This window comes from Pseudarthrobacter sp. NPDC092202, assembly GCF_044755505.1.
Lineage (GTDB): Bacteria > Actinomycetota > Actinomycetes > Actinomycetales > Micrococcaceae > Arthrobacter.
In genome coordinates this window covers 1-57405 of sequence record NZ_JBIVRG010000011.1, presented here as the reverse complement: position 1 = coordinate 57405, position 57405 = coordinate 1, and the positions used below count along the sequence as shown (strand labels likewise).

50 protein-coding genes, 1 tRNA gene and 1 rRNA gene (1 of these 52 only partly in view) are annotated in these 57405 nt (G+C 65.9%); 17 read left to right on the top strand and 35 right to left on the bottom strand.

What is annotated here, in order from left to right:
* The 3 genes from mraZ to dinB all read right to left on the bottom strand — a co-directional run.
* Nucleotides 1–140: the start of a division/cell wall cluster transcriptional repressor MraZ gene (gene mraZ, locus ACIQF4_RS15775; RefSeq protein ID WP_350002189.1), read on the bottom strand. 289 nt of this gene lie to the left of the window's left edge; the window shows 140 of its 429 coding nt (coding positions 1–140); its start codon is at nt 138–140; the stop codon falls past the left edge of the window.
* A gap of 391 nt (nt 141–531) precedes the next feature.
* Nucleotides 532–906 (bottom strand): DUF3040 domain-containing protein, encoded by a 375-nt coding sequence (locus ACIQF4_RS15770; RefSeq protein WP_350002188.1) that lies wholly within the window; start codon nt 904–906, stop codon nt 532–534.
* A gap of 274 nt (nt 907–1180) precedes the next feature.
* Nucleotides 1181–2407 (bottom strand): DNA polymerase IV, encoded by a 1227-nt coding sequence (gene dinB, locus ACIQF4_RS15765; protein ID WP_400516799.1) that lies wholly within the window; start codon nt 2405–2407, stop codon nt 1181–1183.
* 75 nt (nt 2408–2482) lie between these two features.
* On the opposite strand from dinB, the gene ACIQF4_RS15760 reads away from it, so the two are divergent.
* Nucleotides 2483–3010, top strand: a complete 528-nt coding sequence (locus ACIQF4_RS15760; RefSeq protein ID WP_350002186.1) for a hypothetical protein — start codon at nt 2483–2485, stop codon at nt 3008–3010.
* On the top strand, nt 3007–4101 hold the full coding sequence (locus tag ACIQF4_RS15755) for a polyprenyl synthetase family protein (protein ID WP_350002185.1): 1095 nt from the start codon (nt 3007–3009) through the stop codon (nt 4099–4101). The genes ACIQF4_RS15760 and ACIQF4_RS15755 overlap by 4 nt, the downstream gene beginning before the upstream one ends.
* 73 nt (nt 4102–4174) lie before the next feature.
* On the opposite strand, the gene ACIQF4_RS15750 is transcribed toward ACIQF4_RS15755, so the two are convergent.
* Nucleotides 4175–4528: an Rv2175c family DNA-binding protein gene (locus tag ACIQF4_RS15750; RefSeq protein ID WP_231456635.1), complete on the bottom strand. Its 354-nt coding sequence runs from the start codon at nt 4526–4528 to the stop codon at nt 4175–4177.
* A 240-nt stretch (nt 4529–4768) separates the two neighbouring features.
* On the opposite strand from ACIQF4_RS15750, the gene ACIQF4_RS15745 reads away from it, so the two are divergent.
* Together ACIQF4_RS15745 and ACIQF4_RS15740 are read left to right on the top strand one after the other, a co-directional pair.
* On the top strand, nt 4769–6154 hold the full coding sequence (locus ACIQF4_RS15745) for a LysM peptidoglycan-binding domain-containing protein (RefSeq protein ID WP_400517398.1): 1386 nt from the start codon (nt 4769–4771) through the stop codon (nt 6152–6154).
* Nucleotides 6155–6255: 101 nt separating this feature from the next.
* Nucleotides 6256–8466, top strand: coding sequence for a PASTA domain-containing protein (locus ACIQF4_RS15740; protein ID WP_400517397.1), 2211 nt, complete (start codon nt 6256–6258; stop codon nt 8464–8466).
* A 30-nt stretch (nt 8467–8496) separates the two neighbouring features.
* Here ACIQF4_RS15740 and ACIQF4_RS15735 read toward each other — a convergent pair whose 3' ends face one another.
* A complete protein-coding gene (locus ACIQF4_RS15735) occupies nt 8497–9891 on the bottom strand; it encodes a class II 3-deoxy-7-phosphoheptulonate synthase (protein ID WP_400517396.1) in 1395 nt (464 codons plus the stop codon).
* A 73-nt stretch (nt 9892–9964) separates the two neighbouring features.
* The gene (locus ACIQF4_RS15730) at nt 9965–10789 is read right to left on the bottom strand and encodes a lysophospholipid acyltransferase family protein (protein ID WP_400517395.1); all 825 of its coding nucleotides are present in this window, start codon (nt 10787–10789) and stop codon (nt 9965–9967) included.
* Nucleotides 10790–10900: 111 nt separating this feature from the next.
* Here ACIQF4_RS15730 and ACIQF4_RS15725 point away from each other — a divergent pair, with 111 nt between their 5' ends.
* The 3 genes from ACIQF4_RS15725 to ACIQF4_RS15715 are packed head-to-tail and all read left to right on the top strand — an operon-like array spanning nt 10901 to nt 13081.
* Complete coding sequence (locus ACIQF4_RS15725; RefSeq protein ID WP_400517394.1) at nt 10901–11689, top strand: alpha/beta hydrolase; 789 nt, start codon at nt 10901–10903, stop codon at nt 11687–11689.
* The gene (locus tag ACIQF4_RS15720; protein WP_400517393.1) at nt 11686–12507 is read left to right on the top strand and encodes an alpha/beta hydrolase; all 822 of its coding nucleotides are present in this window, start codon (nt 11686–11688) and stop codon (nt 12505–12507) included. The genes ACIQF4_RS15725 and ACIQF4_RS15720 overlap by 4 nt, the downstream gene beginning before the upstream one ends.
* On the top strand, nt 12494–13081 hold the full coding sequence (locus ACIQF4_RS15715; RefSeq protein WP_400517392.1) for a hypothetical protein: 588 nt from the start codon (nt 12494–12496) through the stop codon (nt 13079–13081). Before ACIQF4_RS15720 ends, ACIQF4_RS15715 begins: the two co-directional genes overlap by 14 nt.
* Before the next feature lie 79 nt (nt 13082–13160).
* Here the strand turns inward: ACIQF4_RS15715 and ACIQF4_RS15710 are convergent, their stop codons facing one another.
* The gene (locus tag ACIQF4_RS15710; protein ID WP_350002176.1) at nt 13161–14255 is read right to left on the bottom strand and encodes an ROK family glucokinase; all 1095 of its coding nucleotides are present in this window, start codon (nt 14253–14255) and stop codon (nt 13161–13163) included.
* Between the two features lie 189 nt (nt 14256–14444).
* On the opposite strand from ACIQF4_RS15710, the gene ACIQF4_RS15705 reads away from it, so the two are divergent.
* Complete coding sequence (locus tag ACIQF4_RS15705; RefSeq protein WP_350002175.1) at nt 14445–16253, top strand: AMP-dependent synthetase/ligase; 1809 nt, start codon at nt 14445–14447, stop codon at nt 16251–16253.
* Between the two features lie 219 nt (nt 16254–16472).
* Here ACIQF4_RS15705 and ACIQF4_RS15700 read toward each other — a convergent pair whose 3' ends face one another.
* Nucleotides 16473–19871, bottom strand: a complete 3399-nt coding sequence (locus ACIQF4_RS15700) for a pyruvate carboxylase (protein WP_400517391.1) — start codon at nt 19869–19871, stop codon at nt 16473–16475.
* 301 nt (nt 19872–20172) lie between these two features.
* On the opposite strand from ACIQF4_RS15700, the gene ACIQF4_RS15695 reads away from it, so the two are divergent.
* Nucleotides 20173–20991, top strand: a complete 819-nt coding sequence (locus ACIQF4_RS15695; protein ID WP_400517390.1) for a ParA family protein — start codon at nt 20173–20175, stop codon at nt 20989–20991.
* Nucleotides 20992–21066: 75 nt separating this feature from the next.
* Here the strand turns inward: ACIQF4_RS15695 and ACIQF4_RS15690 are convergent, their stop codons facing one another.
* The 5 genes from ACIQF4_RS15690 to gcvH all read right to left on the bottom strand — a co-directional run bounded on the left by ACIQF4_RS15690 (nt 21067) and on the right by gcvH (nt 24154).
* Entirely contained in the window at nt 21067–21660 is a 594-nt protein-coding gene (locus ACIQF4_RS15690) for a MerR family transcriptional regulator (protein WP_009358601.1), read from the bottom strand.
* 231 nt (nt 21661–21891) lie between these two features.
* Nucleotides 21892–22395, bottom strand: coding sequence for a bifunctional nuclease family protein (locus ACIQF4_RS15685; RefSeq protein ID WP_009358600.1), 504 nt, complete (start codon nt 22393–22395; stop codon nt 21892–21894).
* A complete protein-coding gene (locus ACIQF4_RS15680; protein ID WP_350002172.1) occupies nt 22395–23111 on the bottom strand; it encodes a MerR family transcriptional regulator in 717 nt (238 codons plus the stop codon). Before ACIQF4_RS15680 ends, ACIQF4_RS15685 begins: the two co-directional genes overlap by 1 nt.
* A gap of 23 nt (nt 23112–23134) precedes the next feature.
* Nucleotides 23135–23611 carry an FHA domain-containing protein gene (locus ACIQF4_RS15675; protein WP_188732263.1) on the bottom strand — a complete coding sequence of 159 codons (477 nt, stop codon included), beginning with the start codon at nt 23609–23611 and terminating at the stop codon, nt 23135–23137.
* A gap of 156 nt (nt 23612–23767) precedes the next feature.
* Nucleotides 23768–24154, bottom strand: a complete 387-nt coding sequence (gcvH, locus tag ACIQF4_RS15670; RefSeq protein WP_350002170.1) for a glycine cleavage system protein GcvH — start codon at nt 24152–24154, stop codon at nt 23768–23770.
* Nucleotides 24155–24319: 165 nt separating this feature from the next.
* Here gcvH and ACIQF4_RS15665 point away from each other — a divergent pair, with 165 nt between their 5' ends.
* Together ACIQF4_RS15665 and ACIQF4_RS15660 are read left to right on the top strand one after the other, a co-directional pair.
* Nucleotides 24320–25189, top strand: coding sequence for an Fpg/Nei family DNA glycosylase (locus ACIQF4_RS15665; RefSeq protein WP_400517388.1), 870 nt, complete (start codon nt 24320–24322; stop codon nt 25187–25189).
* Between the two features lie 223 nt (nt 25190–25412).
* Entirely contained in the window at nt 25413–27035 is a 1623-nt protein-coding gene (locus ACIQF4_RS15660) for a polysaccharide deacetylase family protein (protein ID WP_400580002.1), read from the top strand.
* Between the two features lie 428 nt (nt 27036–27463).
* Here the strand turns inward: ACIQF4_RS15660 and ACIQF4_RS15655 are convergent.
* The 10 genes from ACIQF4_RS15655 to ACIQF4_RS15610 form a co-directional block, all read right to left on the bottom strand.
* Nucleotides 27464–27540 (bottom strand) — tRNA-Pro (locus ACIQF4_RS15655).
* A gap of 138 nt (nt 27541–27678) precedes the next feature.
* Nucleotides 27679–29229 carry a ribosome biogenesis GTPase Der gene (gene der / locus ACIQF4_RS15650; protein WP_066275036.1) on the bottom strand — a complete coding sequence of 517 codons (1551 nt, stop codon included), beginning with the start codon at nt 29227–29229 and terminating at the stop codon, nt 27679–27681.
* Entirely contained in the window at nt 29226–29921 is a 696-nt protein-coding gene (locus tag ACIQF4_RS15645; RefSeq protein WP_400517400.1) for a lysophospholipid acyltransferase family protein, read from the bottom strand. Before ACIQF4_RS15645 ends, der begins: the two co-directional genes overlap by 4 nt.
* A 46-nt stretch (nt 29922–29967) precedes the next feature.
* Nucleotides 29968–30681 (bottom strand): (d)CMP kinase, encoded by a 714-nt coding sequence (gene cmk, locus ACIQF4_RS15640; RefSeq protein WP_350002167.1) that lies wholly within the window; start codon nt 30679–30681, stop codon nt 29968–29970.
* On the bottom strand, nt 30681–31790 hold the full coding sequence (locus ACIQF4_RS15635) for a prephenate dehydrogenase (RefSeq protein WP_400517386.1): 1110 nt from the start codon (nt 31788–31790) through the stop codon (nt 30681–30683). The genes cmk and ACIQF4_RS15635 overlap by 1 nt, the downstream gene beginning before the upstream one ends.
* Before the next feature lie 3 nt (nt 31791–31793).
* Nucleotides 31794–32996, bottom strand: coding sequence for a pseudouridine synthase (locus ACIQF4_RS15630; RefSeq protein WP_400517385.1), 1203 nt, complete (start codon nt 32994–32996; stop codon nt 31794–31796).
* A 110-nt stretch (nt 32997–33106) separates the two neighbouring features.
* A complete protein-coding gene (locus tag ACIQF4_RS15625; protein ID WP_350002164.1) occupies nt 33107–33769 on the bottom strand; it encodes an SMC-Scp complex subunit ScpB in 663 nt (220 codons plus the stop codon).
* On the bottom strand, nt 33766–34578 hold the full coding sequence (locus ACIQF4_RS15620) for a segregation and condensation protein A (protein WP_400517384.1): 813 nt from the start codon (nt 34576–34578) through the stop codon (nt 33766–33768). The genes ACIQF4_RS15625 and ACIQF4_RS15620 overlap by 4 nt, the downstream gene beginning before the upstream one ends.
* Before the next feature lie 7 nt (nt 34579–34585).
* Complete coding sequence (locus ACIQF4_RS15615) at nt 34586–35485, bottom strand: ParA family protein (protein WP_102977304.1); 900 nt, start codon at nt 35483–35485, stop codon at nt 34586–34588.
* A 244-nt stretch (nt 35486–35729) separates the two neighbouring features.
* On the bottom strand, nt 35730–37082 hold the full coding sequence (locus ACIQF4_RS15610) for a cation:dicarboxylate symporter family transporter (RefSeq protein ID WP_400517383.1): 1353 nt from the start codon (nt 37080–37082) through the stop codon (nt 35730–35732).
* Between the two features lie 202 nt (nt 37083–37284).
* Here ACIQF4_RS15610 and ACIQF4_RS15605 point away from each other — a divergent pair, with 202 nt between their 5' ends.
* The gene (locus tag ACIQF4_RS15605) at nt 37285–38919 is read left to right on the top strand and encodes an ATP-binding protein (RefSeq protein ID WP_400517382.1); all 1635 of its coding nucleotides are present in this window, start codon (nt 37285–37287) and stop codon (nt 38917–38919) included.
* A complete protein-coding gene (locus ACIQF4_RS15600) occupies nt 38916–39629 on the top strand; it encodes a response regulator (RefSeq protein WP_231456504.1) in 714 nt (237 codons plus the stop codon). Before ACIQF4_RS15605 ends, ACIQF4_RS15600 begins: the two co-directional genes overlap by 4 nt.
* Nucleotides 39630–39669: 40 nt before the next feature.
* Here the strand turns inward: ACIQF4_RS15600 and ACIQF4_RS15595 are convergent, their stop codons facing one another.
* Complete coding sequence (locus tag ACIQF4_RS15595) at nt 39670–41568, bottom strand: AMP-binding protein (RefSeq protein ID WP_400517381.1); 1899 nt, start codon at nt 41566–41568, stop codon at nt 39670–39672.
* Nucleotides 41569–41741: 173 nt separating this feature from the next.
* Here ACIQF4_RS15595 and ACIQF4_RS15590 point away from each other — a divergent pair, with 173 nt between their 5' ends.
* The 4 genes from ACIQF4_RS15590 to ACIQF4_RS15575 are packed head-to-tail and all read left to right on the top strand — an operon-like array spanning nt 41742 to nt 46018.
* Nucleotides 41742–42401: a GntR family transcriptional regulator gene (locus tag ACIQF4_RS15590; RefSeq protein ID WP_400517380.1), complete on the top strand. Its 660-nt coding sequence runs from the start codon at nt 41742–41744 to the stop codon at nt 42399–42401.
* Nucleotides 42394–43914 carry an MmgE/PrpD family protein gene (locus ACIQF4_RS15585; protein ID WP_350002158.1) on the top strand — a complete coding sequence of 507 codons (1521 nt, stop codon included), beginning with the start codon at nt 42394–42396 and terminating at the stop codon, nt 43912–43914. The genes ACIQF4_RS15590 and ACIQF4_RS15585 overlap by 8 nt, the downstream gene beginning before the upstream one ends.
* Nucleotides 43914–44819, top strand: a complete 906-nt coding sequence (gene prpB / locus ACIQF4_RS15580; protein WP_400517379.1) for a methylisocitrate lyase — start codon at nt 43914–43916, stop codon at nt 44817–44819. Before ACIQF4_RS15585 ends, prpB begins: the two co-directional genes overlap by 1 nt.
* 59 nt (nt 44820–44878) lie before the next feature.
* Complete coding sequence (locus ACIQF4_RS15575) at nt 44879–46018, top strand: bifunctional 2-methylcitrate synthase/citrate synthase (RefSeq protein ID WP_400517378.1); 1140 nt, start codon at nt 44879–44881, stop codon at nt 46016–46018.
* Between the two features lie 115 nt (nt 46019–46133).
* Here the strand turns inward: ACIQF4_RS15575 and ACIQF4_RS15570 are convergent, their stop codons facing one another.
* From ACIQF4_RS15570 to rrf, 11 genes are all read right to left on the bottom strand, one after another.
* On the bottom strand, nt 46134–46613 hold the full coding sequence (locus tag ACIQF4_RS15570) for an 8-oxo-dGTP diphosphatase (protein WP_400517377.1): 480 nt from the start codon (nt 46611–46613) through the stop codon (nt 46134–46136).
* 2 nt (nt 46614–46615) lie between these two features.
* On the bottom strand, nt 46616–47653 hold the full coding sequence (gene xerD / locus ACIQF4_RS15565; RefSeq protein WP_350002154.1) for a site-specific tyrosine recombinase XerD: 1038 nt from the start codon (nt 47651–47653) through the stop codon (nt 46616–46618).
* Complete coding sequence (locus ACIQF4_RS15560) at nt 47653–48315, bottom strand: NUDIX domain-containing protein (protein ID WP_400517376.1); 663 nt, start codon at nt 48313–48315, stop codon at nt 47653–47655. The genes xerD and ACIQF4_RS15560 overlap by 1 nt, the downstream gene beginning before the upstream one ends.
* Nucleotides 48316–48339: 24 nt before the next feature.
* The gene (locus ACIQF4_RS15555; RefSeq protein WP_400517399.1) at nt 48340–50109 is read right to left on the bottom strand and encodes a CTP synthase; all 1770 of its coding nucleotides are present in this window, start codon (nt 50107–50109) and stop codon (nt 48340–48342) included.
* Nucleotides 50110–50222: 113 nt separating this feature from the next.
* Complete coding sequence (gene recN, locus ACIQF4_RS15550; RefSeq protein WP_400517375.1) at nt 50223–51962, bottom strand: DNA repair protein RecN; 1740 nt, start codon at nt 51960–51962, stop codon at nt 50223–50225.
* Nucleotides 51963–51966: 4 nt separating this feature from the next.
* Complete coding sequence (locus ACIQF4_RS15545; RefSeq protein ID WP_400517374.1) at nt 51967–52992, bottom strand: NAD kinase; 1026 nt, start codon at nt 52990–52992, stop codon at nt 51967–51969.
* A 13-nt stretch (nt 52993–53005) separates the two neighbouring features.
* Nucleotides 53006–53821: a TlyA family RNA methyltransferase gene (locus tag ACIQF4_RS15540; protein WP_350002150.1), complete on the bottom strand. Its 816-nt coding sequence runs from the start codon at nt 53819–53821 to the stop codon at nt 53006–53008.
* Complete coding sequence (locus tag ACIQF4_RS15535) at nt 53821–54072, bottom strand: hypothetical protein (protein WP_350002149.1); 252 nt, start codon at nt 54070–54072, stop codon at nt 53821–53823. The genes ACIQF4_RS15540 and ACIQF4_RS15535 overlap by 1 nt, the downstream gene beginning before the upstream one ends.
* A gap of 9 nt (nt 54073–54081) precedes the next feature.
* Nucleotides 54082–55071, bottom strand: a complete 990-nt coding sequence (locus ACIQF4_RS15530; RefSeq protein WP_400517373.1) for an HAD-IIA family hydrolase — start codon at nt 55069–55071, stop codon at nt 54082–54084.
* A gap of 3 nt (nt 55072–55074) precedes the next feature.
* Nucleotides 55075–56835 carry a hypothetical protein gene (locus ACIQF4_RS15525; protein WP_400517372.1) on the bottom strand — a complete coding sequence of 587 codons (1761 nt, stop codon included), beginning with the start codon at nt 56833–56835 and terminating at the stop codon, nt 55075–55077.
* Nucleotides 56836–57317: 482 nt separating this feature from the next.
* Nucleotides 57318–57405: ribosomal RNA gene (gene rrf, locus ACIQF4_RS15520) — 5S ribosomal RNA — on the bottom strand; the annotation flags it as partial.

The following is a 57405-nucleotide window of genomic DNA, read 5'->3' as shown; positions in this document are numbered from 1 at the left end:
TCCTTCTCGCTGAAGACGTAGATGCAACGTTCCTGGCCCCTTGTGAGCACCAGCCCGCTGGCGAGTTCCTCACGGAACTTGGCGGGGAGGATAATCCGTCCCTTTTCATCCAGACGCGGCGAGTGAGTGCCAAGAAACACTGGCCCACCGCCTGTCCATGTCAGGAACTGCACATCCCCTATGTTGCAACTACCCTCTTATGTCCTCCACATTACTCCACTTTCCCCCACAGTCAACGCAAACAGGGCTGCCGGACCTCCACTTCATGGGAAAAGAACGGTGAACTGGCGCGGATTTAGGCGCGGTGGTGGAAAGTGGAGGAATTCTGCTGCCTGGCGATTCCCCTGGTGCGGAAAGCGGGCGCCGGCTGGGCAGCTGACGCGGGGACTTTCCCGCCTGATCGCCAGCACATCAGGGGTGTTTCGACGAAGGCCGCGTTAAACGCGAAACGACCCGCCATTGGCGGGTCGTTTCACAATGACTCCCTAAGGGAGGGAAGTGGGGATGCCGTCACGGCAGCGCCCGATGGGTTCAGGGTTCGCCCCTGCGCCTTTCATCCCAGCGCTCCTCGAGGCTGCTCATGAAGGAGTTCTTCTGCTTACCGGGCTTTCGGTTGCCTGCCTTGGATCCCGGCTTCGCGGCCGCGCTGCTGCGCATGGTGGCGAAATAGACGCCGCCCCCCATCACTATGAAGCCCAACACTCCAACGAAGATATTTTGGAGAGTGACACCCACGAGCAACAGGAAGACGCCAGCCAAGGCGCAGAGGACGCCAATCACCACGTGCCTCGTGGACCATGAACGCCCTGGGTCTGAACCCATGGAATTTGCGAACTTCGGGTCGTCCTCGTGAAGCTGCTTCTCCAGCTGCTCAAGCAGCTTCTGTTCGTGCTCCGACAGCGGCATCACGACCTCCTTTTGTAGGCCAACGTCCGGGCTGATCCCAGCCACTACTTCTGCTCCGTTAACGGCTGTTGTGCCTTAGAGGTTCCCGCCCTGCCCACATTGGCAAAAGTCGGTAACCAGGCACGCGGCCGCAGGAGCGGGAGCATGTCCAAGAGGGTCCGGCAGTAAGTCCAGTCACTCAAAAACTATGTACATCTAAGGATAGTTTGTTGAGGGCCGTTCTGAAAGACGGCAATGACTTAACGACGAGCCCCTGACCGCCGTAACCGGGGCCTTATCCAGGGCCGGCTCCTGGCTCCATCAAGCGGGCAGGAAGGACGGATTTGCTGCCGAACTTGCGCGCCACCTCATCGAGGGCCTGTTCCGCCGCACGCCAGTTCTCATCCCGCCGGTCGATGCTCAGCTGCAGCGAGGTGCGGGCTGCATCTTCCAGCTGTTCGGCGCGTACGCCCACAAGCCGCACGGTCATGGCCCTCTCCCCTACCGACTCCAGCAGCTGAAGTGCCACCGAATAGATCAGCTGGGCGCTGTCCACCGGGGTGTGTACCGTCCGGCTGCGCGTGATGGTTGAGAAATCGGCAAACCGTAATTTCAGCGCGATGGTCCGGGCCACCATCCCGGAGCTTCGCAGGCGCGAGGCCGTCCGGTGGGAGAGCCGCAGGAGTTCGCGGTGGAGCAGGGCGTCGTCCGCCGTGTCGACGGCAAAGGTCTCCTCGGCGCCGATGCTCTTTTCCAGCCGGACCGGAGTCACTGCACGGTGGTCTATACCCCAGGACAGCTGGTGGACATGCTCTCCCGTGGCACCCAGCATCCTCTTAAGGGTGGCCACCGGCGTTGCTGCGACATCGGCGACCGTCCTGATGCCCATCTTTGCCAGTACATCCGCCGTTTTGGCTCCTACGCCCCACAGCGCCCCAACCGGCAGGCTATGGAGGTAGGGAACGGTTTCGTCAGGGCCAATCAGGAGAAGTCCGTCCGGCTTGCAGCGTGTTGACGCAATCTTGGCCACGAACTTTGATTCCGCTATCCCCACCGACGCGGTGATGCCCAGCTCCGAGGCTACCTGGCGCCGGATCATCTCACCGATGCCCCGCGGTGGCCCAAGGCGGCGGATGGCGCCAGTGACGTCGAGGAACGCCTCGTCGACGCTGAGGGGTTCCACGAGTTCCGTGACGGACCCGAAAATAGCCATCAGCTGGGCTGAGACCTCGTAGTACAGCTTGTGGCGCGGTTCGATGATGACCGCCTGCGGACACATCCGGGACGCCACGGCCATCGGCATGGCCGATTTCACTCCGAACGCACGGGCCTCGTAGGAGGCAGAGAGGACTACGGAACGGTCCGCGGGGAAGCCGACAATGACGGGCCTGCCGCGCAGCTCAGGGCGCGTCCGCAGCTCGACAGATACGTAAAAGGCATCCATGTCCACGTGCATGATGCATTTGCGCCTGCGTCCCGGAAGCAGCGCTCCGGGTGGCTGGTTCTTACCGTCGGGCCCCACGGCTGCAATCCTAGCCGTTTTGTACTGACTAAACTGAAGGCTGAATCCGGCATCAACACCAGGAGGAAAGTCCCTGTGACGGTCTTTGGAAACCTCAAGCCAGCAGGCACGGCAGCTCTCGCTGCAGGCGCAGCCCTGGCCCTTGCAGCCTGCAGTCCAACTCCGTCAGCAAGCCCGGACCCTTCGGCCTCCGCCCCGGCGCCGGCGGCTTCCGAGTCCACCATTACTGCTTCCCCGAGCCCTTCGGCTACGCCCAACACCTCCGCCACGGTTGGCGCCCTCGTGTCTGGGTTCCCCCAGCAGCTCCTTCCCCTGATGCCGGGCGCCACCGTTGTCTCAAGCAGTTTCGATAAAGCATCCACCCCCGCAACTGCCGCGCTGGTGGGGACCGTTGCGGCCCCCACCGCAGCAGTCCTCGACTTCTACGTCAAGGCGCTTGAAGGGCAGGGCTTCAAGGCCGTACCCGGCGAGGCCGTGGGGGCAGTGGCTTCCAGGGACTTCGTCCGGGGTGATACCGAGACTGTTAACATCTCCGTTGTTGAAGCAGCGGGAGTTTCCACTTTCACCATCGGCGCCAACGTGCCAGCTGAGTCAGCCAAGTGACGGCGGCCGAGCAGCTCAGGCATGAACAGGCAGACTTCGTGGCGGCGGTGGCCGGCGAGCTGACCGGGTTCCTTGCCTCGCGGCAGTCAGTCATGTCCTCCATTTCCCCGGACATTGATCCAATCATGGGTTCAATCTCCAACCTGGTCACCGGCGGCAAGCGCCTGCGGGCCCTGATGTGCTACTGGGGCTGGCGGGGAGCCGGCGGAGAACCGGCAGCCCGGCAGGTGGTCACTGCAGGCGCCGCCCTCGAGTTGTTCCAGGCCGCTGCACTGATCCACGACGACATCATCGACCGTTCCGATACCAGGCGGGGCGGACCCAGCGTCCACCGCCGGTTCAGCGATCTGCACGGCTCACAAGGCTGGGCGCTGGACAGCGAGCGTTTCGGGCAGGCCGCGGCCATACTGGCGGGAGATCTTTGCCTGTCCTTCAGCGAGGAAGCCTTCACGGACATTGGCGAGCGGGCAGCTGCGGGCAGCAGGGCAAGGCTGATCTTCAACCTCATGCGGGCTGAAGTGATGGCAGGCCAGTATCTGGACATCCTGGAAGAAGTGGCCGGGCCCGCGAGGGACCGCGCAGGCGCAGTTTCGCGGGCGCAGTCCATCATCCGTTTCAAGTCCGCCAAGTACTCCACGGAACATCCGCTGGCACTTGGAGGAGCCCTCGCGGGAGCGTCCGATGACCTGCTCCGTGGCTACTCGGCGTTTGCACTGCCCCTGGGGGAAGCGTTCCAGCTCCGGGATGACGTGCTCGGCGTGTTTGGTGACCCGCTGACAACCGGCAAGCCGGCCGGCGACGACCTGAGGGAGGGGAAGCGCACGGTACTGGTTGCCTTGGCCATGGACCAGGCAACGGCTGGCGAGGCGGCCTTCATCGACGCCAGGCTTGGGAGCCCGGACCTCTCGGAAGAAGACATCAACGAGCTCCGGCGGATCATTGAGGAGTCCGGGGCGCTGGCGGCCACCGAGGTCCTCATCAATGAATTCGGTGCCGCCGCGTTCGAGGCCCTGGAGGCACTCCCCCTGGTCGAGCTGCCAAAGACTGCCCTTCGGAGGCTGGCTGAAGCGACTGTCAGCCGGGCCTCCTAGCGGCTTGCGGCCGGCCAGCGAAGTGCCGTGCCGCAATTACCGGGCGGGTGCCCGGATTCACGATTGCCTGGAATTACCAGGCGAGCGTCTGAGCCCTTCGACGTATTTCTGTTTTCCGGCCCTCACGCAGGGCATCAATGGGGCGTCCGCGCAATGACTCATCCGGGGTAAAGAGCCATACGATCAGGTCCTCGTCCGAATATCCGGCGTCGGACAGGACAACAATTGTTCCCTTGAGGCTGTCCACCACCTGGCCGTCCTGGATAAATTCCGCGGGCACCGACCTGATTCTCCGGTCACCAACCCGCAGCGCCGCCAGGGCTCGTTCATCAAGCAGGCTGTGCACCTTTGTGATGGAAACATCCAGTAAACGGGCGACGTCGGGCAGGGGCAACCATTCGCCCACAAGGTTTTCTACGTTACTCACGGATCAAGGTTGCCACGGCGTGCGCCCCGTCGCCTAGTTGATGCATTCAGCGGGTATCCATTGACCTGCGGACACTCCCGAAATTATTCCTTGCAGCTGTTCCCTGAATTCTTGTGCTAATCAACAATCCGTGAGAGATTCTCATTGACCACATTTGTAACAGCATTAACAGCAGTAACAGTAGTATCGGAAACAGCGGCATCCCCGCCCGCGCCCGCAGTTGAGAAGAGGATTCTTTCCATGACGATGTCCCGCTCGCACAAGCAGCCCCCCAAGCCGAGCCTGCCTATGCTCGCCGCAACGACGGCAGCGCTGCCAGCGGTTGTACTGTCATCCCTGGCCCTGGCCCAGCCCGCTGCTGCCGAGCAGCCCGTCCGCTCCATCCCGGGCACCCTTGCAGCGGCCATGAAAGCCCAGGCCGCACAGGCGACCGCGGCAGTGATCCCGGCGTCGTCGGTCTCGACGGCCATCCCCTCCGCATTCAAGCCCTCACAGCCGCAGGCTCCGGCCGAGTACACAATTGCCCGCGGCGACACGATCAGCGCCATTGCCGGCAAATTCGGGCTGGACACCGCTGAGGTCCTGAAGCTGAACAACCTGCAGGCGAACACGATCATTTACCCCGGCCAGAAGATCAAGCTTTCCGGTTCGGCCACTGCGCCGGCAGCACCCTCCGCCGCGCCCGCTCCTTCCGCTCCCGCAGCCGCACCTGCCGGCGGAGCCACCTACACGGTGAAGCCCGGTGACACGCTGGGTGCCATCGCCGCCCGGCACAACGTAGGCCTGTCCGATGTGTTCTCGTGGAACAACCTCAACATGCGCTCCATCATCTACCCGGGGCAGAAGATCAAGGTGGGTGCCGGCGATGCGGCTCCCGCGCCCGCCGCGGCTCCTTCCGGGGGCGGGCTTGCCTCAACCTCAGCTCCTGCCGCGCCTGCGGCTCCCGTTTCCGGCTCCTACACCGTCAAAGCCGGAGACACGCTCTCCGCGATAGCGTCCCGGCACGGCGTTAAGCTCTCCGAACTGCTGTCCGCCAACCGCCTGGCCATGACCAGCGTCATCTACCCGGGCAACAAGCTGGCCATCCCTGGTTCCAACGGCCAGGCTGCCGCGCCGCAGCCGGCCGCCTCGGTAACCCCGCTGGTCCCGAGCTCATTCCTCGGATTCAGCTACCCTGCCGCAGTTGTCAGCTCCGCGAACGAGAACAAGGCGTTGCTGAACGCCTCCCCGGTGCCTTCCCGCGCCGAAATGCGGAACATCGTGGCGGACACCGCCCGCCGCATGGGCGTGGAACCCTCCTTGGCCCTTGCGTTCGCGCACCAGGAATCCGGCTTCGACCAGCGGGCAGTTTCCCCGGCAAACGCCATCGGAACCATGCAGGTCATCCCTACCTCCGGCCAGTGGGCATCTGACCTTGTGGGACGCAAGCTGAACCTGCTGGACCCCTATGACAACGCCACGGCCGGCGTGGCAATCATCCGCCAACTCCTGGCCACCAGCAAGGACAAGGACACGGCTATCGCAGGCTACTACCAGGGCCAGTACTCGGTGAGCAAGTACGGTATGTACGACGACACCAAGGCCTATGTCGCAGCCATCAAGGCACACCAGAAAAACTTCGGCTGAACTGCCGGAACACCAAGCGCCCTGTAGCGGCGGGGCATTCGGCACGGGTCCGGACCGGTATTGGTTCGGGCCCGTTCCGTTGCGGGGATTAGGATCGTAGGGTGCAGGAACACGTGTCTGACCCCCTTGTAGGAACGCTGGTGGACAACCGGTACGCCGTGCGGTCCAAGCTCGCACGCGGCGGCATGTCCACGGTCTACCTTGCCACGGACCAGCGGCTGGAGCGGGACGTGGCCCTCAAGGTGCTGCATCCGCACCTCGCCGCTGATGACAACTTCCTAGGCAGGCTCGGCCGGGAGGCCAAGGCGGCTGCACAGCTGTCCCACCCCCACGTGGTGGGGGTCCTCGACCAGGGGAACGACGGCCCCACGGCGTACCTGGTCATGGAATACATCAAGGGCCACACCCTGCGTGACCTTATTAATGAGAAGGGCGCCCTGCCGCTGCGGCTGGCACTGGCGCTGATCGACCCGGTGGTGGAAGGGCTCGGCGCCGCCCATGCCGCCGGCTTCATCCACCGCGACGTGAAGCCGGAGAATGTTCTGATCTCCGACGACGGACGGATCAAGATCGGGGATTTCGGCCTGGCCCGCGCCGTCACCACCGCCACCAGCACCGGCGCCCTGATCGGTACGGTCGCTTACCTCTCCCCTGAACTCGTCCTGGGACGCCCGGCTGACGCGCGCAGCGACATCTACTCCCTGGGCATCATGCTGTACGAGATGCTTACCGGACGGCAGCCGTTCGACGGCGAAGTGCCCATCCAGGTGGCGTACCAGCACGTCCACGGCACAGTGGGGCCGCCGTCGGCCCTGGTCCCGGGCCTGGCCGCCGAAGTGGACGAACTCGTGCAGTGGTGTACCGCCAGCGACCCCGAGAACCGGCCGGTGGACGGGAATGCCCTGCTCCAGGAATTGCGGCACATCAGGACCAACCTGACGGATGCTGAACTGGACCTGCGTCCGCCCGCGGCTGCTGCAGGGGCAGCAGGCACCCCGCGCGGGGACCAACGGCTTCCGCCTCGCAAAAATCCGTCCCCGCCCCTGGGTCCCCCTCCGCCCCGGGAGCCTGCCGGGGGCAATGAAACCGAGTTTATCGACGGCACGCGGGCTGACACCGGGCACGTCCAGCATCCCACCGAGGTCATCGGCCGCACCAACAATCCCACAACGGTGCTGCCATACGGACAGCCGGCAGCGCCCGCCTACCCGCCCTCGCCGCGCCCGTCCCGGTCCAACATGCAGCCTTCTGGTCCGGTGCCCGGCGGTGCCAGGCGCACCCTTTCACCACCCGACGAGGACCAGGCATGGGCTCCCCCTCCCCGGGTGCTGGGCAAACGCGCCCAACGCAAGGCGGACAGGGAGGATGAAAGGGTACGCGCCCGGGCTGCGGCCACCCCCGCACGGACGCTGCGAGAGGGAAATCCCCGCCGCCGCGGCGTCCTGTGGGTGATGATCCTGGTGGTTGCCGCCCTCTTGGCCACGGGCGCGGGCTGGTTTTTCGGTATGGGCCCCGGCGCCGCCGCGTCAATCCCCTCCGTCGCCAACAAAACCGTGGCGCAGGCGCAGCAGCTGCTCAGCGACGCCGGCTTCCAGTCCGTCACCAGGGACGTCTTCGACGACGACGTGCCTTCGGGTCTGGTGGTGGGCAGCGAACCGGCCGAGGGCGCGGAAATCCGGAAGTTCCAGCCCGTGTCCCTTTTCGTCTCCAAGGGTCCCCAGCTTTTTCCGCTGCCCGAGCTGTCCGGCGGCACTTTGGAGGCGGCCAAGAACGGCCTCAACGCTGCGGAAATGGCGCTGGGCCCTGTGACGGAACAGTTCAATGAGCAGGCTCCCGCCGGTACAGTCCTGTCGCAGGATCCCGCGGCAGGTACGGATGTCCGGCGCGGCACGCCCGTGAGCCTCATCGTGTCCAAGGGACCAGAGCCCATCCCCGTGCCGGTGGTTGTGGGCCAGGACCAGGACGATGCCGCTGCTGCCATCACGGCATCCGGGCTCCAGCCGGAGGTGGCCGGCGAGCAGGTCTTCAGCCGGGACGTTCCCAAAGGCGCTGTAGTCAGCCAGGCACCGGCGGACGGAACGCTCACCCGGGGCGGCACCGTGACCCTGACCATCTCCAAGGGACCCCGGATGGTTGAGGTTCCCAGCTACATCGGCAAGCAGGCCAAGGAAGCCGAACAGGCACTGCGCCAGCTCGGCTTCGACGTGAAAGTGAACAATATCCTCGGCGGCTTCTTCGGCACGGTCCGGGATCAAGATCCCGTAAACAAGGAAGTCCCCGAGGGCTCGGTGATTACCCTGACGGTGGTGTAGGCGAGGAACCGCCCACACCACCGGACGGTGTCAGCGCTTGGCTAGGGCTCCGGCTACCAGGAAGGCCATTTCGAGGGACTGCATGTGGTTTAGCCGCGGGTCGCAGACCGACTCGTAACGGTCCAGGAACGCGTCCTGGTCCACGGGGTCGGCCCCGCCAAGGCACTCCGCGACGTCGTCGCCGGTCATTTCCACGTGCAGGCCGCCGGGAACGGTCCCCAGCGCGTGGTGCACTTCGAAGAAGCCGCGCACCTCGTCAATGACGTCGTCGAAATTGCGTGTCTTGTAGCCGTTGGGGGACGTCACGGTGTTTCCATGCATGGGGTCGGTGACCCACAGAACCTGCGCGCCGGACGCGGTGACTTTTTCGACGACGGCGGGCAGCTTCTCGCGGATGTTGCCGGCCCCCATGCGGGTGATGAATGTCAGCCGGCCGGGTTCCCGCTCCGGATCCAGCTTGTCGATCAGCCGGAGGGCGTCATCTCCGGTGGTGGACGGGCCCAGCTTCACGCCGATGGGGTTCCGTACCCGCGAGAGGAAGTCAACGTGCGCGTGGTCCAGTTCGCGGGTCCGCTCGCCAATCCAGAGGAAGTGGGCGGAGGTGTCGTACGGGAATCCGGTGCGTGAATCGATCCGGGTCAACGCCCGCTCGTAGTCCAGCAGCAGTGCTTCGTGGCTGGCAAAGAATTCGACCCGTTTCAGGGCTTCGAAGTCTGCGCCGCAGGAGGCCATGAACTTGATGGCACGGTCGATGTCGCGGGCCAGGGACTCGTAGCGTGCGTGTGCCGGGTTTTCGGTGAAGCCCTTGTTCCACTGGTGTACCGAACGCAGGTCCGCGAACCCGCCCTGTGTGAAGGCGCGGATGAGGTTCAGCGTGGAAGCGGACGTGTGGTACGCGCGGAGCATCCGGGAGGCGTCGTGGCCCCGGGACTCTGGAGTGAACTCGTAACCGTTCACGATGTCGCCCCGGTAGGCGGGAAGGGTTACGCCGTCGCGGGTCTCGTCATTGGATGAACGGGGCTTGGCGAACTGTCCGGCCATGCGGCCCATCTTAATGACGGGCATGGCGGCACCGTAGGTGAGCACCACGGCCATCTGGAGGATGGTCTTGACCCGGGCACTGATCTTGTCTGCCGTGGCGGCCTCGAAGGTTTCGGCGCAGTCACCGCCCTGCAGCAGGAAGGCCTTGCCCTGGGCGGCGGCGGCCAGCCGCTCGCGGAGGACGTCCACCTCTCCGGCAAAAACCAGCGGGGGAAGGACGGAGAGTTCCCTCACCGAGGCGTCGAACACGTCACGGTCCTGCCAGCTTGGCTGCTGCGAGATGGGGAGGTCCCGCCAGTGATCAAGTCCGGGATAGTCGGCTGCTCCGCTCTGGGCGGTGCTGGACAGCGAAAAGGCGGGTTTTGCAGATAGCTCAGTCACCATCTAAGACTAGCGGTCGCGCAGGTCCCCGGGACACCGCGCTGTCACGCACACCGCCCGCAACGTCACAACCCGCTCACCCGGCGGCGGCAGCCCCGCCGTCGTCCGCTTTGCGCATGTCCTGCGGGATGCCTTGGTTGTCGCCGGGAGAGGGCTCCCCACTGCCGCCATCAGGCGCCGGGGATGCCAGGGGCTCTGCGGTAGCTGCCGGCTCCACGGCCTTGCCCGCCAGCCGCAGCTTTACCACCGCGGCGTACTCGTCCACGTATTCCTGCCCGGAGAGCCGCATCAGTTCGAACATGATCTGATCGGTGACTTTCCGCTGGATGTCGCGGTCCTCCGCCTGGTCCCGGTAGCGGCTGAAGTCGAGGGGCTCGCCGAAGATCATGCCAATCCTGCGGATGTTCGGCAGCCTCTTGCCGATGGGCTGCACCTTGTCCGTTCCGATCATTGCGACAGGTACCACCGGAACCCCGGCCTGCAGCGCAAGCCTGGCCACGCCAACTTTGCCCCTGTAGAGCCTGGAGTCCGGGCTCCGCGTCCCCTCCGGATAGATGCCCAGAAGTCCGCCATTCAAGAGGACCTCCATGCCGGCTGTCAGCGAGGCTGCCGAGGCAGCTCCCCCGGACCGGTCCATGGGCAGCTGGTTGGTCAGGCGGAAGAACAGGGCAGTCAGCCTGCCCTTTATACCCGTGCCGGTGAAGTACTCCGATTTGGCCAGGAAAACCACCGGCCGGCGGACCATCAACGGCATGAAGATGGAATCGGAAAAAGAGAGGTGGTTGGACGCAATAATTGCCGGGCCGTCAGCCGGAATGTTGTCCAGTCCCTTGACCCAGGGGCGGAAAAGGAGCTTCAGCACAGGACCGAGGAAGATCCGCTTCATGACCCAATAGAACACGTGAGAAACCCCTCCGGAAGGCGGCCTGCAGGCCCCGCGTCGGGCCTGTCCGGCAGTTCAATGCAACCCTACTCTAGTGAGAATTGTCCGGAACAGTGACACGATGGTGGCATGAGCGAAAGCAGCATCCCGTCCCCTCCTGCCGCTTTCAGCTATCCCGGGCACGGGCCCAATGCACGGATTGGCATAGCCATCTGCCATGGCTTCACGGGAAGCCCCCTCAGTGTCCTGCCGTGGGCCCAGCACCTTGCCTCGCAGGGTTACGCCGTAACCGTCCCCCTGCTGCCGGGCCATGGGACCGACTGGCGCCAGTTGGCGGGGACGCGCTGGAGCGACTGGTACCGCAGCTTCGAGGCCGCCTACCTGGAGCTCGAGCGGACAACGGGGACATGCTTCGTGGCCGGACTTTCAATGGGTGGGGCCATTGCGCTGCTGGCCGCCTCCAGGCACAACGTTGCCGGGGTGTCCGTGGTCAACCCGGGCCTGAGCTTCTACGACCGCCGGGTCCGGGTGATCGGAGTGCTGAAGTACTTCCAGCGGACAACCCTCCCTATAGAAGAGGAACAGGCGACCGCTGCAGTCACCAATGACGGGGACTACTCCCGCACTCCCCTGGCTGCCGTGCACGAGCTGAAGAAGCTGTTTGGCGCCGCTGCCCGCGGCCTGCCCAAGGTCACGGCACCTGTCCAGGTCTTCAAGTCCCGCACCGACGCGGTGGTTCCGCCAACTTCCCTGGCTCTGCTCCGCAAAGGCCTCGGCGCGCACCTCACTGATGTGGTGGACCTCCACAGCAGCGGACATGTGGCTACGCTGGATGTGGACGCCCCGGAGATCTTTGCGAAATCCAGTGCTTTCTTCCACGCCCTCGCCCGCCAGAACACCGCATTGGAGACTCCATGACCTCCGGCCTGGACCACAGTCCCTTCAGCAGCAGCTGCAGCGGCGGGGGGCCCCGCATCGGCGTGGTCCTCTCCCATGGGTTTACCGGCAGCCCGCACGGGTTGCGTGCCTGGGCCCAGGCCCTGGCCGGCGCCGGCTTCGCCGTGCGCATGCCCCTGCTGCCCGGACACGGCACCAGCTGGCAGGAACTGGCCCGTACGCGGTGGCAGCAGTGGCACGGTGCCTTGGATGACGCCTACCTGGAGCTGGACGCGGACTGCGACTACGTCTTTTCGGCAGGATTGAGCATGGGCGGCGCGCTGGCCCTGCGGATCGCTGCCACCCGGCCAGTGGCCGGGGTGGTCCTGGTCAACCCGGGACTGGTCATTGACGATCCGCGCGCTCCGCTCGCCGGCATCCTGAAGCTGGTCATGAAAAGTACGCCGGCCATCGGAAACGACATCCTCAAAGAGGGTATGGACGAAGGCGCCTATGCCCGGACCCCGGTAGCTGCCGCGCATGAGCTCAACAAGCTGTTCAAGGACACCATCAGGATCCTGCCCCGGGTCACCGCCCCCGTCCGGGTCTACCGCTCCGCCATTGACCACGTGGTCTCGGACTCCAGCATCCATGCGCTCCGCCGCGGACTGACGCACGCGCCCCTGGACCTGGTCCGCCTCGAGAACAGCTACCACGTGGCGACCCTGGACAACGACGCCGAGCAGATCTTCCAGGGCTCCGTGGAGTTCATCCGGGCGGTTGTTTCCGGCGGAAATCCGGAACGGCCGGCGGCAAGTGCAGCATCGGACCTGGAGGCCACGCACCATGGACAGGCCTGATTCCGGATCCCAGGACCAGGGCGCCAACCAGGACGACGCCGTCTGGCTGGACCTGGTGGCCCGGCTTGAATCCGGTTCCCCCGACGCGGGCACCGGCAGCACCACTGGCACTGGCACCGTCATCGATCCCGCCACGGATGCGGCACCGCACCAGGATACGGCGGCGCCGGGTGCAAGGCCGCCCGCGTTCCGCGACTTCGATCCGCTCGGCCTTGCGGGTACAGCTCCTGCCGAGTTGTCCGCGGCAGAGCGGCAGGCCCCCGCGCAGACCCCGGGCCCCGGCACTGAAGCAGGCTTCCCATCCGGACCCCGTGATTACGGTGTGGACCCGGATGACGGTGAATTCGTCCCCGAGGAACCGCCCAGCCTGGCCGGAACGGATCCGTTGACCATGCTTGCCTGGCTGGCCGCCGTGGGCGGACCGGTAGCGCTCCTGTTGTCCGTGATGTTCTGGCGCTCCGCCCCGCTCCTGGCCATCGTGGGAATCGTTGCGGCGTTTGTCCTGGGAACCGTGTACCTGATCATGAAGCTGCCGCAGGAAAAAGACGAGAACGACGACGGCGCACGCGTCTAGCGCGGCCGGCCCTCCCCAGCTGCGCGGCCAGGCAACAGAGCACCGCCAGGCAACAGAGGAAAGAGTGCGCCTGATAGCGTCAGCGGCGCGCCCGGCTGCTGACGCGGGACAGGTCTGCAGCTCCAATGAGTCCCGCGTTCGGCCCAAGGGCAGCGAGCTGGATGCCGGCGGCCGGCCGGAAACCCCGCCCCGTCAGGTTGCGGGCGAATGCCTTCCGTGCGGGCTCCACCAACAGGTCCCCTGCTGAGCACAGTCCGCCGCCGATAACGAAAAGCCCGGGGTCCAGCGCCGCCGCCAGGTTGGCCAGCCCGAGCCCGAGCCACTCCCCCACTTCCTCGATCAGCTCCCGGCACGCCGGGTCGCCGGCAAGTGCGAGCTCCGTGACAATCGCACCCGTAATGAGCTCGGTCCGCCCGCCCACAGCCGCGAGCAGGTCCTGCGCCACCGGGGAGTTTGCCTGGGCCAGGATCCGCGCTTCGCGCCCTAACGCATTCCCGGACGCATACTGTTCCCAGCAGCCGCGGTTTCCGCATTCACACCGGTGCCCGCCGGGCATGATGATCTGGTGGCCAAACTCGCCGGCCACGCCGAACCGTCCACGCTCCACCCTGCCGTCCATCACCATGGCACCGCCGATGCCGGTACCCAGGGTGATGCACACCAGGCGGTCTTCCCCCTGCCCGGCTCCAAAGCGCCATTCCGCCCAGGCCGCGGCATCGGCATCGTTGGTCAGGAGTACCGGCCGGCGGAGGAGCTGCTGCAGGTTTGCCCGCAGCGGCTCATTCCGCCAGGCCAGGTGCGGGCTGAAAAGCACCGTTCCACCGTCGAGGTCCATCCACCCGGCGGCGCCGATGCCTACCGACCAGATCCGGTGGCCCCTGCCGAGCTCCTCCACCAGCTCCACGATGACCTGCTCCACTGCCCGGGGGTCGCTGCCGGGGGTGGCGCGCCGCGCTTCGCTGAGGATGCGGCCGTCGGCATCCACAACTCCCGCGGCCACCTTGGTGCCGCCGATGTCGATGCCAATGGCGAGGCCTTTGCGGCCGAGGCGCAAGTGCTCACGGAAGCCACCGCCGTCGTGCTGTGTCCGCGCCCGGCGCGAGGTGGGCCGCGCCCTCCAGGGGGCAGGTCTGCTCAGGGGCCCGGGCTGGTTGCCGGGGGGCGGTGCGTACATAGTTCCCCATTCTAGGTGGGCACATTCCACGGCACCGTGTGGACAGGCGGAGTTGCCGCCCACATGTCGCAGCGCACCGTTGACGGCAAAGTTACTGGCCAGTAACTTTAGATACTGCATGGTCCGGCACGGGCGTACTAGTCTTTAGGCATGCCCCTGTGCGGGACCTCGGATATCAAAGGAGCTATAGTGCGCGAATTCAGTGTTCCGCCTCTTGTTGTTGTCCCACCGGAGACCAACATCACCGACCTTGTGCTGCGGCAGGCAGCAAAGGCCAGCAACCCGGCACTCTTTTCGCGGCTCGATGCCTCCGGATCCTGGCAGGACATTTCCGCCACCGATTTCCTGGCTGACGTCAGGGCGCTGGCAAAGGGGCTGATGGCCAGCGGCGTGGGAGCCGGCGACCGCGTGGGCATCATGTCCCGCACCCGCTATGAATGGTCCCTGGTGGACTTTGCCATCTGGTTCGCCGGAGCCGTCTCCGTTCCCATTTACGAAACGTCCTCACCCTCGCAGGTTGCGTGGAACCTCGGTGACTCCGGTGCTGTGGCCGCCTTCGGCGAGGCAGCCCACCATGAGGACATCATCCGCCAGGCGGTCACGGCGGAAGCGCTGACCTCGCTCCAGCATGTCTGGCAGCTCGAAGGCAACGGTCTCGATGCCCTCCGCGAAGCCGGCCGGGGCGTCAGCGACGACGACCTTGAGGCCCGCAGGAAAACCGCCGGGCTGCGCGACACCGCCACCATCATCTACACCTCCGGCACCACAGGCAGGCCCAAGGGGTGCGAACTCACGCACGGAAACTTCGTTGAGCTCTCAGACAACGCGCTGGCCATCATTGGCGAGATTGTCCATGAAAACGCCAAGACCATCATGTTCCTTCCCCTGGCGCACGTCTTCGCCCGCTTTATCTCAGTCCTCGCCATGGCCGCCGGCACCACCGTGGCCCACACCCCGGACATCAAGAACCTCCTGGCAGACCTGCAGAGTTACGAGCCGACCTTCATCCTCGCGGTGCCGCGCGTCTTCGAAAAGGTCTACAACTCCGCCCTGACGAAGGCCGAGGACGGCGGGAAGGGAGCGATCTTCCACAAGGCGGCAGAGACTGCCATCGCGTACTCCAGGGCCCGGCAGGACGGCCGCATCGGCCTGGGCCTCAAGCTCCGCCACGCACTGTTCGACAAGCTCGTCTACGGAAAGCTGCGGGCGGCAATGGGCGGGCACGTGGCCCACGCAGTCTCCGGCGGAGGCCCCCTGGGCGAACGCCTGGGGCACTTCTTCCAGGGCATCGGACTACAGGTGCTCGAGGGATACGGCCTGACCGAAACCACCGCCCCCATATCCGTGAACACCCCGTCACTGATCAAAATCGGTTCCGTTGGGAAGCCCCTGCCCGGCAACTCGGTCAGGATCGCCGAGGACGGGGAGATCCTTGCCAAGGGCGTCTGCGTCATGCGCGGCTACTACCAGCGGCCCGACCTCACGGGCGAGACGTTCGACGACGGGTGGCTGCGTACCGGTGACATCGGCCGCCTGGATGAGGACGGCTTTGTCTGGATCACCGGGCGCAAGAAGGAAATCATCGTCACCGCCGGCGGCAAGAACGTCATTCCGGCCCTGCTGGAAGACCAGATCCGCGCCGATGCGCTTGTCTCGCAGGTGCTGGTGGTGGGAGACAACCGGCCGTTCATCGGCGCGCTGGTCACCCTGGACCAGGAAGCCCTCCCCGGCTGGCTGCAGCGCCACAACCTCCCCGCGGACACCTCCATTGCGGACGCCGCGAACAACCCGGTGGTCAAGGCGGCAGTCCAGGACCTGATCACAGCGGCCAACACCTCAGTCTCACAGGCCGAGGCCATCAAGTCGTTCCGCATCGTCCCCGCAGACTTCACAGAAGCATCCGGGCACCTGACGCCGTCCATGAAGGTCAAGCGTGCCCAGGTCATGAAGGACTTCGAGACGGTCATCGAAGAGATGTACGCCGCACCGCGTTCGTAGCAGGCACCACTGGGCGGGCCCCGGTCCTCTGCGTGCTATTCCCGCGCCCCTCTAGGGCCGCTTCGCGGCGAGCAGGGGCGCGGGGCCCCTTTTACGCACGCTGCCGGACCGCGGTCCGCCACAGCGCCCGCCGTCCAGTCAGGCGGTGGCTTCGGCTTTAAAGACAAGTGAGGGCCCTCGTTAGGGAGGGCCCTCACTTGTCTTAGTTGCCTGCTCCGGCTACTGCTCCACCACCAGGAGAAGGTCTCCGCCTTCCACCTGTTCCACGGCGGAGATGGCGAGCCGGGAAACCTTGCCGGCTGCCGGCGTCGTAATTGACGCCTCCATCTTCATCGCCTCGATGGTGGCCACGGTGTCGCCTGCCTTGACCTCGTCGCCCTGCTTGACGGTCAGGGTGACGGCACCGGCGAAGGGCGCCGCAACGTGGCCGGGCTGGCCCGGGTCCGCCTTCTCGGCAGCCTTGACGTTGCTCACCACGGACCGGTCGCGGACGACAACGGGCCGGGACTGGCCGTTGAGCGTACACATGACGGTGCGCATACCCTTCTCGTCCGGCTCCGACACCGCTTCCAGGGAAGCGATGAGGCGCACGCCCTTCTCCAGCTGGATCTCATGTTCCGCGCCGCGCTGCAGGCCGTAGAGGTAGTCGCGCGTATCCAGGACGGAGAGGTTGCCGTAGGTTTCCACGCTCTTGAGGTAGTCCTTGGTGGGACCGTCGAAAAGCAGCCGGTTGAGGGTGTGCTGCCGGGTCTTGGAATCGGATTTCAGGGCCGCACTGTCTTCGGCGCTCAGTTCAACGTCCCGGACCTTCACGCTGCGGCCCTGCAGGGCCTTGGTGCGGAACGGTTCCGGCCACCCGCCCGGGGGGTCGCCAAGCTCGCCGGATAGGAACCCGATGACCGAATCCGGGATGTCGTAGTTCTGCGGGTTCTCGTTGAAGTCTGCGGGGTCCGCGTTCAGGCCCACCAGGTGCAGGGCCAGGTCGCCAACAACCTTCGACGACGGCGTGACCTTGACCAGGCGGCCAAGGATGCGGTCAGCGGCGGTGTACATGTCCTCGATCGCCTCAAACCGTTCGCCCAGGCCCAGCGCCATGGCCTGCTGGCGGAGGTTGGACAGCTGTCCGCCCGGAATTTCGTGCTGATACACCCGTCCGGTGGGGCCCGGCAGGCCGGATTCGAAGGGCGCGTAGACCCGGCGGACCGCTTCCCAGTACGGCTCGAGTGAGCTGACGGCGGCCAGGCTCAGCCCGGTGTCGCGGGGGGTGTGGGCCAGTGCTGCAACCAGGGCAGAGGCCGACGGCTGGCTGGTGGTTCCGGCGAGCGATGCGGAGGCCACGTCCACGGCGTCAACGCCGGCGTCCACGGCAGCCAGGAGCGTGGCCAGCTGGCCGCCCGCGGTGTCGTGGGTGTGCAGGTGCATCGGCAGGTCGAAGCGGTCCCGGAGGGCCGCAACGAGCTTCGCGGCAGCGGCGGGACGGAGCAGGCCTGCCATGTCCTTGATCGCCAGGATGTGGGCTCCGGCGTCCACGATCTTTTGCGCCAGCTCCAGGTAGTAGTCCAGCGTGTAGAGCGTTTCTTCCGGGTCCAGCATGTCCGCCGTGTAGCACAGCGCCACTTCGGCTACGGCGGTGCCGGTTGCCCGGACTGCCCGGATGGCGGGTGCCATCTGGCTGACGTCGTTCAGGGCGTCGAAAATCCGGAAAATATCGATGCCGGTGGCTGCCGCCTCATTGACGAACGCCTCGGTGACTTCCTCGGGGTAGGGCGTGTAGCCCACCGTGTTACGGCCGCGCAGGAGCATCTGCAGGCACACGTTCGGGAGCGCCTTGCGAAGGGCGGCGAGCCGGTCCCAGGGGTCTTCGCCCAGGAACCTGAGGGCCACGTCATAGGTGGCACCGCCCCAGGCCTCGACGGACAGCAGCTCCGGCAGGAGCGCAGTGACCGCCGGGCCGGCTGCCACCAGGTCCCTGGTGCGCACCCGGGTAGCCAGCAGCGACTGGTGTGCGTCACGGAAGGTGGTGTCCGTGACAGCGACCGCGTTCTGTTCCCGGAGCGCCTTCGCAAAACCATCAGGTCCGAGTTCAAGCAGCTTCTGGCGCGAGCCGGGTTCAGCCTGCTTGTCCTTAACCGAGGGCAGCTTGCTGGCCGGGTTGGAATGGACAGTCAGTTCACCATTGGGCTTGTTGACGGTGACTTCGGCAAGCCAGGTGAGGAGCTTGGTGCCGCGGTCTGCGGAGACCCGGGCCTTGAGCAGCTGGGGACGCTCGTCAATGAAGGACGTAGCCACATCCCCCGCAATGAAATCGGCGTCGTCAAGCACTGCCTGCAGGAACGAGATGTTCGTCGAGACGCCGCGGATGCGGAACTCTGCCAGTGCACGGCGGGCCCGGGCGACGGCGGACGGGTAGTCCCTCCCCCGGCAGGTCAGCTTCACCAGCATGGAATCGAAGTGCGGGCTGATTTCGGCACCCGAGTACACCGTGCCGCCGTCGAGCCGTACTCCTGCGCCGCCGGCGGACCGGTAACCGGTGATTTTTCCGACGTCCGGACGGAAGCCGTTCGCGGGGTCCTCCGTGGTGATGCGGCTCTGCAGCGCAGCGCCCTTGAGGTGCACCGTTTCCTGCGAGAGGCCCAGGTCCGCCAGCGTCTCGCCGGAGGCGATGCGCATCTGCGCCTGGACCAGGTCGACGTCGGTGACTTCCTCCGTGACGGTGTGCTCCACCTGGATGCGGGGGTTCATTTCGATGAAGACGTGCTGGCCGGCGCGCTCACCGACAGTATCAACGAGGAACTCAACGGTGCCGGCGTTGACGTAGTTCAGTGCCTTGGCGAACTTGACGGCGTCCCGGTAGAGCGCCTGGCGGATGCCTTCATCCAGGTTGGGGGCCGGCGCGATCTCGATGACCTTCTGGTGGCGGCGCTGGATGGAGCAGTCGCGTTCGAAGAGGTGCATGACGTTACCCTCGGCGTCGGCCAGGATCTGCACCTCGATGTGGCGCGGGCGAAGGACTGCCTGCTCCAGGAACATGGTGGGGTCACCGAACGCCGCATCGGCTTCGCGCATGGCGGACTGCAAGGCTTCCGGCAGGGCTTCGCGGGTGTCCACCCGGCGCATGCCGCGGCCGCCGCCGCCGGCAACGGCCTTGGCGAAGATGGGAAAGCCGATTTCGTCGGCAGCGGCAATAAGTTCGTCCAGGTCCTTGGACGGCGCACTGGATTTCAGGACCGGCACGCCGGCGTCACGTGCAGCCTTCAGGGCGGCCACCTTGTTGCCCGCGAGTTCCAGGACCTCTGCGGGCGGCCCCACAAACGTGATGCCGGCAGCCTTGGCTGCGCGGGCAAGGTCGGGGTTCTCGGAAAGGAAGCCGTAGCCCGGGTAGATGGCGTCCGCGCCGGATTCCTTGGCTACCCGCACCACTTCATCGACATCCAGGTACGCCCGGACGGGGTGGCCTTCTTCGCCAATCAGGTAGGCCTCGTCCGCTTTCTGGCGGTGGATCGAGTTCCTGTCCTCATGGGGGAATACGGCAACGGTCTTTGCGCCCAGCTCGTAGCCGGCGCGGAAGGCCCTGATCGCGATTTCGCCGCGGTTGGCCACCAGAACTTTGGAAAACATACTTCTCCTGCATCATTGCGGGTGGATCGGTGAGTGGTCACAGTGTCTAGGACCTACAAGGACAAACACAAATCTTTGTGGCCACCGTCACAGATTTTGCCGTCATGTCCCGAACCCGTTTGCCGACGCGGGCAGAAACCGCCCCCGCAGCACAGTCGGTGCCATGCCGACGCCCAATAAAGCAGGATTCGCCGACGCATCCACATATGATGAGTAGGGCGGCAGGACCGTCCGGCTTCGGCACTGCCGGAGCAAACATTACCCCCAACACGGCATCCGGCGTTAGGTTTTGGTCTCTCAAGTGCAAGTAGTCAGCATCAGCAGCCTTAAGGGTGGAGTCGGCAAGACTTCCGTCACCACAGGATTGGCGTCTGCGGCGCTGGCCGCAGGCATCAGCACGCTGGTGGTGGACCTTGATCCCCATGCAGATGCCACCACCGCACTGGGCGTTCAACCCGGCGACCAGATGGACATCGGCCGGATGCTCAAAAGTCCCCGGCGGGCCAATCTGGCCGACAACGTGGTGCGCAGCAGTTGGACGGCGCGCGCAGGGTCCAACGGTTCCGGCCCCGCAGTCCTGGACGTCGCCGTCGGGTCCGCCTACACGGGCATTTACGACCGCCCGGACCTCCGCCGCCGCGATCTCCGCCGGCTCTCGTCGGTGCTGGCCACCGGTGGCGACTACCAGCTGGTCCTGGTGGACTGCCCGCCCTCCCTCAACGGGCTGACCCGGATGGCGTGGACTGCCAGTGACAAGGTGGCGCTGGTTGCCGAGCCCGGACTGTTCTCGGTGGCCGGGACCGAGCGGACCATGCGGGCCATCCAGCTTTTCCGGCAGGAATTCGCCCCCAACCTCTCGCCTGCAGGCATCGTGGCGAACCGGGTACGGTCAGGATCCTCCGAACACACCTACCGGCTCGCGGAAATGGAGTCCATGTTCGGCGACCTCCTCCTGAGCCCCCGTATCCCCGAGCAGGCCAACTGGCAGCAGATCCAGGGCGCCGCCCACCCCGTACACCACTGGCCCGGAGAGTCGGCAAAATCTGCCGCGGCACTCTTTGATGACCTGCTGGCAAACCTGATGGCAGTGGGAAGCGGCCTGCGCAGCCGCGCCCGGTAAGGCCTGCAGCAACCGGCTTATAACGGATAAGGGCCGCCCTCCATGTGGAGGGCGGCCCTTATCCGTTATAAAGCCTCAGCTGATTTTGCGGGCAGCCCGGCGCTTGCTCAGTTCGTCGTCCGGAAAGGACTGTTCAGCCGCATGCTCGCTGGGAAGCGATGCGAGGCTTCCCTCGACTTCACGCCAGACGCGGCCCACGGCGATGCCGAAGACGCCCTGTCCGCCCTGGACAAGATCGATGACTTCGTCGGCGGAGGTGCACTCGTAGACGCTCGCGCCGTCGCTCATCAGCGTGATCTGGGCAAGGTCCTCGACACCGCGTTCCCGCAGGTGTTCCACAGCGGTGCGGATCTGCTGCAGCGACACTCCCGTGTCCAGGAGCCTCTTGACCACCTTCAGGACAAGGATGTCCCGGAAGCCGTAGAGGCGCTGCGATCCGGATCCGGCAGCACCGCGAACCGCGGGCTCCACCAGGCCGGTCCGGGCCCAGTAGTCGAGCTGGCGGTAGGTGATCCCGGCGGCCTTGCATGCCGTGGGGCCACGGTAGCCGGCGTCCTCATCCAACACGGGGAGGTCCTCGGTAAACAGGAGGCCCTGGGCACCGCTCGCGGGCACAGCAACACCAGCCGTGGGCTGCTTCAGCCCGCCTGCTTCGCCTTTGGGACTCACCTGGATCCTCCTTGTCATGCGCTCCCGGGTAACTACTGCAGCAGCGGTGCATGAAGACCATGCATGTAATTTTCGCGGGGCGCACTTTACAGTGTGACTTGCGAGGCTGCCGTAAGCAATGGGAACTTGATACTTCGACGTTAGGCCCGGGGGCCTGCAAGGTCAAAGACCCTAAGGGGTTTGATGAGGCGTGTCGAAAGATTCACCCTCAACTTTAACCTTAACGTGACCTTAGCCGTCGAAATCCTCGGGCTCCACGTCGTCCAGGAACTCACGGAACCGGCGCAGTTCGCGCTCTTCATCAACCGTGGGACCCGGTTCGGTGTCCTCGCCCTCGTCATGCTCGGTGATGCGCACCCCGGCCTCATCCATGACTGAATCGGCGCACCAGATCCGGCATTTCGCACGCAGTGCCACCGCAAGTGCATCCGAGGCCCGCGAACTCACCGTGGTGCCGTTCTCGAACTGCAGCTGGCCGTAAAAGATGTTGTCTTCCACCGCCACAATATTGACGCTGACCACAGAGTGTCCTAGCGCTTCCACCACGTCCACCAGCAGGTCGTGGGTCATGGGACGGGGCGGCACCACGCCCTGCTGCGCCAGGGCGATGGCGCTGGCTTCGGGGGTACCGATCCAGATGGGAACGTGCCGCTCACCATGCATCTCCCGAAGCAGGACCAGCGGCTGGTTGGAAGGCAGTTCGATGCGAACGCCTACAATCTCGACTTCAATCATCAGATGTCCATGCGTGAGATATGGTCCTGCACCAGAGCCCGGTGCAGGGTGAGGCAGAGGTCGCTGATTTCGCGGGCGGCTTCAGCGGCGCGCGCCTGGGACGCTGCATCCTTGCGGGATGCCAGCGGCGCCACTGCACGTTCCACCAGGCCGAACTCCCGCTCGGCAGCCGCCTGGAAGGGACGCAGGTGCCGGGGTTCAAGACCGTGGCTTTCCAGCTGGACACAGGCACGGGCCACCTGGAGGGCGTGCTCGTCGAATTGCCCGTTGGCATGGCTGATCAGGCCGAAGCTCAGGAGGGCCTGCAGCAGTGGCACGCTGGCGCCCGATTCAGTGCGGAGCTGTTCCTCGGTGAGCTTGCGCCCGCGGCTCTGCAGTTCGGCAGCCAGCTCGTCGGAGACGATGCGGGGGGAAACGACGACGCCGGGCGGCAGGTTCTCCGGGCGTTCGCCCCTGTCGATCGCGTCAAGGTAGTCCTTGATGACCTTCAGCGGAAGGTATTGGTCCCGCTGGAGGGCCAGCACGAAGCGCAGCCGCTCGACGTCGCCGTCGGAGTACTGGCGGTATCCGGCAGGCGTCCGGCGCGGATTGATCAGCCCTTTTTCCTCGAGGAACCTGATTTTGGACGCAGTCATGCCGGGAAAGTCCTCGCTGAGCTGTGCGAGGACTTCCCCTATGTTGAGGACCTGGGGTCCCCGGCGTTCCGGTTGTGCCATTGCCACAGGCAGTGGTCCCCGGCTCAGCCGCGGCCTGCAGCGGTGGCAGGGCTCAGGTAGAAGGTGAGGCGGAACTTGCCGATCTGGACTTCGCTGCCGGACTTGAGCTCAACGCTGTCCACGCGGTCGTGGTTGACGTAGGTCCCGTTCAGGCTGTTCTTGTCCACGACTTCGAAGCTCCGGGCGGTGCGGCGGAACTCGACGTGGCGGCGGGAAACCGTGACATCGTCCAGGAAGATGTCGGCGTCCGGGTGCCGGCCCGCCGTGGTGACATCGGAATCGAGCAGGAACCGGGCCCCGGCGTTGGGGCCGCTGTGGGCAACCAGGAGCGCCGAGCCAGCCGGCAGTGCCTCCACGGAACTGCGTTCTTCGGACGAAAGCTTGGGGGTAATCGTGGGCTCATCCCTCACCGGGGTGAGATGGATGGAGGTGGTCTCCGACTCTCTGGCCGCACCCGAGCCGTATTCCCCGTCGGCAGGGTTCTGTGTGTGGCCAGCCATGGACTCCTCCTCTTTTCAGCTGCGGCCATCAGGCGCGCAACCAACATCTGCCCACCGGGCCTGCAGCGCAGGTCCGGAACCGGCCGCCGATCCGGCCGCTGACGTGCGAAGACATTCTGGCTTCGCCCCGGGCCGGACCGGAAAAACCGGTTAGCTTTAGCCTACCTGCTGTTCGTACTCCGATGCACTGAGCAATGAGTCGACGGCGTCGGCTTCGGCAAGCTTGATCTCAATAAGCCAGCCGTCCCCATAGGGATCGGTGTTGATGAGCGCGGAATCGGTGTCAAGGGACTCATTCCGGCCCACAACTTCGCCGCTGACGGGGGCGTAGATGTCGCTGACGCTCTTAGTGGACTCCACCTCGCCGACAACTTCGTTTGCCGTAATCCTGGTGCCGACTTCCGGCATCTGGGCGTAGACAACATCCCCGAGGGCATCCTGGGCAAAGTCGGTGATCCCCACCCGGACCACGCCGTCGGCATTGGGGGCGGTGACCCACTCGTGTTCGGCGGTGTAGGACAGATCTTCGGGAATGTTGCTCATCAGGGGCCTTTCATCGGGTCGAACACCACTGTCAACGCGGCCCGGGAAACGGGCCGCGTTGAAAGTATAGGCACATCCGGCGGGGCGTTTGCCGGGGTTTCTGACAAGATGGGACGCATGAGCGCATGCATGGGCAGCGGCGACGCCAGGAACGGCGGATGACGGATGCCTGAGCTGCCCGAGGTCTCCGGCCTGGCCGGCTTCCTGGCCGACCATCTGCAGGGAACCGTTGTTTCCAAAGTGCAGATCGTGTCCTTTGCCGTCCTCAAGACAGCGGATCCGCCCTTCAGTTCGCTCGAAGGCAGGACCGTGACCGGCGTACGGCGCTTCGGGAAGTTCATCAGCATAGACACGGGAGGAGTTTCCCTTGTCTTCCATCTCGCCAGGGCGGGCTGGGTGCGCTTCACGGACTCCCCCACGGATGCCCAGCTGAGGATGGGCAAGGGGCACATCGCCGCCCGCCTTGCGTTCACCGGCCCCGGCGGCCCCCGTGGGTTCGACCTTACCGAGGCCGGAACCAAGAAGAGCCTTGCGGTTTACGTGGTGCGGGACCCCCAGGAGGTGCCGGGCATCGCAACGCTGGGCCCGGACCCGTTCGCTGCCGCGTTCGACGCCGATATGCTGGCTGAGATCCTTGCCGGCAGCTCCCAGCAGATCAAGGGTCTCCTCCGGAACCAGGGCGTGATCGCCGGGATCGGCAACGCCTACAGCGACGAAATCCTGCATGCGGCGCGGATCTCCCCCTTCGCCACTGCCAAGTCCCTGGACCGCGGAACTGTCCAGGTCCTGTACGACGCCATCCACGACATCCTGGGAACGGCGATGGCCGAGGCCCAGGGCAAGCCGCCCAAGGACCTCAAGGACGTCAAAAGGAGCCACATGCGGGTCCATGCCCGGGCCGGGCAGCCGTGCCCCGTCTGCGGGGACACAGTCCACGAAGTCTCCTTTGCGGACACCGCGCTGCAGTACTGCCCCACCTGCCAGACGAAGGGCAAGATCCTGGCCGACCGCAGGACCTCGAAGTTCCTCAAGTAGGGAGGCCGGCATCCCGCCCGCAACGTGCCATGGACGCCGATCCACGAACTTTCCGGGCTCAAGGATGTAGCACCCCCAACATTCGGCGACTGCGGCAGCGCCGCGGCGGGTGACGCTGGTGGAAAGATTGCGGTTCGGGACTTCTGGTCCTACCCGGGCACGTTCCTGGGGCGTAGCGTCTTGACCAAAGCTCGCATGTCTCCATCAGCGCGAAGGGGTCACAATGCGCCGGTTTCGACCCACCGTCCTCGTCATGACCTTGGCCCTCGCCCTCGGAGGTGGCCTCGGGGGCACGGCCCTGGGGCCGCCGCCCGCGGCCGCTGCATCAGCGGTGGCTGCGCAGCGGAGCGTTACGGCATCGATGACGGTCGAGCAGACCGGCGACGACGCGATCGTCCAGCACTATGAGCAACTCGGCGGCAGCGCTTCATTCCTCGGCACGCCAGTCGGCAGCGCGTACGACATCGCTGGGGGTCGCGCCCAGGACTACACCGGAGGCACGATTTACTGGAGCCCCGGCACCGGAGCGCGCGAGGTGCACGGGGCGATCCGCGGACGCTATCTCGCGTTCGGCGGACCGGCCGGCCTACTGGGCTTCCCACTCACGGACGAGACCACCACTCCGGGCGCCGCTGGTCAGTACAATGACTTCGCCGGAGGATCGGTCTACTGGAGCCCCGGCACCGGAGCGCGCGAGGTGCACGGGGCCATCCGCGGACGCTATCTCGCATTCGGCGGACCGGCCGGCCTACTGGGCTTCCCACTCACGGACGAGACCACCACTCCGGGCGCTGCTGGTCAGTACAATGACTTCGCCGGAGGATCGGTCTACTGGAGCCCCGGCACCGGAGCGCGCGAGGTGCACGGGGCGATCCGCGGACGCTATCTCGCATTCGGCGGACCAGCCGGCCTACTGGGCTTCCCACTCACGGACGAGACCGGCACCCCCGACGGGGTCGGCCGGTACAACCACTTCAGCGGCACGAACGCCAGCTCGTCGATCTACTGGTCGCCCGCCACGGGAGCCCACGAGGTGTACGGAGCCATCCGAGCCCAGTGGGTGGCCCTCGGTTGGGAGCGCAGCCGGCTCGGCTACCCGACCAGCGGCGAGTACGGCATCACGGGCGGGCGCCGCAGCGACTTCCAGCACGGTTCCATCCTGTGGCACGCGGCCAGCGGCAGGACCGACGTCATCTACACCGGGGTCCCGTCGGCGCTCCTGGGCGTGGACCTCGAGCGCATTCAGACTACGCAGAAGGTTGTCGCTCTCACGTTCGACGCCGGCGCCAACGACGCCGCCCTCCGATCGATCCTCACCACCCTCGCAGCCAACGGCGTCCCGGGCACTTTCTTCCTCACCGGAGACTGGGTGAACCAGTTCCCCTCCGACCCGGCGCTGATCTACAACGCGGGGCATCGGATCGGCAATCACTCCATGACCCACCCAGATTTCACAACCCTGACCGACGCCCAGATCGCGGCCCAGATCAGCAGCGCGCAGAAGACCATCGAGGCCGCTGGAGGAGACCCGCGCCCGTTCTTCCGCTTCCCGTTCGGCGCTCGCGATTCCCGCACGATTGGAGACGTCAACGCAGCAGGTTACGCGGCGGTCCGGTGGACCGTTGACACCTTGGGCTGGCAAGGCACCATGAACGGAACGCGCGGCCCGAGCTTCATTGTCCAGCGCGTCATGGCATTCGTGCAGCCCGGAGAGATCGTCCTGATGCACCTCGGCTCTAACCCCGACGACGGCTCAACGCTCGACGCAGCGGCCCTCCCACAGGTGATCTCCCAGCTCCGGGCGGCAGGCTACGGCTTCGTGACCCTCGACGCCGCCCTCGGCTAGCTGGGACGCTGTGCTGGGCACCGAGAGGCATCAAATGGTCAAGGAGAAACCAAGACTTCCTCGCTTTACGCCTTCCACTGGCGCCTGAGGACGTCGACGGGAGCAGAACGGGAGGGACGCAGGGCCGGGACCACGTCCTTGTCGCGGGCGGCCACCGGCGCGCTTCGGCGGCAGTGTTGACCGAGGCAGGCTCCTCCCGGGGGAGCATCAAGGCGTCCATGAGCGGGCTCGGGGCCAATCCCCCGGTCAATGACCGGTGATCACTCGAACGGGGTCCTTCGCTGGTTGTTCACCCGGCCGCTCCAAAGGCCTGGCACGGCCACCCTGAAGCGCCGGCCGGTCACAGCCTGTTTTGACGGGTTTTCGCTGACTGGTTTAAATCCCGCAAACGCAAAAGCCGCGGAAACCCTAGAGTTTCCGCGGCTTTGTGGTCGGGCTGACAGGATTTGAACCTGCGACCCCTTGACCCCCAGTCAAGTGCGCTACCAAGCTGCGCTACAGCCCGCTGGTTCCGCCGTTCTCCGCTGAACTCAAACCCGAAGGTTTTCATCAGCAGTCCGGCCGAACCACCTAGAAGAGCTTACACGATCCGGAGGGGTGCCTGTGACACTTTCCGGTGATCAGCCCCCAAGGTGTGTCGCAATTAACGCTTCTTGCCGCGCTTTTCGCGCACGCGCATGCTGACCTCGATGGGCGTGCCTTCGAAGCCGAACGTTTCCCGCAGCCGGCGGGTGATGAAGCGCCGGTATCCGGGGTCCAGGAATCCGGTGGTGAACAGCACGAACTTCGGCGGCCGGCTTGACGCCTGGGTGCCGAAGAGGATGCGCGGCTGCTTTCCGCCGCGGACGGGGTGCGGGTGCGCGGCAACGAGCTCGCCAAGGAACGCGTTGAGGCGGCCCGTGGCAATGCGCTTGTCCCAGTTCTCCAGCGCCAGGTCCAGGGCCGGCACCAGGCGGTCCTTGTGCCATCCGGTCTTGGCCGAGATGTTCACGCGGGGTGCCCAGTCCACGTGGGCCAGGTCCTGCTCAATTTCACGCTCGAGGTAGCGCCGGCGTTCGTCGTCGAGCAGGTCCCACTTGTTGAAGGCCAGCACCAGGGCCCGGCCTGACTCAATGGCGAGCTGCAGGATCCGGACGTCCTGCTCGCTGAGGACTTCGTCAACGGCGAGGAGCACGACGGCGACCTCCGCCTTTTCGAGCGCGGCCTGGGTACGGAGGGAGGCGTAGTAGTCCGCACCCTGTGCCATGTGCTGGCGGCGGCGGATGCCTGCCGTGTCCACGAAGCGCCAGGTGCGGCCGCCGAGTTCGATGAACTCGTCCACCGGATCGCGGGTGGTGCCGGCGGTGTTGTCCACCACCACGCGTTCAGTCCCGGCCAGTTTGTTCAGCAGGGAGGACTTGCCCACGTTGGGGCGGCCGATCAGGGCGATGCGGCGGGGACCGCCGGAGCGTTCCAGGCCCTCGATGGTGGAGAACTCGGGGAGCACGTCCATCACGTGGTCCAGCAGGTCCGCCACGCCGCGGCCGTGCAGCGCGGAGACAGGGTAGGGCTCGCCGAAGCCGAGGCCCCACAGGGTGGCGGAGTCCGCCTCCTGGGCAAAGTCGTCCACCTTGTTGGCCACCATGATGACCGGCTTCTTGCTGCGCCGCAGCATTTTCATGACGCCTTCATCGGTGGCGGTTGCCCCCACGGCAGAGTCCACCACGAAGAGGACTGCGTCCGCGAGTTCAACGGCCATCTCGGCCTGCTCGGCTACGCGGGCATGGATGCCGCGGGCGTCGTGCTCCCAGCCTCCGGTGTCCACCAGGGTGAAGTTGCGTCCGTTCCAGTTCGCGGAATACATAACGCGGTCGCGGGTGACGCCGGGGGTGTCCTCGACGACGGCTTCCCGGCGCCCAAGGATTCGGTTCACCAGCGTGGACTTACCCACGTTCGGCCGGCCGATGATGGCCAGGACGGGATCGAGCTTGACGGGACCGTCAAAGTCCTCGTCGCCGTATTCGCCGCTGAGCAGTGCGGCGTCTTCCTCGTCGAGGTCATAGTCCTCCAGGCCCGCCCGGAGGGACGCAGCGCGGAGCTCGGCCTCGTCATCGTCGATGGCAGCCAGCCGTTCGGCCACCTGGTCCGTGCCCGTGGGCGTGTATTCGTCTTCGCCGGCGCCGAAGTGGCCGGGAGTTTGAGTCGTATCGCTCATTGCACTGTCCTTAAGTGGTCATCTGCCGGCGTCCCGGCTACTGCTGTTAAGTCTTGGCGGGCATCTGCGAAAGGCAGTGGCTGCCCGCTGAGTTGAATGGAGTCCTGGACGTGCCCTGCCAGCGCGGCGCGGATTTCCAGCGCCGCCCTGTCCATTGAAGCACGCCCGCTTTCCCCTGCCCGGCGGGCAAGGGTGAGGGCATTTCCGAAGCTGACGTGGAAACGCCTGCCGGGCCGGGGCACGGAATCCACGTGCTCGTCTCCCCTGCGGGTGCCCAGGATGGCCACGGGGACCACCGGGGCCCCGGAATTCAGGGCCAGCCAGGCGACGCCGCCGTTAATGTCTTCTGCAGCCCCGCTCCCCCTGGTTCCTTCGGGAAGGATGCCGACGCACCGGCCGGCGTCGAGCACTTCCTTGCACCGCTGCAGGGCGGTACGGTCGCCGCGCCTGTCCACCGGCAACTGGCCGGAAGCGGTCAATACCTGGCCGAGGAAGCCCTTGAACATCTCCTGTTTGACCAGGATGTGCATAGGGCGCGGTGCGGCACCGAACATGACCGGACCGTCCAGGAAGCTGATGTGGTTGCCCGCGAAGATCACGGGGCCGCCGGTGGGCACATTTTCCTTGCCCGTGACGGTGGTCCGGTAGACCATATGGTCGAGAATCCAGCCCACCGGCCTGCTCCACGCCATGGTCAGGCCGGAGGGAACACCCGGCAGGGAGGTGGCGGCGGCGCGTTCAGTCACGGTTGAGGACCTTTGTGACGATCACCAGGGCGGCGGCGACGGTCTGGTCGAAGTCCAGGTCCGACGAGTCCAGGGTCACCACCCCGGAGGCGGCCGTGGTGAAATTCACCACGGAGGAGTCCTTGGCATCGCGGTGGGTCACCTGCGCCGCCAGCTCCTCGGCGTTCTGGGTGCCGCCCAGCTGGATTCCGCGCCGCCGCAGCCGCGCTTCCTCACTGGCCGTGAGCAGCATCCGGACTTCCGCTCCGGGCGCGACGACGGTAGTGATGTCCCTGCCTTCCACCACCATGCGGCGGTGGTGCTTTTCGATCAGTTCCCGCTGCCGGCGGATCAGCTCAGTCCTTGCCCCCAGGGTAGTGGCCACGGCGCTGACGGAAGAGGAGATGGCGGGCTCGCGGATGGCGTCGGTGACGTCGACGCCGTCCACCCGCACGTACTCCTCCGCGGGGCTGGTGCTCAGTTCCAGGACCAGGTCCCGGGCGGCCTGCTCCACTGCTGCGGCGTCTTCGAGGTCGATGCCCTGACTGACGCAGAACCAGGTGAGGGCACGGTACATCGCGCCGGTGTCCAGGTAGGCGAGCCTGAGCCTGCGGGCCACTTCCTTGCTGACGCTGGACTTGCCGGAGCCGGACGGGCCGTCAATGGCCACCACCAGCGGCCGGCCGATGCGCAGCGCGGGCATGGTATCGAGAAGTTCCTGTGTCATTACTGGAGTACCCGCCATCCGCGGTCGTTGAGTGCTTCGATCAGGTGGTCATGCTTGTTCGGCAACACGGATATTTCCACCATACCCACGTTCTGGCCTGAAGAGTGGTCCAGGCGGAGGTCCTCCAGGTTGACGCCGATCTCGCCTATCTCCGTGAGGAGCCGCGCGATCTGTCCGGGTTTGTCGTCCACCAGGACGGTCAGCCAGGAGTACGCCTGCGGCGGTCCGCCGTGCTTGCCCGGAATGCGGGCCTGGCCGGCGTTGCCTTCGCTCATGAGCTGCGCGAGGTCCAGCCGTGCGCCGGGAGCCGTGGGTTGCTCGAGTGTTCCGATCAGGCGGTTGAGGTCATCCCTGACGCCGTAGAGGATTTCCACGACTTTCGCCGCGTTGCCGCCGAGGATCTGGACCCACAGGGACGGATCGCTCGCAGCTATCCGGGTGACGTCCCGCAGCCCGTTGCCGGCCAGGGACAGGGCATGCAGCGGCGTACCCTGGAGCCGGCTCGCGAGCAGCGAGGACATGACCTGGGGCAGGTGGGAGACCAGGGCAACAGCTTCGTCGTGCTCGTCGGCCGTGAACTGGGAGACCACCGCGCCAAGGTCCGACGCCAGGGACCGCGCCGCCTGGAGGGCAGCGCCAGAGGTTTCCTCTGACGGGCACACCACCCACGGCATCGAGGTGAACAGCTCGCCGCGGGCAGCCACCGGGCCTGACTTTTCCCGCCCGGCCATGGGGTGTGTACCCACGTACCGGGAGAGGTCGACGCCGCGGCGCCGCAGGCTGTCCAGGATATCCGCCTTGACGCTGGCTATGTCCACCACAATGGAGCCGGGAAAATCCGAAAGGGCTTTTTCCACGACGTCGGCTGTAACGTCCGGCGGAGCGGCAACCACCACCAGCTGGGGGACGGCGCTGCCGAGTTCCGGCAGCGGCCGGCCCGCACCGATGTCCACGGCGACCGCCTGGTTGGTGGGCGAGGGGTCGGAAAGGAACACCGGGACGCCACGTCCGCGCAGGCCCAGGCCAATGCTGGCGCCGAGCAGGCCGGTCCCGAGGACCACCACCGGACCATCCAGGTGCCCGCGGCCCTGGCTGTGGAAGGCGGACATGCCTCAGAGCCCTACGGATGCCAGCAGATGCCCGACTTCCTGCTTGCCGAGGTTGCGGATGCTGCCCTGGCGCTGGTCACCCAGGCCGATGGGACCTACCTTGACGCGGACCAGGCGGAGGACCGGGAAGCCGACGGCGTCGAACAGGCGCCGGACAATGCGGTTCTTGCCCGAGTGGAGGACAACCTCGATCAGGACGTGGCCGGGGGTGGAGTCAACGAGGCGGAAGGAGTCCACGGACGCGAAACCGTCCTCCAGTTCCACGCCTTCCTTGAGCTGGGCGCCGATCCCCTGCGGGAAGGGACCGCGGACCTGCACCAGGTACGTCTTGGGCACCTCGTAGGAAGGGTGCGTCAGGCGGTTGGCCAGTTCGCCGTCGTTTGTCAGCAGCAGCAGTCCCTCGGTGGCGACGTCGAGGCGCCCAACGTGGAACAGGCGTTCGCCGGTGTTCTTGTTGCTCTTGAGGAAATCGCTGATGCACGGGCGGCCTTCAGGGTCCTCCATGGTGGAGACAACGCCCTTCGGCTTGTTGAAGACCATGTAGACGAGGTTTTCATCCAGCTGGATCCGCAGGCCGTCCACGTGGATGACGGCGGTTTTGGGGTCGACCCGGACGCCGAGCTCGGTGACTACCTGTCCGTCCACTTCCACGCGGCCCTCGGCAATCATCTCCTCGCAGACGCGGCGTGAGGCGACCCCGGCCGAGGCCATGACCTTCTGCAGGCGCACGCCGTCGGCGTCGTGGAGTTCCGACTGGGGAACGTCGCCGCGCGGGCCCTTCTTGCGCGAGGGCCTGCGGACTGGTCCCAGGTTCTGGCCGAAGCGTTCGCTTCCGAAGGCGCGGGAGGCTGCGGCGCCCGGTGCGCCGGTGCGCGGCTTGGGCTTAAGGGCGCCCGGAGTGCCCGGGGCCTTCTTCGCTCCGGGCTTGCGCGCTGCAGGCTTCCGTGAGGAAGGCCTGGCGGCCTTCGGATCTGCGGAACTGCGGCCCTGCTGGGGGCCGTCCGATGCCAGATCCGGATCGATGAAGCGCTCTTCGCGCGGCTTGGGTGCGCGCTGCGGGCGGTCGCTGCCGAACCCGCCGCCCCGCTTCGGGGCACCGCCGCGGAAACCGCCGGCTGACTTGCCACCCTGGGAGGTGTTGTTGCGCTGGGGATTGTTGCGTCCCGAGCTGTTACGTGGTGAACCCTGGCGTCCCGCCTGTGTCATGACCCGTCCTTCAATTGTTTGGCCGGAAAGGTGTCCAGAGACAACCTTAACCAGCCGTGCAGAAATAATCTGCCCTGATAAATACTGTTGCCCAGGCAGCGCGACGCTGCCTAGATCCCGTCGGCGTCGTAGTACTCCGCGATGCCGTCTAGGCCCGGAAGATGTGGAGACAACTGCGGCAGTTCCGCCACAGAGCCGATTCCCATCCGTTCCAGGAAATACGACGTGGTCCGGTAGAGCATGGCCCCGGATTCCGGATCCGTTCCCGAATCCTCGATCAACCCGCGCTGGGCGAGTGTCCGCACCACAGAGTCAACATTGACACCCCGAATTGCCGAAACCCTGGCCCTGGAGACGGGCTGGCGGTACGCGATGACCGCGAGCGTTTCCAGGGCTGCCTGCGTAAGCCTGGCAGTCTGACCTTCGAGCACATATTTGCCAACAATGTCGGCAAAGTCCGCGCGCGAGTAGATCCGCCAGCCACCGGCGATGTTCCGCAATTCAAAACCCCGGGGGCTGGAGCCAAAACCAGCGGCGCTGGCTTGATCCATATCCGGGGCTTTAACAGTATAGCCGCTATACTCGCGCTGCAGTTCGGCCAGCAGGGCGCCGACCGTTTCAACGGTCAGTCCAAGGCCTGCGGCCAGTTCCTCCTCCGTGGCCGGCTGGTCGATGACCATCAAGACAGCTTCAATGGCAGCCTTGGCCCCGCCCGGGAGGTTTTCGACGTCTTCCTCCGCCAATCGCGCGTCTTCCGTGGCTTCCTTGGTCACAGCTGCTCCTCGAATTCTTCGCTTAGGTTCTCTGCCGACCACTGCCGCCTGCCGGCGGTCCAGTGGACGGCAAGATCCGCCAGCGGCGACAACTGGTCGAATGAAACCGCCTTGTCCCGGAACAATTCCAGCAGCGCCAGGAACCTCGCAACCACCACAAGCGTGGATTCGGCGTCGGCGATGATGGCCCGGAATGTCAGCGGCGATTCCCGCTGGAGCCGCAACCCGACTATTTCTGCCTGCTCCTTGACGCTGACGTTGCCGCCGTGGAGGTGGGCCAGCCCAACTTCGGTGGGTTTGGGGGCCTTGGGCCGCAGCGCCGCTTCCGCCAGCGCGGCGAACTGTTCGGGGGTGTGCTTCCATACCAGTTCCGGGAGCATGGCGGCGAAATGCTCTTCAAGGGCAACCTGCCGGGGATAGCGCATGGCTTCCTGGTGCAGGGTCTCGCCCAGGAGGCCTGCCACATGCTTGAAGGCCTTGTACTGCAGGAGCCGGGCAAAAAGCAGGTCCCTGGCCTCGAGCAGTGCCATGTCCTCGTCGTCTTCCACCTCGCCGGCCGGAAGGAGCCTGGCAGCTTTGATGTCCAGGAGCGTCGCGGCGATCACCAGGAACTCGCTGGCTTCATCCAGCGCCCATTCCCCGCCACGTGCCTGCAGGTTCCGGATGTACTTGATGAACTCGTCCGTCACCGTGGCCAGGGCCACCTCGGTGATGTCCAGCTGGTGCTTCGCGATCAGCCCCAGCAGGAGGTCGAAGGGACCCGTGAAGTTGGCCAGCCGCACCTCGAAGCCGGGCTTGGATTCGGCCACGTCCTGGCTAGGGCGCGCCGCCGCGCGAGATCAGCTCTTTGGCCAGGCGCCGGTAGGCGTCCGCGCCCACGTGGTTGCCGGCGTAGCTGGTGATCGGCTCAGCGGCCACGGTGGCGTCGGCAAACTTGATGGAACGCTTGATGACAGTCTCGAAGACCTTGTCCCCGAAAGCTTCCACCAGCCGCGTGATGACTTCACGGCTGTGCAGGGTGCGGGCGTCGTACATCGTGGCGAGCACCCCGTCCACCTGCAGGCGCGGGTTAAGCCGGTCCTGCACTTTGTCGATGGTCTCCACCAGCAGAGCCACAGCGCGAAGGGCGAAGAACTCGCAGATCAGCGGGATGATGACGCCGTGGGCCGCGGTCAGCGCGTTCACGGTCAGCAGGCCCAGGGAGGGCTGGCAGTCGATGAGGACGACGTCGTAATCGTCCTCGACTTTCTTCAGCGCCCGGTCCAGGACCTGTTCACGCGCCACTTCATTGACCAACTGGACTTCGGCAGCGGAAAGGTCGATGTTGGCCGGCAACAGGTCCACGTTCTCCACGCCGGTCTGGTGGATGGCGTCACGGATGTTGACCTTGCGGTCCATCAGCACGTTGTAGACCGTAAGGTCCAGTTCGTGGGGGTTCACGCCGAGGCCTGCCGACAACGCACCCTGGGGATCGAAATCGACCAGGAGCACCCGGCGGCCGTATTCCGCCAGCGCTGCCGCGAGGTTGATGGTGGAGGTGGTCTTGCCGACGCCGCCTTTTTGGTTGACCATGGCGATCACACGCGCCGGACCGTGGGAGGACAGCGGTGCCGGTTCCGGGAACTCCCGGTATGGGCGGCCCGTGGGGCCCATCACCGCGTTGTCCAGGTCAAATTCCGTGCCCTCCAGAGTTGCCGAACCCTGTTCGCTGCTCACGTATCTATCCACACTTTCGATGACGGTGATTTCCTGCCGCTGGATGCCAGCGCCGTTCCTTCTTCTTCCCAAGGTTACAGCGACCGACACGGTATTCGGCGGAACTTGACTTTCCACCCATGTTGAGCCTTGACCCTCTAGCTGAGGTCGAAGGTTGGTTTATTCGAGGCACAAAGCAGCCCCCGCGGCCATGGCTGCGGGGGCTGCTGTGCTGCTACTGGGGTGCGCGGCTGGCGGCTGGCGCCTAGACGGCGGCCGGAACGCGCGGAGCTTCGGTTCCCGTGGCTGCGGGCTCGGTGTGGCCGTGGCCGGCGATCATGGTCTGCTCGTCGAAGGGCAGCTTGCCGGAGAGCACCTGGTCAACCTGGCCCCGTTCGATCTCCTTCACCCAGGTGCCGATCAGCACGGTGGCCACGGCGTTGCCGGTGAAGTTGGTCAGGGCGCGGGCCTCGGACATAAAGCGGTCGATTCCGACGATCATGCCGACGCCGCCGAGCAGTTCCGGCTTGTGGGCCTGCAAGCCGGCAGCGAGGGTGGCCAGGCCGGCGCCGGTGACGCCGGCGGCGCCCTTGGAAGCGATGATCATGAAGACCAGCAGCGAAACCTGGGCTCCCAGGTCCAGCGGGGTTCCCATGGCGTTGGCGACGAACAGGGAAGCCATGGTCAGGTAGATGGCTGTGCCGTCCAGGTTGAAGGAGTAGCCCGTGGGAACGGTGACGCCAACCACCGGCTTGGAAACGCCGAGGTGCTCCATCTTTGCGATCAGGCGGGGCAGCGCGGCTTCGGAGGAGGACGTGGAGAAGATCAGCAGGTATTCGCGGCCCAGGTACTTCATGAGCTTGAAGATGTTGACGCCGGTCACGATTTTCAGCAGTCCGCCGAGGATGATGACGATGAACAGTGCGCAGGTGATGTAGAAGGCCGCCATCAGGGTGAACATGCTGACGATGGCCTGGAAGCCGGTGGCTCCCACGACGGCGGCGATGGCACCGAATGCACCCACGGGTGCAAGCCACATGATCATGATGAGGATGCGGAAGACGAGTGCCTGGCCGTGGCCGATGGCCTTGAGGATGGGTGCACCCTGCGGGCCCATCTTCTGGAGGGCGAAACCTACGAGGAGGGCAGCAAAGAGCGTGGGAAGGACCGGAATGTCACCCGGGATGATTCCGAGGAGGAAGGCAACGGTGCTGTCGACTTCTGCCTTCTTGGAGGGATCGTACGGCGCCAGCTTCAGGCCTTCGCCCGGGTGGATCATGTTGCCGACCACCAGGCCGATGGCGAGCGCGAAGGTTGACATCAGCACGAAGTAGCCCAGGGCCAGTCCACCGACCTTGCCCACCGTGGCGGCCTTGGCGATGGAGCCAATGCCCAGGACGATGGTGCAGAAGATGATGGGCGCAATCATCATCTTGATGAGCTTGATGAATCCATCGCCGAGCGGCTTGAGGGACTTGCCCACCTCGGGGAACATCAGGCCCACCACGGCGCCGAGGATAACGGCGGCGATGACGGCAATGTAGAGGTAGTGCGATTTGTCGATGCCCTTGCGCCGCGTCTTCACGGTGTCAAGCGACTCTCCTCGTTGAGAAGCCATGATGTGTCTCCTTATATGGATAATCTGATAGACGCTGCGGCACATTCTTTGGGCTCTACGCGTCCTCCGGTGTGATATCCATCATTGGGTACGCCGTGACCCAGCTCACCGTTGCGTTCATATTGGTCGCGGTGCCGTTCAAATTGGTCGTGGCGCACGGGATTTCCACAGGATTGCACCGGAAGGGCGTCGGGAGGTACACATGATCCACCCCTGGAGCATCGCCCGCCGGCTTTTTGTGGCGAACCTGCTGATCGTGGTGGTGTTTATCGCCATCGTCGGTTCGGCGACGTTCGTCGATGCCCGGGACCGTACCTACGATGAAGCCGGCCAACGGATGGCGGGGATTGCCGCAGCCATCGCGGCCAGCCCCCTGGTGCTGGATGCGGCCTCCAGCCCGGACCCGACGGGGACGCTCCAGCCCTACGCCAGGGACGTCATGGCGGAGGCCGACGTCGACTTCATCACCATCATGGCCCCGGACCGGACGCGGTGGACGCATCCGCGGGACGAGGAAATCGGCCGGCCGTACATCGGCTCCATCGACGCCGCGCTGCAGGGCGGGCAGCATACCGAAGTGACGGCGGGGACGTTGGGCCCCTCGGTGCGGACCATTGTTCCGGTCAAGGACCAGGCGGGCGAGGTGAAGGCACTGGTGGCCGTGGGCGTTACGGTCCGTACGGTGGATGTCGCCTTTGCCGGACGCCTGCCTGCCCTGCTGTCGATTGGCCTCGCCCTGCTGGTGGGAGGTTCGCTGGCATCCTGGTTCCTGGGCCGGTACCTCCGACGCGTGACCCGTGGCTGGGGGCCGGAGCAGCTCTCGCAGCTGTTTGCCTACTACGAATCCGTCCTGCATTCGGTGCGCGAAGGCCTGATCCTCATCGACACGAAGGGGCGCGTGGTCATGTACAACGACCAGGCGGGGGAACTGCTGGGCCTCGAAGGTGCCGGCAGCAAGGACCCAACCATGCCGCCGTCGCTGGCGGAGTTGCCGCTCGAGGAGGAACTCCGGGACCTGTTCGAATCCGGACGGCCCGCCAAGGACGAAATCATCCTTACGGGTTCCCGTGTGCTGGTGGTCAACCAGGGACCGGCAAGGGCGCCAGGCTCTCCGGGGACCCGCGGCAGGACACCCGTCTACGGTACGGTGGCAACGCTGCGCGACCGTACCGAAATCGAGGCACTGGGCAACGAACTGGAAACCATGCGGACACTGTCCGGAGCCCTCCGCGCCCAGACCCACGAGCACGCCAACAGGCTCCACACCATGGTCTCGCTCCTGGAGCTGGGCCGTACGCAGGAAGCCCTGGATTTTGCCACCCGGGACCTGGAACTGAGCCAGCAGCTGACCGATGACATGGTCAGTTCCGTTGATGAACCCGTCCTTGGCGCACTGGTCATGGGCAAGGTGGCTGAAGCCCACGAACGCGGGGTCCAGCTGGACGTTGCCACGCTGGGTTCCGGTACGGTGGCGGGGGTAGCCGTGCAGGACCTGGTGACAATCCTGGGAAACCTGCTGGACAATGCCATCGATGCGGCTGCGGACGGTCCCCCGCCCCGGCGCGTGCAGCTGACCGTGGAATCGGATGAGGAGGGACTGGACATCGCCGTCCACGATTCCGGCGCCGCCCTGGACGCCCAGTCCGCGGATCGCATCTTCCGGCACGGCTTCAGCACCAAGCCTTCCGGGCCCGGCGGCCGCGGCATCGGGCTGGCGCTGGTCCGGCAGGCAGTGCAGCGTCTGGGCGGTACCCTGACCATTAACGGACGGCGCGGAGCGAAATTCGAAGTATTCCTACCCGCGGCGGCGTCCCCGCAGAAGGAGCACAGACCGTGAGCAACATCCGGGTCCTCGTCGTTGAGGACGAGGCCATCGCATCGGCGGCGCACGCAGCCTACATCGGGCGGCTGCCGGGCTTTGAGCTTGCCGGAAGCGCACCGGACGGCCAGTCCGCCCTCCGGCTGCTCGGTGAGCTCTCTGCGGCGGGCAACCCGGTGGAGCTGGTCCTCCTGGACATGAACCTGCCGGACCTCCACGGCTTGGACATTGCGCGGCGGATGCGGGCGGCGGGAATCCTGGCCGACATCATCGCCATCACCGCCGTCCGGGAGCTGGCCATCGTCCGGAGCGCCGTGGCCATCGGGGTGGTGCAGTACCTGATCAAGCCGTTCACGTTCGCCACGTTCGCCGACAAGCTGGAAAGCTACCGGCAGTTCCGGCAGCAGCTCGCGGGCCCGGACGCCGGCTCGGGAAAAGCCGGAGCATCCCAAAGCGAAGTGGACCAGGCTTTCGCAAGCCTGCGGGCGCCGTCGGAACTGCCCCTGCCCAAAGGCCTCTCCGCATCCACGCTGGGCTCGGTGCAGGAGTTCGTCAGGCAACACAGCGTCGCCGTGTCCGCCACGGAAGTCATGGACGCCCTGGGCATGTCCCGTGTCACCGCCCGCCGCTACCTCGAGTACCTGGCGGACGCCGGCACGGTCTCCAGGACAGCCCGCTACGGGACACCGGGCAGGCCGGAAAACGAGTACCGCTGGAGTGGGCGCTGACCCAGCTGCTGGCTAAGGCCACCGCCGCTAGTCGCCGCTGCTAGTTTCCGCTGCCGCCGGGACGTAGGCTCCCGATCAGCTGGTCGATCACCCCGGCGTCTTCGATCGTAGACGGCACCGTGTACTCCTCGCCGTCGGCAATCTGGCGCATGGTCTTGCGGAGGATCTTCCCGGACCGGGTCTTGGGCAGGGCATCTACCACCGTCACGTGCTTGAAGTCCGCAACAGCGCCGATGTCCCGCCGGACCATCGCCACCAGGTCCTTGGCCAGGATGTCCTCGGCCACCTCGACCCCGGACTTGAGCACGACGTAGCCGCTGGGCCGCTGGCCTTTCAGGGGGTCGGCCAGGCCGATCACCGCGCACTCGGCGACGGCCGGATGCTGCCCGATGACCTGTTCCATGGCGCCCGTGGACAGCCGGTGCCCGGCAACATTGATGATGTCATCGGTCCGCCCCATGACAAACACGTAGCCTTCCGCGTCCCGGTAGCCGGAGTCGCCGGTGGCGTAGCACCCCTCGAAAGCCTGCAGGTAGGAGGAGATATACCGTTCGTCGTCGCCCCAAAGCGTGGCCAGGGTCCCGGGCGGCAGTGGCAGCCCGAGCACGATGTTCCCCTCCGTGCCGGGTGCCACCTCCCCGCCAAGGCCGTCCACGATGCTGAGCCTGAACCCCGGCATCGGGACGCTGGGCGAACCTGCCTTGATGGGCAGTTCTTCCAGGCCGCGGGGATTGGCGCAGATGGCCCAGCCCGTTTCCGTCTGCCACCAGTGGTCCACCACAGGAACGCCAACCGACCGGGAGGCCCAGTGGAACGTGTCCGTGTCCAGCCGCTCCCCCGCCGTGAAAAGCGTGCGCAGGCTGGAGACGTCGTAGTTCCGCAGCAGGTCCGCCCCGGGGTCTGCCTTCCGGATGGCCCGCAGCGCTGTGGGGGCGGTGAACAAGACGTTGACCCCGTGCTCCTGGATCACCCGCCAAAACGCGCCGGCATCAGGCGTTCCAACCGGCTTGCCCTCATAGAGGACAGTGGTGGCACCGGCAAGCAAGGGGCCGTAGACGATGTAGGAGTGCCCTACCACCCAGCCGACATCCGACGCGGTCCACATGACGTCCCCGGGACCGGCGTCGTAGATGTTTTCCATGGTCCAGCTGAGCGCGACGGCGTGGCCGCCGTTGTCCCGCACCACGCCTTTGGGCGTCCCGGTGGTGCCTGAGGTGTAGAGGATGTACAGCGGGTCCGTGGCCGCGACGTCCACGGGGGCGGCAGGTTCCGCAACGGCCATTTCCAAGTCCCAGTCATGCCAGCCGCGGCCCGTCGCCGTGTTGGCGAACCCGTCACGTGCCCGGACGATTACGGGAAGGTCCGGTACCCCAGCAAGTTCAAGGGCTTCCGCGACGGCGGGGAGGTACTCAATGCGGCGGGACGGCTCGATTCCTCCGGAAGCCGTGACCACGACGGCGGGAGCGGCGTCGCGGATGCGTGCTGCAAGTTCCTTCGGGGCAAACCCGCCGAAGACCACCGAATGGACGGCTCCAAGACGCGCTGTTGCCAGCATGGCGATGGCAGCCTCGGGAATCATCGGCATATAGATCACGACGCGGTCCCCCTTGCCAACACCGCGGTTGCGGAGGGCGCCGGCAAAGCGTGCCACCAGCCGGGTGAGTTCCGTGTAGGTGAAGCGCTGGCGGGTGCCGAGCATGGCGGAATCGTAGATCAGCGCGTCCTGGTCCCCCCGGCCGGCTTCCACGTGGCGGTCAAGGGCGTTGTAGGAGGTATTGAGGACGCCGTCAGGGAACCAGGTGAAGAGCGGAGCCCGGCTTGAGTCGAGGGCGCGCCGGGGCGGCACCGACCAGGAAACCTTGGCGGCGGCATTGAGCCAAAACTCGCCCGGCTTCCCGAGGCTTTGTTCGTAGCTGTCCCGATAGCTGCTGGTGACCATGAAGCACTTCCCATCCACGACGTTGTGTAGGGGACATGCTAGCGGGGAACACGAAGGCGAAACAAGGCTTTATGTATACACAGACTGCCCGAATATGCATTCAGCAAGGTTCTCATTGGAATAAGGGGAAGTTCTGTATACACTGAGGGGGTTCGATACCGAAGGAGGCAACGATGCGCGCCAGTGACAGGGCCTACGCCGCGCTACGCGACGACATCACCGAGTGGCGCCTCCTCCCGGGCACGGTGCTTGCTGAGGTGGAGCAGTCCGAACGCCTCGGCGTTTCACGGACTCCACTGCGGGAGGCGCTGGGCCGGCTTACCGCCGAAGGGCTCACGACGACGGCGGGCAGCCGAGGCGTCGTCGTCACCGACGTTTCGCTCGATGACATCGACGAACTCTTCGAGCTGCGCGAAACCCTTGAAAGCAAGGCCGCCGCCCTGGCAGCCGAGCGCGGGGACCCTGGCGTCTTCCTCCAGCTCCACAAGGAGCTGGTCGAGGCCCCGGCCCTTATCGAGAGCAGCGACCCCGGCCGGCATGCCTACTACGATCTTGCCGGGCGTTTGGATGCCGCCATCGATGCCGCAGTGTCCAACTCCTACCTGGCACAGGCCATGCGCGGCCTGCGGGTGCACCTGGTGCGCGTGCGCCGCCTCGCGGCCGACGATGCCCAGCGGCTCACGGCCGCGGCAGCCGAGCACGCAGCCATCGCCGAAGCGATCGCCGCCCGGAATCCCCGGCTGGCCGAGGCCGCCACCATCCTCCACCTGCACCGAAGCCTTTCGCACGTCAAGAACACGCACACACCCCACCACAAGGAGCACCATGGTTAAGGAACACCACGTCCGGGTTTACAAGAGCGAGGAAAACCTGCCCCGCGAGGAGCAGCTCGCCTACAAGATCGCCAAGGTGGCCACCGATCCCGTCCCGGTAACGCCCGAGGTGGCCGACATGGTGATCAACCGGGTCATCGACAACGCGTCCGTGGCCATCGCTTCCCTGAACCGGGCACCGATTGTGGCGGCCCGCGCCCAGGCCCTGGCACACGGCCCCAGCACCGGCGGGCAGGGGGCCAAGGTCTTCGGCATTGGCGAGCGCGTGTCACCGGAATGGGCGGCGTGGGCCAACGGGGTTGCCGTGCGGGAACTGGACTACCATGACACGTTCCTGGCCGCCGACTACTCACATCCAGGGGACAACATCCCGCCGATCCTGGCTGTTGCCCAGCACACCGGTTCCAGCGGACAGGAGCTCATCCGCGGCATCACCACCGGGTACGAGATCCAGGTGAACCTGGTCAAGGCCATCTGCCTGCACAAGCACAAGATCGACCACGTGGCCCACCTTGGCCCGTCGGCAGCGGCCGGCATCGGCACCCTGCTGGGGCTCGACGTCGAAACCATCTTCCAGTCCGTCGGCCAGGCCCTGCACACCACCACCGCCACGCGGCAGTCGCGGAAGGGCGAGATCTCCACCTGGAAGGCGCACGCTCCTGCCTTCGCGGGAAAGATGGCCGTTGAGGCCGCAGACCGTGCCATGCGCGGGCAGACCTCTCCCGTTCCCATCTACGAGGGCGAGGACGGAGTCATCGCGTGGATGTTGGACGGCCCGGACGCCTCCTACCTGGTGCCGCTGCCGGAGGCCGGGGAAGCAAAGCGGGCCATCCTGGACACCTACACCAAGGAACACTCCGCCGAGTACCAGGCACAGGCCTGGATCGACCTTGCCCGGAAACTGAACCGCGAACATCCGGAGGCCACGGACCCGGCCAACGTGAAGTCCGTCCTGATCAAAACGAGCCACCACACGCACTATGTCATCGGCTCCGGCGCCAATGATCCGCAGAAGTACTCCCCCACCGCCTCAAGGGAAACGCTGGACCACTCCATCCCGTACATCTTCACGGTCGCCCTGCAGGACGGGTCCTGGCACCACGTGGACTCCTACTCCCCGGAACGCGCCGCACGGCCGGACACTGTTGACCTGTGGCAGAAGGTCAGCACCGAGGAAGACCCCGAGTGGACCCGCCGCTACCATTCCCTGGACATTGCCGAAAAGGCGTTTGGCGGCTCGGTGGAGATCACCCTGACGGACGGCACGGTCATCAAGGACAGCATCGCGGTTGCCGACGCCCACCCCCTCGGTGCCAGGCCCTTTGGCCGCGAGCAGTACATCAATAAGTTCCGCACCCTCGCCGCCGGACTTGTGGAGGAGGCCGAGATTGAAAGGTTCCTCGCCGCCGTCGAACGCCTGCCGGAACTCGCCGCCGGCGAGCTGGACCAGCTGAACATCACCGCCGCCTCCGGCGTCATCGACCTCAACGCCGCACCGAAGGGACTCTTCTAGTGCTGTACTCGAAGACCACCCCTGAGCAGAAGCGGCTCCGGTTCCGCGAGCTCCTCGCCTCCGGGACCATCGGGCAGTTCCCGGGCGCCTTCAACCCGCTCTCGGCCCGGCTCATCGAGGAAAAAGGGTTCGCCGGGGTGTACATCTCCGGCGCGGTGCTGGCCAACGACCTCGGCCTCCCGGACATCGGACTGACCACCCTGACCGAGGTTGCCACCCGTGCCGGGCAGATTGCCCGCATGACGGACCTGCCCGCCATCGTGGACGCAGACACCGGGTTCGGTGAGCCGATGAACGTGGCGCGCACCGTGCAGGAACTTGAGAACGCCGGCCTGGCAGGACTGCACATCGAGGACCAGTTCAACCCCAAGCGTTGCGGCCACCTGGACGGCAAGAACGTAGTGGACCTGGAGACGGCCACCAAGCGCATCCGGGCGGCTGCGGATGCCCGCCGGGACCCGAACTTCCTGATCATGGCCCGCACCGACATCCGCGCCACGGACGGACTGGCGGCCGCGCAGGACAGGGCAAAAGCACTCGTGGACGCCGGCGCCGACGCGATTTTCCCGGAAGCCATGAAGGACCTCAGCGAGTTCCAGGCCATCCGCGATGCCGTGGACGTGCCCATCCTGGCCAACATGACGGAGTTCGGAAAGAGCGACCTTTTCACGGTGGACCAGCTGGCAGCAGTGGGCGTGAACATGGTGATCTATCCGGTCACCCTGCTCCGTAGTGCCATGGGCGCTGCTGAGCGTACGCTGGACTCGATCAAGGCTGAGGGAACGCAGGAGGCGCAGGTTGGCAGCATGCTGACCCGTGCGCGGCTGTACGACCTCGTCGACTACGAGGCCTACAACCGTTTTGACACCGGGGTCTTCAATTTCCAGGTCCCCGGAAAGCACTAAAGGACCACCGCCGGCCGCGGCCGGCATCCGAAAGGCGACAGGAACAAGGGAGTTTCAGCATGGCTGAACAGGACATCAAAAAAGGTCTCGCCGGGGTCGTAGTGGACTACACGTCCGTTTCGAAGGTCAACCCGGACACCAACTCGCTGCTGTACCGCGGCTACCCGGTCCAGGAGCTCGCGGCGCGGTGCAGCTTTGAGGAAGTCGCGTACCTGCTCTGGAACGGTGAGCTGCCCACCGCGGACCAGCTGGCTGAGTTCACCGCCCGGGAGCGCGCCGGCCGCGCCCTGGACCCGGTGGTCAAGCAGGTGATCGATGCCCTTCCCACCAGCTCCCACCCCATGGATGTGTGCCGGACAGCGGCCTCGGTCATGGGTGCCAGGCATCCGCTGGCGGAGGATTCATCCCGGGAAGCCAACATGGCAAAGGCCGTGGACCTGTTCGCAGCGATGCCGGCGGTGGTGGCGTATGACCAGCGGCGCAGGCACGGGCAAGCCGCCATTGAGCCGCGTGAGGATCTTGGCTATTCGGCCAACTTCCTGTGGATGGCCTTCGGTGAGGAACAGGTCCCCGAAGTGGTGGAGGCCTTCAACGTTTCCATGATCCTTTACGCCGAACACAGCTTTAACGCCTCAACCTTCACGGCGCGGGTGATCACCTCCACGCTCTCGGACCTGCACTCAGCGGTCACGGGCGCCATCGGCGCCCTGAAGGGCCCGCTGCACGGCGGGGCAAACGAGGCTGTCATGCACACCTTCGACGAGATCGGCATCCGGCCGGAGGAATCGCTGGAAGAAGCGGCAGCGCGGGCCAAGGCCTGGATGGAGGACGCCCTGGCCCACAAGAAGAAGGTGATGGGCTTTGGCCACCGGGTGTACAAGCACGGCGACTCCCGGGTCCCCACCATGAAGGCGGCCCTGGACAAGATGATCGCGCACTACGGACGGCCGGAACTCCTGGGCTTGTACCAGGGGCTCGAGACCGCCATGGACGAGGCAAAAGCCATCAAGCCCAACCTCGACTATCCGGCGGGACCCACCTACCACCTGATGGGCTTCGACACCGAGACGTTCACTCCCCTGTTCGTCGCCAGCCGGATCACGGGCTGGACGGCGCACATCATGGAGCAGCTGGACTCGAACTCCCTGATCCGTCCGCTGAGCGAATACGTTGGTCCGGAGGAACGGCACCTGGGGTAAGCTCCGCCCCTGCGGAAAGCACGACGACGGCCTGTTGGCCCCGGCGGTGCGGCCACCCTCCAAGGTGGCCGTGCCGCCGTCGTTTTTCCTGTTGACAGTCCTGGTCCTGACGGGCCTAGGACAGCAGGCTCTCGGAGGAGGCGACGGCTTCGTTGTCGTTGTCCATGGTCACAACGATGTTGACCTTCCCGCCTTCCAGCACCACCGGCAGCCAATGGTCCGCGTCCTGCCACATCCGGTCCGCAGGCAGGGTTGCGGTATCAAACCAGGCCGGTGCGATTTCGGCGCTTTCCGTGGGTTCGCCGTCCCAGCGGACGGCTGTGAACAGCCGCGTGTGCATGTCCCACTCCGGCTTGGCCGGGAACACGAACCGGATGATTCCGGCGTCCCGGAGGTCCTCGTGCCGGAGCACGACGTCGGCTTCCTCCCGCACCTCGCGGATTGCCGCTTCCGCGTCGCTCTCGCCCGGTTCCACGTGGCCGCCGATGCCAACGATCTTTCCGCGCCCAAAGCCCGTCTTCTTCAACCCCAGCAGGACCTGGGAGACGCCGTCAACCTCCCGGAGCAGGAAACAGAGGGCAACCGCAGCAGCCATGCTCAGCCCAGTGCCCGTGGATGCGCGGCGGCATAGATCTCCCGCAAGGTGTCGGCCGTGACCAGGGTGTACACCTGCGTGGTGGTCACCGAGGCGTGCCCCAGGAGCTCCTGGACCACGCGGACGTCGGCACCGCCCTCGAGCAGGTGGGTGGCAAAGGAATGCCGGAGGGTGTGGGGTGAGACGTCCTTGGTGATGTTTGCCTTTTCGGCCGCCGCCTTCAAGATGGTCCAGGCGCTCTGCCGGCTGATCCGTCCGCCGCGGGCGTTGAGGAACAGCGCCGGGGTGCCTTTTCCCTTGGCTGCCAGCAGGGGCCGGCCCCGCACCAGGTAGGCTTCGAGCGCCCTGGCACCATAGGAGCCAAGGGGCACCAGCCGTTCTTTGGAACCTTTGCCGAAGAGCCGCACGATGGCTGGGCCGGACGCCTCAGCATCCAGTGAGATGTCGTCAACATCCAGGCCCACGGCCTCGCTGATCCGCGCTCCGGTGGAATACAGGAATTCAAGGAGGGCCCGGTCGCGCAGCCCCGTTGCCGTGTCCGTTCCGGCCGCTTCGAGGATCCGGGTGACTTCGTCCACGCTGATGGCCTTCGGCAGCCGCTTCCCAGGCATGGGCGGGTGGACTTCACTGGCGGGATCCGTGGGCGTGAAGCCCTCCAACGCCCAGAACTTGTGGAGGCCGCGGACGGCGACCACGGTCCTGGCGGCGGACCTGACGCCCAGGGTGGAGCCGCCGTCGGACCCGTCTGTCAGCGCACGGACGTACCCGGTGACGTGGTGGCGGGTAATGTCCTCCGGACGGGTGCAGCCGGCCGCTGACAGGTAGCGGGCATAACGGGTGAGATCCCGTTTGTAGGCGGCCAAGGTGTTAGTTGCCAGGCCGCGCTCCACACCCATGTGCTGCAGGTAGTCGATAATGCCCCGGTCAACCGCCGTGGGCGGGGAGGGGGGCGGTGCTGCGTCCCGGACCGGCGCGGCCGGGGCCGCCTCGGCGACAGCCGGCCCTGCGGACGCCAGTTCTGCGGAGGGTGGTGGCACCATCAGCGCTGGCTGGGGTGCGCAGGCCAGGGTGCGTCCGCGGGACGGAGCCCCTCAAATCCGCTGGCGCGCGCGGCGGCGGCTGCAAGGATTCCGACGACGGCGGACGGGTTGTGGAGCCTTCCGGCCAGTACCGAGTCCACGGCGTCGTCCAGGCTGATCCAGTGGAACTCGATCTCCGCTTCCTCATCCGTCCGCTCGTGGCGTTCGTGGTGGGGTACCTCGATCAGGTCCCGGGCCAGGTAGATCCTGATGGCCTCGCTGGAAGATCCCGGTGAGTTGAAGAAGTCCGCCAGGACGTTCCAGGTTCCCGCGGCAAGGTCTGCTTCCTCGGCGAGTTCGCGGGCGGCCCCCACCACGAAGTCCTCGCCCTCAATATCCAGCAGGCCGGCGGGGATCTCCCAGAGATCCATGCCCACCGGATGGCGGTACTGCCTGAGGAGGAGGATCTGGCCGGCAGCGTTCATGGGCAGGACGGCCACCGCACCGGGGTGGTCGATGTAGTCGCGGGTGAGTGCTTCGCCCGTTTCCTGCAGCTGGAAGCTGTCGCTGACCACATCCCAGATCCGGCCTTCATAGACCTTCTCGGTAGACAAAAGACGGCGCGGGCTCGGTGCATCCGAAACCTGCTTCGCAGCAGGGGTGGCTTCAGGTGTACCGGGCATCGCGCCGTCCTTTTTCTGTTGGAACTACTTAGCGGCTACCGTACCGGACTGCAGGGCCTCGGTTGCACCGGCATCCGCGGTCCCGGCCGTGTCGGAGCCCTTCTGGTGGTTCAGGGCTGCCTTGACCAGGCCCGCGAAGAGCGGGTGCGGCCGGGTGGGACGCGAGCTCAGCTCAGGGTGCGCCTGCGTGGCCACGTAGTACGGGTGGACGTCCGCGGGCAGCTCGACGAATTCAACGAGCTTGCCGTCCGGGGACGTGCCGGAGAAGACCAGGCCTTCGGCTGCGATCTGGTCGCGGTACTTGTTGTTGACCTCGTAGCGGTGGCGGTGGCGTTCGCTGACGGTGGTTTTGCCGTAGGTCTCGGCAATGACGGATCCGGGATCAAGCTTTGCTTCGTAGAGGCCCAGGCGCATGGTGCCGCCCAGGTCGCCGCGGCCTTCGACGAACTCCAGCTGCTCTTCCATGGTGGCGATGACCGGGTACTTGGAGTCCGGCTCGAATTCGCTGGATGACGCGCCTTCGAGGCCCACCACGTTGCGGGCGTATTCGATGACCATGCACTGCAGGCCCAGGCAGAGGCCCAGGACGGGCAGCTTGGTTTCGCGGGCGAACTTCAGGGCGCCGAGCTTGCCCTCAAGTCCCCGGATGCCAAAGCCGCCGGGGACGCAGATCGCGTCGACGCCGTCGAGCGCTGCAACGGCGCCCTCACGGGTTTCGCATTCGTCCGACGGGACCCAACGGATCTTGACCTTGGTGTCGTTGGCGAAGCCGCCGGCGCGCAGGGCCTCAGTCACTGAAAGGTAGGCGTCGGGCAGGTCGATGTACTTGCCCACCAGTGCGATCTCAACCTCATGCTTGGGGTTGTGGACCGCTTCGAGCAGCTTGTCCCAGCTGGTCCAGTCCACGTCCTTGAAGGGCAGGTCTAGGGCGCGCACGATGTACGAGTCCAGGCCCTGCGTGTGGAGGGTCTTGGGAATGTCGTAGATGCTGGGGGCGTCGGCGGCGTTGACCACGGCGTCGATGTCGACGTCGCACATCCGGCCGATCTTTTCCCGCATGGCATCGGGCACTTCGCGGTCCGAGCGGATGACGATCGCTTCGGGCTGGATGCCGATGGAGCGCAGGGCTGCGACAGAGTGCTGGGTGGGCTTGGTCTTCAGCTCCTGGGACGGCCCGATGTACGGGACCAGGGAGACGTGGAGGAAGAAAACGTTGGTACGGCCGATGTCCTGCCGCACCTGGCGGGCCGATTCGAGGAACGGCTGGGATTCGATGTCACCCACGGTGCCGCCGATTTCGGTGATGATGACGTCCGGGGCATTCTTGCCCTCAGCCGGCAGGCGCATGCGGCGCTTGATCTCATCGGTGATGTGCGGGATGACCTGGACGGTGTCGCCGAGGTATTCGCCGCGGCGCTCCTTGGCGATGACGGTGGAGTACACCTGCCCCGTGGTCACGTTGGCCGAACCCTCAAGGTTTTCGTCGAGGAAGCGCTCGTAGTGCCCGATGTCCAGGTCCGTCTCGGCGCCGTCGTCAGTGACGAAGACTTCGCCGTGCTGGAAGGGGTTCATGGTGCCCGGATCCACATTCAGGTAGGGATCGAGCTTCTGCATAGTCACAGACAGGCCGCGTGCGCGCAGCAGGTGGCCGAGGCTTGATGCCGTCAGTCCCTTACCGAGCGAGGACGCCACACCACCGGTTACGAAGATGTGTTTGGTCGTCTTGGATGAACCCGGGAACCGGGAATTTACACGGGAATTTGATCGCTGCACCACGGAATTCGAGCTTATCATCATTTGAGCCTTCCACGGATCGCCGGCAGTGTTCCCCAAACGTCAAAGTCTGCCCTTCGGCCGTCCGCCGATCAAGGGGCGGCCGGCACGCCGGGCACTCCCCCTGCCCGCTTTCAGGCCCCCTGGGGCAGGAGTTTCGCGTCGTCCAGCAGTTCCTGGGCGTGGGCCTGCGCCGACTCAGAATCCTCCTGGCCGGCCAGCATGCGGGCCAACTCGCGGACCCTTTCCGGCCCGTCGAGGAGGCGGACATCACTGGACGTGAACCCGGTGGCGGTTCCGCCGTCGGCTCCCCGGACGGACGTCTTTGTGACGGTGACGTGCTGGTCCGCAAAAGCGGCCACCTGAGGCAGGTGCGTGACCACCAGCACCTGTACATGGCGGGCCAGCATGGCAAGCCTGCGGCCGATCTCGACGGCGGCGCGGCCGCCCACTCCGGCATCCACCTCATCGAAGACGAACGTCGGGACCGGATCCACGGCTGCCAGAACCACCTCGATGGCGAGCATGACGCGGGACAGTTCACCGCCGGAGGCACCTTTGCCAAGGGGCCGGGCGGGGGCACCGGAGTGCGGCTGCAGCAGGAAGCTGATCTCGTTCGCGCCGTGCGGCCCCAGCTGGCCACCGGATTCAATGTTGATGACCAGGGTTGCATCAGCCATGGCCAGCGCCTTCAGCTCCGCACTGACCCGGGCTGAGAGGTCCTTCGCAGCCTTGGCCCTGATTTTGCTGATGGCTGCGGCCTGCTTCTTCAGGTCTGCTTCTGCCTGGACCACTTCCGCGTCCAGCTTTTCGATCCTGGTGGAGTCGTCCTGCAGCTCATCAAACCGGACGCGGGCGTTCTCCGCCCAGACCAGGACCTCGTCAATGGTCGGTGCGTATTTGCGGACCAGTTTGGCCAGGACGGCCCGGCGTTCCTCGATCTCCGCGAGCCGTTCAGGGCCTTCTGTGTCCAGTCCCGCCTGGTAGCTGGCCAGTTCGGTGGCAATGTCGTTCAGCAGGAAGCCCACCTCGGCCAGGCGGGCGGCCGCGGAGCCCAGCTCGGCGTCGTGCTCGGCCACATGTTCAAGCGTCCGTTTGGCGGCATCAACCAGGGTGGTGGCATCCCCCTCGTCGCCGAAGTCCTCCGCGGTAAGCGCCTGGTGGGCCGTGCTGGCAGCGATGCGGAGCTCCTCCACATTGGCCAGCTTCACCGCTTCCGCCTTGAGCACTTCGTCCTCCCCCGGCTGCGGATCAACCTCGTCTATTTCGGCGAGGGCGCTCTGCAGGGATTCAGCCTCGCGCAGCCTGTCGCGTGCGGCGCTGCGGAGGGTGTCCAGCTCGGCCTGGCTGGACTTCCAGCGGTTGAAAAGGTCCTGGTAGGCGGCCAGCGGGCCGGCCAGCGCGTCGCCGGCAAACTTGTCCAGGGCACCGCGCTGGGCAGCAGTTCCCTTGAGCCGGATCTGGTCTGACTGTCCATGGACCACTACCAGGGTCTCGCCGATTTCGGCGAGGACACCCACCGGCGCGGCCCTGCCGCCCAGGAAGGCGCGGCTGCGGCCGTCCGAGCCCAGGCGACGTGCGAGGATCAGCTCCGCGCCGCCGTCGAACTCCTCCGCCTCTGCCCCGGCCTCTAAGGCCCTGGCAATGGCGGGGTGGCCGGCGTCGAGCTTCAGCACTGCCTCGGCGGTGGCGCTCTTGGCGCCGCTCCTGACGGCTCCGGCATCGGAGCGCGCGCCCAGGAGGAGCCCGACGGCGGTGACCACCATGGTCTTGCCGGCACCGGTCTCGCCGGTCACCACGCTCAAGCCAGGCCCGAGCGGCAGCGTTGCGTCGGTGATGACGCCAAGGTCGCGGATTCTCAGTTCTTCAAGCATGGCTTCACTTTGCGATGGTGGGATCGTTGTCGTCGCCGGGCTGGTCCGGCTGGGGCACCTGGAGCGGAGGCATGGGCCGCGGGGTCCTGACAATGGGTATGGGGCCGGTGTGGATGGCGTCCGCTTTGGGTACAGGTCCCCGCCAGCCGTGGATCGGCAGCTCGAACTTGCGGACCAGCCGTGCCGAGAACGGCGTCTGGTGGGTGCGCGCGAGCCGCACCGGCGTAGCTGATTTTGTGACCTCAACCCGCGCACCCGGCGGCAGGTCCACGGAGCGCCTGCCATCACACCACAGGACGCCCTGGGCATCCGTCCGGCCAAGGACTTCCACAGCCAACTTGGAACGGGGCGAGACCACCAGCGGCTTGGCGAAGAGTGCGTGGGCACTGATGGGGACGATGACCAGTGCCTCCACCTCGGGCCAGACCACGGGACCGCCGGCCGAAAAGCCGTACGCCGTGGACCCGGTGGGGGTGGCCAGCACGATGCCGTCGCAGCCAAAGGACGTGAGGGGACGCTCGTCCACTTCGGTCACAACCTCGAGCATGCGTTCGCGGTTGGCTTTCTCGATGGCCGCTTCGTTCAGCGCCCAGGTGTGCCAGATCTTCTGGCCGCGGACCCACACCTGGACATCGATGGTCATCCGCTCTTCCACCGTGTACTCGCGGCTGGCGATCCACTCGACGGTCTGGGCCAGGTCCGCCCGCTCGCTTTCGGCCAGGAAGCCAACATGGCCAAGGTTGACGCCCAGCAGCGGCACGTCCACTTCCCGGACGAGTTCGGCGGCGCGCAAGATGGTGCCGTCCCCGCCGAGGACCATCACCAGTTCAACATCCGGGAGCTGGACGTGGTCGTGGAGGACCTCCACGGGCTGGGCAAGATGTCCGAAGAAGCGCTCCATGTCCGCAAGTTCGGATTCCTGCATGACCGGCACGATGCCTGAGGCGTGCAGGAGGGCGCACGCTTCCCACGCAGCCTTCAGCGAGTCCTCGCGGCCGGTATGGGCGAGGACCAGTACACGCCTGCTCATCAGGTTCCGCTCTCTAGTGGTTCGGCCAGATTCGTCCGAGCAAGGCAGCAGCCGCTGCCTCCCGCTCTTCGATCTTAGGCAGGTCTTGGCTGATCCTGCGTTTTATCCACAGGAAGTATTCAACGTTTCCGTCCTGGCCCGGCAACGGACTCTGCGCAAGGCCCCTTAGGTCGAGCCCGGCGTCGAGCGCTGCCCTGGCTACTTTCTCCACCGCCAGGCGCCGTTCCCGCTCGGAAGTCACCACGCCGGTCCGTCCCAGCCGGTCCTTCCCGATTTCGAACTGCGGCTTCACCATCAGCACCAGGTCCCCACCGGGCTCGGTGCATTCCGCGAGTGGACGGACAACCAGGGTGAGGGAGATGAAAGAGAGGTCGGCAACGGTGAGTTCCGCCGTGCCCCCGATGTCCGCGGGCGACATGTACCGGACGTTCAGTCCCTCGTGGACTTCCACACGGGGATCTTCCCGCAGCCGCTGCACCAGCTGGCCGTGTCCGACGTCGACCGCCACCACGTGCGCGGCCCCGCGCCGAAGCAGGACGTCCGTGAACCCGCCGGTGGAGGCGCCGGCGTCGAGGCACCTCTTGCCCTCCGGTTGGACTTCCGGGAAGGCGTCAAGCGCGCCGGCCAGTTTGTGCCCTGCCCGGCTTACGTAGGTGTCCCGTTCGTCGTGGTCGACTTCAAGGGGCTTGTCCTCGTCCACCTGCAGGGACGCCTTGGCCAGGACCTGGCCTGCTGAGCTGACCTTGCCCTCGGCAATCAAGGCGGCTGCGTGCGTTCGGGACCTCGCGAGACCGCGGGCAACCAAGGCCTGGTCGAGGCGTGCCGGCATCAGGCCGCGCCGCCCGTCGGGTCCGCACCTGCGGGCGCGCTGTCATTGGGAACTGTGTTCAGCGCGGCCAGCAGTTCATCGTGGAGTTCGTTGTACACCTTTTCGTGGTCGGACACCGGGACCTGCGGAAGGGTGCCAAGCCGCGCCAGTGCCTGTGCCACCACGGGGTCCGTCACTTCCGCATCCCCGAGGCCGGGCCAGTCCGGGGAAGGCTGGGCTGCTGCGGATTCCGGTTCGGTCAGCTCAGTCATTGCACCAGTCTAGTGATCCATCCACACCAGATCGGGAGCCTGGGGCGTGGAGGCGTCAGGCGTCGCGGCCCACCATGCAGCGCAGGCAGCGCGCCAGGAGTCCAGGTTGTCCTGGCTGCCGATGATGCCCACCGCGCCGTTGGCCACGCGTGCCGTAGCAAGGCCACAGGTGTAGGTGCCGTCGTGGTGCTCCACCTCGGGGTACGGCCGGTGCAGGTCCGCCAGGTTGCTGATGATGTAGTCCGGGCGTTCGGCGGCCCGGGCGGCCAGAATGGTCTGGCGGGTGTCGACGCCCGTCAGCACCGCCACGGTGGCGAAGCCTGCGTTGTTGCCGCCCAGGATGTCCGTGTCCAGCCGGTCCCCCACCACCAGCGGCCGTTCGGCCCCAAGCCGTTTGGCTGCGGAGTGGAAGAGCGGGGCCTCCGGTTTGCCGGCCACGCGAGGCGTTTGGCCTGTGGCTGCCGCTACAGCCGCCACCAACGTTCCGTTTCCGGGGGCAATGCCTCGGGCCTGCGGTATGGACATGTCCGTGTTCGTGGCCACCCACAGTGCTCCGGCGTTCACCACGTAGGTGGCTTCGGCCAGGTCTTTCCACCCGATCTCGGGATTGAAGCCCTGGACAACCGCCACCGGGCCCTCATCCTGGCTGTATACCGGCACCAGGCCAACGAGTTCGATTTCGGCGGCAAGGGCCGGGCTGCCGGTGATGAGGATCCGCGAGCCGGGAGCCAGCAGGGACGCGAGCAGATCCGCGGCGGCCTGTGAGGAACTCACCACCTGGTGGTCCTCGGCCGGCGCCCCCAGGTCGCGGAGATGGGCTGCAACCTGGGCCGGGGAACGCGACGCGTTGTTCGTCACGTATCCCAGGCCCACGCCGATGCCGGAGAGCTGCTTCAACGACTCAATGGCACCGGGGATGGCGTGCGGACCGGCGTAGACCACGCCGTCCAGGTCCGCCAGCAGTGCATCGAACAGGGAGATCAGGGGAACGTTGGCCATTCTTCAGTCTTCCCGGCGGTCCTGGTGCTCGGCGGCGTCATCCTGTTCGTCGGCGGCGCTGCCTGCGTCCGCTCCGGCGGATTCCAGCTCGTCCTGTTCCACCGAATCCTCGTCAGACTCGACGTCGTCGGAAACAAAGTAGTCAGCTTCCTGGTCGTCGATACTCGCATCCTGCGGCTCAGAATCCTGCAACTCCGCAGTGGCCTCTGCTGCGTGCAGCTCTGCGGCCTGCGCGGCGGGGGCACCTTCAGCGGATACAGCCTTGGGAGCAGTTTCGGACGCTTGCGAAGCACGGTCGAGGAGACGGCGGCGCTCTGCTTCCTCCCTCGCTTCTTCCTCCTCGTCCCAGCCGAGATCAATAATGTCCGGCTCTTCATCCACGCCTTGTCCCAGCGCGTTTTCAGCCACCACTGCCTGCTTCCGCCACTTCTCGGCTTCATCGTCGCGGCCCACGCCAGCCAGGGCGTCGGCGTACGCACGGAACAGCCGGGGGCTGTACGAGAACGCCCGGTTGATGTCCAGCTGCGGGATTTCCAGTTCGGCTACCGCAGCGTCCAGCTGTCCAAGGTCGGTCCTGGCCCCTGCTGCCACAATGGCGAGTTCTGCCTTGCCGGGAGCGTCCAGGTCCTGGGCTTCCTCGGACCGGGCAACGTCAAGGGCGCGGTCAGGGCGTCCCAGTCCCCGCTCGCAGTCGGCCATGACTGGGAGATGGACGTTGGAGCCACTGATGCGGCGGTAGGTGCGGAATTCGCGGAGGGCTTCGCCGTAGTGCCCGGCTGCGTAGGCGGTCAGGCCCACGGCTTCCCGGACAGCCGCCAGCCTGCCGCCGCGGCGGCTTGCAGCGAGGGCGTGCTGGAAGGCGAGTTCCGGTTCTTCATCAATGAGCCGGCCGGCCATCACCAGGTGGCGGGCAACCCATTCCGCGCTTTTTGCTTCGAGCGTCTTGATCTGGTGCTGGGTGGCGCGGTCGAGTTCCTTGCCCGTGACGTCCTCATCGATCTGCGGAGACCTCTCCCGGTCCGGACGGTTCGCGCTGCGGAGGTCACGGACGTTGGGTTCGCGAACGGGGCGGTCTTCCTGCCGGTCCCGGCCGAAGGTACGGGGACCTGAGTCCCCGCGGCCCGGGCCACGATCGAAACTGCGCGGTGCACGGTCCTGGCGGTCACCGCGGCCGGGCCGCTCGCTGCGTTCTCCGAAGGGCCTCCGGTTTTCTCCACCACCGAAACCGCGGCGGTCCCCTTCGCCATCACGGCGCGGACGATCACCAAAGGGCTTCTGGTCCCGATCACCATAGGGCTTACGATCGCGATCACCGAACGGCTTCCGCTCACCACCACCGAAACCGCGGCGGTCGCCCTCGCCCTCACGGCGCGGACGATCACCAAACGGCTTCCGCTCACCACCACCACTGAACGGCTTACGGTCACGGTCGCCGAATGGCTTCCGCTCACCACCACCGAAACCGCGGCGGTCGCCCTCGCCCTCACGGCGCGGACGATCACCAAAAGGCTTCTGGTCCCGATCACCATAGGGCTTACGATCGCGATCACCGAACGGCTTCCGCTCACCACCACCGCTAAACGGCTTACGGTCACGGTCGCCGAATGGCTTCCGCTCACCACCACCGGAGGGACGTCCGGATGAGTCGCCGCCGTCACGGTTGGCGCGGGACCGGAAACCCCGGGGATCCCCGCCTGAATTGTTATTGCCGCGGAACCCGCCGCGGTCATTCCCGCCGCGATTGCCGCCATTGTGCTCAGCCATGTGGATTCCTCCTGTTGTGAGCCGACCACTGGCGCAACTGCAGCCGCTCGTATCCGTGTTTCGTTTCCTACGCAACCCGAAATCAAGCGCTTCGAAGTCCGTACATCTTCATCAATTCTAGAGGAGTCATCCCGCAGAGCATCACGAGCGAAGCCCAGGCGGCCGCATCGTGGGAAGATTCACACCCTCTCTCACTTGATGTCGGGTTTCCCGGGACGCTCTCGCTCACGGTGTGGGTGGTGGGGGCCGGCAGGAGGTGGAATTGCATGCCCCGGGGGAACCGGCGTTCAGTGGGAGAGGATCACCCGGGAAATCGACATCGAGTGAGTGAGAATCCCCCTGAAACCGGCGTCGGGTGCTGCGCTGATGCGTCCCTGGCCTCGGCGTCAGGTGCGTGGCATGGGCGCGTGGTCGTGTTTTGGGTGTGGTGTGTTAAATGTGGGAGGCCCCAACCGTGGTGGTTGGGGCCTCGACCAATGTGTGTCCGGCGGTGACCTACTCTCCCACACCCTCCCGGGTGCAGTACCATCGGCGCTGTGGGTCTTAGCTTCCGGGTTCGGAATGGGACCG

Coding starts and splice junctions, on each gene's coding strand:
- ACIQF4_RS15540 (WP_350002150.1), bottom strand. CDS start 53,821: ATGCCGGCACGCCTCGACCAGGCCTTGGTTGCCCGCGGTCTCGCGAGG.
- ACIQF4_RS15700 (WP_400517391.1), bottom strand. CDS start 19,871: ATGTTTTCCAAAGTTCTGGTGGCCAACCGCGGCGAAATCGCGATCAGG.
- ACIQF4_RS15725 (WP_400517394.1), top strand. CDS start 10,901: ATGAGCGAAAGCAGCATCCCGTCCCCTCCTGCCGCTTTCAGCTATCCC.
- ACIQF4_RS15575 (WP_400517378.1), top strand. CDS start 44,879: ATGGCTGAACAGGACATCAAAAAAGGTCTCGCCGGGGTCGTAGTGGAC.
- ACIQF4_RS15635 (WP_400517386.1), bottom strand. CDS start 31,790: ATGTCCGCCTTCCACAGCCAGGGCCGCGGGCACCTGGATGGTCCGGTG.
- ACIQF4_RS15605 (WP_400517382.1), top strand. CDS start 37,285: ATGATCCACCCCTGGAGCATCGCCCGCCGGCTTTTTGTGGCGAACCTG.
- ACIQF4_RS15685 (WP_009358600.1), bottom strand. CDS start 22,395: ATGATTGAAGTCGAGATTGTAGGCGTTCGCATCGAACTGCCTTCCAAC.
- ACIQF4_RS15715 (WP_400517392.1), top strand. CDS start 12,494: ATGGACAGGCCTGATTCCGGATCCCAGGACCAGGGCGCCAACCAGGAC.
- ACIQF4_RS15735 (WP_400517396.1), bottom strand. CDS start 9,891: ATGGTGACTGAGCTATCTGCAAAACCCGCCTTTTCGCTGTCCAGCACC.
- ACIQF4_RS15545 (WP_400517374.1), bottom strand. CDS start 52,992: ATGAGCAGGCGTGTACTGGTCCTCGCCCATACCGGCCGCGAGGACTCG.
- ACIQF4_RS15630 (WP_400517385.1), bottom strand. CDS start 32,996: ATGACACAGGCGGGACGCCAGGGTTCACCACGTAACAGCTCGGGACGC.
- ACIQF4_RS15660 (WP_400580002.1), top strand. CDS start 25,413: ATGCGCCGGTTTCGACCCACCGTCCTCGTCATGACCTTGGCCCTCGCC.
- ACIQF4_RS15645 (WP_400517400.1), bottom strand. CDS start 29,921: ATGGCGTGGAGCAGGCCGGTGGGCTGGATTCTCGACCATATGGTCTAC.
- ACIQF4_RS15675 (WP_188732263.1), bottom strand. CDS start 23,611: ATGGCTGGCCACACACAGAACCCTGCCGACGGGGAATACGGCTCGGGT.
- recN (WP_400517375.1), bottom strand. CDS start 51,962: ATGCTTGAAGAACTGAGAATCCGCGACCTTGGCGTCATCACCGACGCA.
- xerD (WP_350002154.1), bottom strand. CDS start 47,653: ATGGTGCCACCACCCTCCGCAGAACTGGCGTCCGCAGGGCCGGCTGTC.
- cmk (WP_350002167.1), bottom strand. CDS start 30,681: ATGACACAGGAACTTCTCGATACCATGCCCGCGCTGCGCATCGGCCGG.
- ACIQF4_RS15665 (WP_400517388.1), top strand. CDS start 24,320: ATGCCTGAGCTGCCCGAGGTCTCCGGCCTGGCCGGCTTCCTGGCCGAC.
- der (WP_066275036.1), bottom strand. CDS start 29,229: ATGAGCGATACGACTCAAACTCCCGGCCACTTCGGCGCCGGCGAAGAC.
- ACIQF4_RS15680 (WP_350002172.1), bottom strand. CDS start 23,111: ATGGCACAACCGGAACGCCGGGGACCCCAGGTCCTCAACATAGGGGAA.
- ACIQF4_RS15570 (WP_400517377.1), bottom strand. CDS start 46,613: ATGGCTGCTGCGGTTGCCCTCTGTTTCCTGCTCCGGGAGGTTGACGGC.
- ACIQF4_RS15590 (WP_400517380.1), top strand. CDS start 41,742: ATGCGCGCCAGTGACAGGGCCTACGCCGCGCTACGCGACGACATCACC.
- ACIQF4_RS15555 (WP_400517399.1), bottom strand. CDS start 50,109: ATGATAAGCTCGAATTCCGTGGTGCAGCGATCAAATTCCCGTGTAAAT.
- ACIQF4_RS15610 (WP_400517383.1), bottom strand. CDS start 37,082: ATGGCTTCTCAACGAGGAGAGTCGCTTGACACCGTGAAGACGCGGCGC.
- ACIQF4_RS15560 (WP_400517376.1), bottom strand. CDS start 48,315: ATGCCCGGTACACCTGAAGCCACCCCTGCTGCGAAGCAGGTTTCGGAT.
- ACIQF4_RS15535 (WP_350002149.1), bottom strand. CDS start 54,072: ATGACTGAGCTGACCGAACCGGAATCCGCAGCAGCCCAGCCTTCCCCG.
- ACIQF4_RS15745 (WP_400517398.1), top strand. CDS start 4,769: ATGACGATGTCCCGCTCGCACAAGCAGCCCCCCAAGCCGAGCCTGCCT.
- ACIQF4_RS15710 (WP_350002176.1), bottom strand. CDS start 14,255: ATGTACGCACCGCCCCCCGGCAACCAGCCCGGGCCCCTGAGCAGACCT.
- gcvH (WP_350002170.1), bottom strand. CDS start 24,154: ATGAGCAACATTCCCGAAGATCTGTCCTACACCGCCGAACACGAGTGG.
- ACIQF4_RS15525 (WP_400517372.1), bottom strand. CDS start 56,835: ATGGCTGAGCACAATGGCGGCAATCGCGGCGGGAATGACCGCGGCGGG.
- ACIQF4_RS15770 (WP_350002188.1), bottom strand. CDS start 906: ATGCCGCTGTCGGAGCACGAACAGAAGCTGCTTGAGCAGCTGGAGAAG.
- ACIQF4_RS15595 (WP_400517381.1), bottom strand. CDS start 41,568: ATGGTCACCAGCAGCTATCGGGACAGCTACGAACAAAGCCTCGGGAAG.
- ACIQF4_RS15720 (WP_400517393.1), top strand. CDS start 11,686: ATGACCTCCGGCCTGGACCACAGTCCCTTCAGCAGCAGCTGCAGCGGC.
- ACIQF4_RS15585 (WP_350002158.1), top strand. CDS start 42,394: ATGGTTAAGGAACACCACGTCCGGGTTTACAAGAGCGAGGAAAACCTG.
- ACIQF4_RS15530 (WP_400517373.1), bottom strand. CDS start 55,071: ATGGCCAACGTTCCCCTGATCTCCCTGTTCGATGCACTGCTGGCGGAC.